This is a genomic window from Streptomyces canus 299MFChir4.1 (genome assembly GCF_000383615.1).
GTDB lineage: Bacteria > Actinomycetota > Actinomycetes > Streptomycetales > Streptomycetaceae > Streptomyces > Streptomyces canus_C.
Genome location: NZ_KB911599.1, coordinates 48,840 through 105,417 on the forward strand (window position 1 = coordinate 48,840; position 56,578 = coordinate 105,417).

50 protein-coding genes and 1 pseudogene (1 of these 51 running past the window's edge) are annotated in these 56,578 nt (G+C 71.6%); 23 read left to right on the forward strand and 28 right to left on the reverse strand.

All coding sequences use genetic code 11. The features are described from left to right. The coding region (locus tag H293_RS50285; protein ID WP_020121690.1) for a D-alanyl-D-alanine carboxypeptidase at positions 1–2,018 on the forward strand (2,018 nt) is incomplete at its 5' end. Between the two features lie 155 nt (positions 2,019–2,173). Beyond that, on the forward strand, positions 2,174–4,027 hold the full coding sequence (locus tag H293_RS0130895) for a hypothetical protein (RefSeq protein WP_028808345.1): 1,854 nt from the start codon (positions 2,174–2,176) through the stop codon (positions 4,025–4,027). An 84-nt stretch (positions 4,028–4,111) separates the two neighbouring features. Here the strand turns inward: H293_RS0130895 and H293_RS0130900 are convergent, their stop codons facing one another. Further along, the gene (locus tag H293_RS0130900) at positions 4,112–4,939 is read right to left on the reverse strand and encodes a hypothetical protein (protein ID WP_020121692.1); all 828 of its coding nucleotides are present in this window, start codon (positions 4,937–4,939) and stop codon (positions 4,112–4,114) included. A gap of 97 nt (positions 4,940–5,036) precedes the next feature. Here H293_RS0130900 and H293_RS0130905 point away from each other — a divergent pair, with 97 nt between their 5' ends. Together H293_RS0130905 and H293_RS0130910 are read left to right on the forward strand one after the other, a co-directional pair. Then, entirely contained in the window at positions 5,037–5,825 is a 789-nt protein-coding gene (locus H293_RS0130905) for an SDR family oxidoreductase (RefSeq protein ID WP_020121693.1), read from the forward strand. A 126-nt stretch (positions 5,826–5,951) separates the two neighbouring features. Beyond that, complete coding sequence (locus H293_RS0130910) at positions 5,952–7,532, forward strand: sodium:solute symporter family protein (protein ID WP_020121694.1); 1,581 nt, start codon at positions 5,952–5,954, stop codon at positions 7,530–7,532. 43 nt (positions 7,533–7,575) lie between these two features. Here H293_RS0130910 and H293_RS0130915 read toward each other — a convergent pair whose 3' ends face one another. Together H293_RS0130915 and H293_RS0130920 are read right to left on the reverse strand one after the other, a co-directional pair. Beyond that, positions 7,576–8,694, reverse strand: a complete 1,119-nt coding sequence (locus H293_RS0130915) for an ADP-ribosylglycohydrolase family protein (RefSeq protein ID WP_020121695.1) — start codon at positions 8,692–8,694, stop codon at positions 7,576–7,578. A gap of 140 nt (positions 8,695–8,834) precedes the next feature. After that, the gene (locus H293_RS0130920; protein ID WP_020121696.1) at positions 8,835–12,140 is read right to left on the reverse strand and encodes a tetratricopeptide repeat protein; all 3,306 of its coding nucleotides are present in this window, start codon (positions 12,138–12,140) and stop codon (positions 8,835–8,837) included. Between the two features lie 89 nt (positions 12,141–12,229). Here H293_RS0130920 and H293_RS0130925 point away from each other — a divergent pair, with 89 nt between their 5' ends. Next, positions 12,230–12,736 (forward strand): DUF2165 domain-containing protein, encoded by a 507-nt coding sequence (locus tag H293_RS0130925; protein WP_020121697.1) that lies wholly within the window; start codon positions 12,230–12,232, stop codon positions 12,734–12,736. Here the strand turns inward: H293_RS0130925 and H293_RS0130930 are convergent. The 3 genes from H293_RS0130930 to H293_RS0130940 form a co-directional block, all read right to left on the reverse strand. Next, complete coding sequence (locus tag H293_RS0130930) at positions 12,729–13,289, reverse strand: hypothetical protein (RefSeq protein ID WP_020121698.1); 561 nt, start codon at positions 13,287–13,289, stop codon at positions 12,729–12,731. The genes H293_RS0130925 and H293_RS0130930 overlap by 8 nt on opposite strands. Positions 13,290–13,391: 102 nt before the next feature. Further along, the gene (locus H293_RS0130935) at positions 13,392–16,004 is read right to left on the reverse strand and encodes a bifunctional FO biosynthesis protein CofGH (RefSeq protein ID WP_020121699.1); all 2,613 of its coding nucleotides are present in this window, start codon (positions 16,002–16,004) and stop codon (positions 13,392–13,394) included. Between the two features lie 58 nt (positions 16,005–16,062). Then, complete coding sequence (locus tag H293_RS0130940; protein WP_020121700.1) at positions 16,063–16,902, reverse strand: LLM class F420-dependent oxidoreductase; 840 nt, start codon at positions 16,900–16,902, stop codon at positions 16,063–16,065. A gap of 266 nt (positions 16,903–17,168) precedes the next feature. On the opposite strand from H293_RS0130940, the gene H293_RS0130945 reads away from it, so the two are divergent. Then, positions 17,169–18,305: an FAD-dependent oxidoreductase gene (locus tag H293_RS0130945; protein WP_020121701.1), complete on the forward strand. Its 1,137-nt coding sequence runs from the start codon at positions 17,169–17,171 to the stop codon at positions 18,303–18,305. A 128-nt stretch (positions 18,306–18,433) separates the two neighbouring features. On the opposite strand, the gene H293_RS0130950 is transcribed toward H293_RS0130945, so the two are convergent. Beyond that, a complete protein-coding gene (locus H293_RS0130950) occupies positions 18,434–19,204 on the reverse strand; it encodes a DUF2637 domain-containing protein (RefSeq protein ID WP_259294563.1) in 771 nt (256 codons plus the stop codon). Then, positions 19,194–19,421 (reverse strand): hypothetical protein, encoded by a 228-nt coding sequence (locus H293_RS58540; protein WP_158694454.1) that lies wholly within the window; start codon positions 19,419–19,421, stop codon positions 19,194–19,196. The genes H293_RS0130950 and H293_RS58540 overlap by 11 nt, the downstream gene beginning before the upstream one ends. 270 nt (positions 19,422–19,691) lie before the next feature. On the opposite strand from H293_RS58540, the gene H293_RS0130955 reads away from it, so the two are divergent. Both H293_RS0130955 and H293_RS50290 read left to right on the forward strand, forming a co-directional pair. Further along, positions 19,692–20,141 carry a DUF5753 domain-containing protein gene (locus H293_RS0130955; protein WP_020121703.1) on the forward strand — a complete coding sequence of 150 codons (450 nt, stop codon included), beginning with the start codon at positions 19,692–19,694 and terminating at the stop codon, positions 20,139–20,141. 10 nt (positions 20,142–20,151) lie between these two features. Further along, positions 20,152–20,322 carry a DUF397 domain-containing protein gene (locus tag H293_RS50290; protein ID WP_020121704.1) on the forward strand — a complete coding sequence of 57 codons (171 nt, stop codon included), beginning with the start codon at positions 20,152–20,154 and terminating at the stop codon, positions 20,320–20,322. On the opposite strand, the gene H293_RS0130965 is transcribed toward H293_RS50290, so the two are convergent. Further along, on the reverse strand, positions 20,314–21,132 hold the full coding sequence (locus H293_RS0130965) for an endonuclease/exonuclease/phosphatase family protein (RefSeq protein ID WP_199790215.1): 819 nt from the start codon (positions 21,130–21,132) through the stop codon (positions 20,314–20,316). The genes H293_RS50290 and H293_RS0130965 overlap by 9 nt on opposite strands. Positions 21,133–21,225: 93 nt before the next feature. Between H293_RS0130965 and H293_RS0130970 the strand changes: the two genes are divergently transcribed. After that, the gene (locus tag H293_RS0130970) at positions 21,226–21,618 is read left to right on the forward strand and encodes a nitroreductase/quinone reductase family protein (RefSeq protein ID WP_020121706.1); all 393 of its coding nucleotides are present in this window, start codon (positions 21,226–21,228) and stop codon (positions 21,616–21,618) included. 74 nt (positions 21,619–21,692) lie between these two features. On the opposite strand, the gene H293_RS0130975 is transcribed toward H293_RS0130970, so the two are convergent. The 7 genes from H293_RS0130975 to H293_RS0131005 all read right to left on the reverse strand — a co-directional run bounded on the left by H293_RS0130975 (position 21,693) and on the right by H293_RS0131005 (position 29,970). Continuing rightward, a complete protein-coding gene (locus H293_RS0130975) occupies positions 21,693–22,229 on the reverse strand; it encodes a DUF3455 domain-containing protein (protein ID WP_020121707.1) in 537 nt (178 codons plus the stop codon). A 134-nt stretch (positions 22,230–22,363) separates the two neighbouring features. After that, positions 22,364–23,809, reverse strand: a complete 1,446-nt coding sequence (locus H293_RS0130980; protein ID WP_020121708.1) for an aldehyde dehydrogenase family protein — start codon at positions 23,807–23,809, stop codon at positions 22,364–22,366. A gap of 239 nt (positions 23,810–24,048) precedes the next feature. Next, a complete protein-coding gene (locus H293_RS0130985; protein ID WP_020121709.1) occupies positions 24,049–25,791 on the reverse strand; it encodes an N-acyl-D-amino-acid deacylase family protein in 1,743 nt (580 codons plus the stop codon). Positions 25,792–25,805: 14 nt separating this feature from the next. Then, positions 25,806–26,924 (reverse strand): LLM class flavin-dependent oxidoreductase, encoded by a 1,119-nt coding sequence (locus tag H293_RS0130990; protein ID WP_078612701.1) that lies wholly within the window; start codon positions 26,922–26,924, stop codon positions 25,806–25,808. A gap of 117 nt (positions 26,925–27,041) precedes the next feature. Next, entirely contained in the window at positions 27,042–27,812 is a 771-nt protein-coding gene (locus H293_RS0130995) for an SDR family NAD(P)-dependent oxidoreductase (RefSeq protein WP_020121711.1), read from the reverse strand. An 11-nt stretch (positions 27,813–27,823) separates the two neighbouring features. After that, positions 27,824–28,738 (reverse strand): LLM class F420-dependent oxidoreductase, encoded by a 915-nt coding sequence (locus H293_RS0131000; RefSeq protein ID WP_020121712.1) that lies wholly within the window; start codon positions 28,736–28,738, stop codon positions 27,824–27,826. Next, the gene (locus H293_RS0131005) at positions 28,738–29,970 is read right to left on the reverse strand and encodes an amidohydrolase family protein (protein WP_259294564.1); all 1,233 of its coding nucleotides are present in this window, start codon (positions 29,968–29,970) and stop codon (positions 28,738–28,740) included. Before H293_RS0131005 ends, H293_RS0131000 begins: the two co-directional genes overlap by 1 nt. Positions 29,971–30,178: 208 nt before the next feature. On the opposite strand from H293_RS0131005, the gene afsR reads away from it, so the two are divergent. The 3 genes and pseudogenes from afsR to H293_RS61725 form a co-directional block, all read left to right on the forward strand. Continuing rightward, positions 30,179–33,685, forward strand: coding sequence for an SARP-family global regulator AfsR (gene afsR / locus H293_RS50295; RefSeq protein ID WP_259294565.1), 3,507 nt, complete (start codon positions 30,179–30,181; stop codon positions 33,683–33,685). A 199-nt stretch (positions 33,686–33,884) separates the two neighbouring features. Further along, positions 33,885–34,073, forward strand: a complete 189-nt coding sequence (locus H293_RS0131015) for a hypothetical protein (protein WP_007382754.1) — start codon at positions 33,885–33,887, stop codon at positions 34,071–34,073. A 262-nt stretch (positions 34,074–34,335) separates the two neighbouring features. After that, positions 34,336–34,497: pseudogene (locus tag H293_RS61725) on the forward strand (Uma2 family endonuclease); the annotation flags it as partial. A gap of 195 nt (positions 34,498–34,692) precedes the next feature. On the opposite strand, the gene H293_RS0131020 reads toward H293_RS61725, so the two are convergent. Then, positions 34,693–36,243 carry a FadD3 family acyl-CoA ligase gene (locus H293_RS0131020; protein WP_020121715.1) on the reverse strand — a complete coding sequence of 517 codons (1,551 nt, stop codon included), beginning with the start codon at positions 36,241–36,243 and terminating at the stop codon, positions 34,693–34,695. Between the two features lie 105 nt (positions 36,244–36,348). On the opposite strand from H293_RS0131020, the gene H293_RS0131025 reads away from it, so the two are divergent. From H293_RS0131025 to H293_RS0131040, 4 genes are read left to right on the forward strand one after another with little or no spacing between them, the layout of a single operon-like run. Then, on the forward strand, positions 36,349–37,500 hold the full coding sequence (locus H293_RS0131025) for a lipid-transfer protein (RefSeq protein WP_020121716.1): 1,152 nt from the start codon (positions 36,349–36,351) through the stop codon (positions 37,498–37,500). Position 37,501: 1 nt separating this feature from the next. Beyond that, positions 37,502–37,909, forward strand: coding sequence for a Zn-ribbon domain-containing OB-fold protein (locus H293_RS0131030; protein ID WP_020121717.1), 408 nt, complete (start codon positions 37,502–37,504; stop codon positions 37,907–37,909). Then, complete coding sequence (locus H293_RS0131035; RefSeq protein ID WP_020121718.1) at positions 37,894–38,679, forward strand: enoyl-CoA hydratase/isomerase family protein; 786 nt, start codon at positions 37,894–37,896, stop codon at positions 38,677–38,679. Before H293_RS0131030 ends, H293_RS0131035 begins: the two co-directional genes overlap by 16 nt. A gap of 36 nt (positions 38,680–38,715) precedes the next feature. Continuing rightward, positions 38,716–39,684, forward strand: a complete 969-nt coding sequence (locus H293_RS0131040) for an alpha/beta fold hydrolase (RefSeq protein WP_020121719.1) — start codon at positions 38,716–38,718, stop codon at positions 39,682–39,684. A 3-nt stretch (positions 39,685–39,687) separates the two neighbouring features. On the opposite strand, the gene H293_RS0131045 is transcribed toward H293_RS0131040, so the two are convergent. The 3 genes from H293_RS0131045 to kbpA form a co-directional block, all read right to left on the reverse strand. Next, a complete protein-coding gene (locus tag H293_RS0131045) occupies positions 39,688–40,182 on the reverse strand; it encodes a hypothetical protein (protein ID WP_028808347.1) in 495 nt (164 codons plus the stop codon). Positions 40,183–40,205: 23 nt separating this feature from the next. Then, a complete protein-coding gene (locus tag H293_RS0131050; RefSeq protein ID WP_020121721.1) occupies positions 40,206–42,545 on the reverse strand; it encodes a serine/threonine-protein kinase in 2,340 nt (779 codons plus the stop codon). A gap of 168 nt (positions 42,546–42,713) precedes the next feature. Next, complete coding sequence (gene kbpA / locus H293_RS0131055) at positions 42,714–43,466, reverse strand: AfsK-binding protein KbpA (protein ID WP_078612703.1); 753 nt, start codon at positions 43,464–43,466, stop codon at positions 42,714–42,716. Positions 43,467–43,601: 135 nt separating this feature from the next. On the opposite strand from kbpA, the gene H293_RS0131060 reads away from it, so the two are divergent. Further along, entirely contained in the window at positions 43,602–44,237 is a 636-nt protein-coding gene (locus tag H293_RS0131060) for a TetR family transcriptional regulator (RefSeq protein WP_020121723.1), read from the forward strand. Between the two features lie 73 nt (positions 44,238–44,310). Here H293_RS0131060 and H293_RS0131065 read toward each other — a convergent pair whose 3' ends face one another. Together H293_RS0131065 and H293_RS0131070 are read right to left on the reverse strand one after the other, a co-directional pair. Further along, the gene (locus tag H293_RS0131065) at positions 44,311–44,781 is read right to left on the reverse strand and encodes a nitroreductase/quinone reductase family protein (RefSeq protein WP_020121724.1); all 471 of its coding nucleotides are present in this window, start codon (positions 44,779–44,781) and stop codon (positions 44,311–44,313) included. Continuing rightward, entirely contained in the window at positions 44,778–46,346 is a 1,569-nt protein-coding gene (locus H293_RS0131070; protein WP_020121725.1) for an acyl-CoA dehydrogenase family protein, read from the reverse strand. The genes H293_RS0131065 and H293_RS0131070 overlap by 4 nt, the downstream gene beginning before the upstream one ends. 81 nt (positions 46,347–46,427) lie before the next feature. On the opposite strand from H293_RS0131070, the gene H293_RS0131075 reads away from it, so the two are divergent. Next, positions 46,428–47,597: a thiolase C-terminal domain-containing protein gene (locus H293_RS0131075; RefSeq protein ID WP_020121726.1), complete on the forward strand. Its 1,170-nt coding sequence runs from the start codon at positions 46,428–46,430 to the stop codon at positions 47,595–47,597. Between the two features lie 43 nt (positions 47,598–47,640). Next, on the forward strand, positions 47,641–48,066 hold the full coding sequence (locus H293_RS0131080; RefSeq protein ID WP_020121727.1) for a pyridoxamine 5'-phosphate oxidase family protein: 426 nt from the start codon (positions 47,641–47,643) through the stop codon (positions 48,064–48,066). Between the two features lie 153 nt (positions 48,067–48,219). On the opposite strand, the gene H293_RS0131085 is transcribed toward H293_RS0131080, so the two are convergent. Together H293_RS0131085 and H293_RS0131090 are read right to left on the reverse strand one after the other, a co-directional pair. Beyond that, positions 48,220–48,594, reverse strand: coding sequence for a type II toxin-antitoxin system VapC family toxin (locus tag H293_RS0131085; protein ID WP_020121728.1), 375 nt, complete (start codon positions 48,592–48,594; stop codon positions 48,220–48,222). Further along, the gene (locus H293_RS0131090) at positions 48,594–48,836 is read right to left on the reverse strand and encodes a type II toxin-antitoxin system Phd/YefM family antitoxin (protein ID WP_020121729.1); all 243 of its coding nucleotides are present in this window, start codon (positions 48,834–48,836) and stop codon (positions 48,594–48,596) included. The genes H293_RS0131085 and H293_RS0131090 overlap by 1 nt, the downstream gene beginning before the upstream one ends. Positions 48,837–48,970: 134 nt before the next feature. Between H293_RS0131090 and H293_RS0131095 the strand changes: the two genes are divergently transcribed. Beyond that, positions 48,971–49,636, forward strand: a complete 666-nt coding sequence (locus H293_RS0131095; RefSeq protein WP_020121730.1) for a pyridoxine/pyridoxamine 5'-phosphate oxidase — start codon at positions 48,971–48,973, stop codon at positions 49,634–49,636. Here the strand turns inward: H293_RS0131095 and H293_RS0131100 are convergent. From H293_RS0131100 to H293_RS0131115, 4 genes are all read right to left on the reverse strand, one after another. Continuing rightward, on the reverse strand, positions 49,588–50,511 hold the full coding sequence (locus H293_RS0131100) for a GNAT family N-acetyltransferase (RefSeq protein WP_020121731.1): 924 nt from the start codon (positions 50,509–50,511) through the stop codon (positions 49,588–49,590). The two genes, H293_RS0131095 and H293_RS0131100, sit on opposite strands and share 49 nt — an antisense overlap. A 39-nt stretch (positions 50,512–50,550) precedes the next feature. Beyond that, positions 50,551–51,141: a GNAT family N-acetyltransferase gene (locus H293_RS0131105; protein ID WP_020121732.1), complete on the reverse strand. Its 591-nt coding sequence runs from the start codon at positions 51,139–51,141 to the stop codon at positions 50,551–50,553. Between the two features lie 124 nt (positions 51,142–51,265). Then, positions 51,266–51,658, reverse strand: a complete 393-nt coding sequence (locus tag H293_RS0131110) for a Zn-ribbon domain-containing OB-fold protein (RefSeq protein WP_020121733.1) — start codon at positions 51,656–51,658, stop codon at positions 51,266–51,268. Continuing rightward, a complete protein-coding gene (locus H293_RS0131115; RefSeq protein WP_020121734.1) occupies positions 51,658–52,104 on the reverse strand; it encodes a DoxX family membrane protein in 447 nt (148 codons plus the stop codon). Before H293_RS0131115 ends, H293_RS0131110 begins: the two co-directional genes overlap by 1 nt. 192 nt (positions 52,105–52,296) lie before the next feature. On the opposite strand from H293_RS0131115, the gene H293_RS50300 reads away from it, so the two are divergent. The 3 genes from H293_RS50300 to H293_RS0131130 form a co-directional block, all read left to right on the forward strand. Then, positions 52,297–53,928 carry a subtype B tannase gene (locus H293_RS50300; RefSeq protein ID WP_020121735.1) on the forward strand — a complete coding sequence of 544 codons (1,632 nt, stop codon included), beginning with the start codon at positions 52,297–52,299 and terminating at the stop codon, positions 53,926–53,928. A gap of 67 nt (positions 53,929–53,995) precedes the next feature. After that, complete coding sequence (locus H293_RS0131125; RefSeq protein WP_020121736.1) at positions 53,996–55,201, forward strand: flavin-containing monooxygenase; 1,206 nt, start codon at positions 53,996–53,998, stop codon at positions 55,199–55,201. Between the two features lie 148 nt (positions 55,202–55,349). Beyond that, on the forward strand, positions 55,350–56,578 hold the 5' portion of the coding sequence (locus tag H293_RS0131130; protein ID WP_020121737.1) for a flavin monoamine oxidase family protein. Its footprint extends 286 nt past the window's final position; only the first 1,229 of its 1,515 coding nucleotides appear in the window; its start codon is at positions 55,350–55,352; its stop codon lies off the right edge, out of view.

Genomic DNA, 56,578 nt, shown 5'->3' on the forward strand with positions numbered 1-56,578 from the left:
ACACGGACCCGGCGAAGACCCCTGACGCCCCCAGTACGGCCGAGGACTCGCACGACACAGGCACGGCCGAGGGGTCCGAGGACTCCGGGGCGGCCAAGAGCCCGGACGGCCCCGACACGACCGACGGCCCTGACGACCCCGCCGACGGGTCGCCGGACGAGCCGGCCGGGGTCGGTGACGCGCGGCTGCGGGACGCGGTGGCGGCGTGGGTGGCCACGGCGGACGGGGACGGTTCCGGCAAGACCGGGGCCGCGGAGAAGCCCGAGGGCAAGGGCGCCGAGGACGCGTCCGCCACGGACACCGGGGCGGAGACGGCCGTAGCCGAGGAAACCCCTGCCGACGCCGACGAGCCGGCCCCCTCAGGGGCGCGGGGAACCGCGCGACCCGCCCCCACCGACCCGCGGACCGACGACGAGCCCGGCCGAGCCGCCGTGACCGACAAGGCGCCGACGGACGACGAGCCGGAAGACACGCCCCCCGTCGACCAGCCCACCGCCGTCTTCAAGGCTCCCCGGCCCGCCGTGGACCAGCCCACCACCATGCTGAAGCTCGGCAAGGCCCCCGAGGCCGAGCCGGAGCCCAAGCCGACGCCCAAGCCGACGCCCAAGCCGGAGGCCGACCCCGAGCGGACGAGCAGGTTCGTCGCACTGAAGGCTCTCGACGAGCCCCGGCCGAAGCCGGACGTGACCGCCGCCGTCCCCCAGGTCGGCCCGGAGCGCACCACGCAGCAGCCCCTGCCGCCGAAGCCGCCCCTCGACCTGCTCGCGGAGCTCACCAACACTCCGCCGCCCCCGCCCAGCCCTCTGCGCACCCTCGGCCGCCGGGTCAAGATCTGGACGCCGATCCTGATCCTGCTGGTCGTGGTGTTTGCGATCGTGCAGTCCGTACGCCCGCTGCCGAACCCCACGCTCAGCCTCACCGCCGAGGACTCCTACACCTTCGACGGCAGCAAGGCGACTCTCCCCTGGCCCACCCAGGGCCAGGGCTGGATGGACGTCAACGGCATCGGCACGATGGGCGACTTCGGCAAGCAGACGCCCGTCGCGATCGGCTCCGTGGCCAAGGCCATGACCGCCTACATCGTCCTCAAGGACCACCCCCTCAAGTCCGGCGAGGAGGGCGCGAAGATCACCGTCGACGCGCTCGCCGAGAAGGAGGGCGGCTACAACAAGGACGGCGAGTCCACCCTCAACACCGTCAAGAAGGACGACGTCCTCACCCAGCGGCAGGCGATCGCGGCGATCATGATCCCGTCCGCCAACAACATCGCCCGGCTGCTCGCCCGCTGGGACTCCGGTTCCGAGGCGGCGTTCATCAAGAAGATGAACGACACCGCCAAGGCACTCGGCATGAAGAGCACGACGTACACCGACGCCTCGGGCCTGAAGGAGTCCACCGTCTCCACCGCCGAGGACCAGGTGAAGCTCGGCAACGAGCTGGTGAAGATCCCGGCGCTGATGGAGATCACGTCCATGGGTCAGTGGATCGATCCGTCCGGACACAAGTGGTACAACTACAACTATCTGGTCCCTTACAACGGTGCCGTCGGCATCAAGACCGGCACCACCAGCGCCGCCGGCGGCAATCTCCTCTTCGCCGCCCGCAAGGAGGTCGGCGGGGAGACCGTCACCGTCGTCGGCGCGATCCTCGGCCAGCACAAGGCGCCGATCATCACGACCGTCAACGACGTCAGCAGGGTCGCGATGCTCGCCGCCCGGGACGAGCTGACCTCGGCGAAGATCCTCAAGAAGGGTGACGTCGTCGGCTATGTGGACGACGGTCTCGGCGGGCACACCCCCGTCGTGCTGACCAAGGACGTCACCGCCGTCGGCTGGGCCGGCTTCAAGGTGAAGCTGTCCTTCGCCGCCGACGACGTACCGCACACCGCGAAGGCCGGCACCAAGGTCGGCACCCTCACCGTCGGTGACGGCGAGGGCGGCGCGGTCAAGGTCCCCGTCACCCTCCAGAAGGACCTGACCGAACCGGGTCTGACCGACAAGCTGACCCGCGTCGGCTGATCTGCTGAACGGGACGGACGCAGCACGCGGCCCGCAGGCCGGACCCCGCCGGGGTTCCGGACGGCGGGCCGCGTGCTAGCGTCACGAACCGGGGCAGGTCGACGCTGGGGCGCGGCCGAGAAATGAAGACGGGACACCACGGGGAGTGCCTTCAGGTGGCCACTGCGGAGCCGACAAGCGCCGACGACACCGACCCGGGCCCGGGTACCGGCCCGCGAATACGCGTGCCCGCAGACCTTGAGACCGGGCCCGGCAGCTCCCCCGCGGGCATGAGGGGCAGGGCCCGGGGCGCTCTCCTCGCGCTGCGCGAGCGCCTGCTGCGCCACCCCGTCCTCTCCATGACCGCGCTCTCCGGCGTCCTCCACATCGTCTGGTTCTTCACGTTCGCGAACAGCGGCGGGGACCTCGCGGCGCAGGACGCGTGGGCCGAGTTCGTCGGCCGGCACCCGGACTCCGCGTACAACCTGGCCTGGTACGGCGGCATGCACCCGGTGTCGTACAGCATCGTCTCGCCGTACCTGATGTCGGTCCTCGGCGTCCGTACGACGATGATGCTGGCCGGGACCGTCTCGGCCGGTCTGCTGACGCTGGTGCTGATCCGCAGCCGGTCGGTGAAGAACCCGCTGTGGGCCTCGCTGGCGGGTGTGTACGCCTTCCTGTGCAACGCGGCCTCGGGCCGGGTGACCTTCGGGCTCGGCACGGTGTTCGCGCTCGGCGCGGTCGCCGTCGTCTTCTGCTGGCCGCACCGCTGGCGCTACAAACGCTGGGCCAAGGCCGCCTGCGCAGCCCCGCTCGCCGCGCTCGCGACCATGGCCTCACCCGTCGCCGGCCTGTTCGTGGGCCTGGTGGCGGTCGCCCTCTTCCTGCAGAAACGGCGTCCGGGCGCCTGGGCGCTGGGCCTCGCGCCCACGGCCGTCGTCGCGCTGTCCGCCTGGCTCTTCCCGTTCGCCGGCACCCAGCCGATGAAGATCGCCTCGGTGCTGCTGCCGCTGGCGTACGGCGTCCTGGTCTTCCTCCTGGTCCCGCGCGAGTGGACGACGGTCCGGATCACCGCCGGGGTGTACAGCCTCTCGGTCGTCCTGGTCTGGCTGGTGAGCTCCCAGATCGGCTCCAACATCTCGCGCCTGTCGATGCTGTTCGCGGGGGTGGCCCTGGCGGCCGCGCTGCCGTTCACGGTGCCGCGCTCCCGCAAGTGGTACGCCACCGTCATCGCCTTCGCCGGCTTCACCACCTGGATCGGCTTCAAGTCCGTCGACGACGTCGTCCACACCACCCCCACGGCGTCCTGGGCACGGGAGCTCGCCCCCCTCGTCAACGAGCTCCAGGAGGTCGGCGCCGAGAAGGGCCGCGTCGAGGTCGTACCGGCCGCCTCCCACCGCGAGGCGTCCGCGCTCGCGCCGTACGTCAACCTCGCCCGGGGCTGGAACCGGCAGGCCGACATGGAGCGCAACCCGCTCTTCTACGACGACACCCTGAACTCCGCGAACTACCACGAGTGGCTCCAGCGCTGGGCCGTGCACTTCGTGGTCGTGCCCAAGGACGAGCCCGACGGGGACGGGGGCGAGCGGGAGCGGGAGCTGGTCCAGCGCGGGATGCCGTATCTGAAGCAGATCTGGGGCGACGCGAACTGGCAGCTCTTCCGGGTGACCGACCCGGCACCGCTGGCCTCCCCGAACACGGTCGTCGACCGTGCCGCGCAGGGTGAGATGACCATGAGGGTGAAGAAGGCCGGGCGGATTCTGATCCGGATCCCGTACTCGCCGTGGCTGTCGATCGTCGACGCGGAGGGCAAGAAGCTGCAGGCTCCGCAGGAGACGGAGGCGTCGAAGAACCGGGAAGACGGGGAACCGAAGGTCTTCGACAACGTCAACGGGTGTCTGATGGAGACGCCGGAGGATGCGGACGGGGACAAGTGGACGATGCTGCTGGCGCCCAAGGCGGGGACGTATCGGTTGGCGGCGCCGTACACCGTGCCGCGCGGGACGCCTTGTCCGGATGAGTTGAAGTAGTTTCGCGGCTGCGGGCCGGTGGGGGCTTGTCGCGCCCACGCGGCGGAGCCGCATATCGGCACGGCCCCGCGCCCCTTAAGGGGCTTACCGCAGCCGGTCCACGTATGTGTCCGTGCCCGGGACTGTCGGGATGAAAGGCGCCAACAGCTCGCGGCGGCCCGTCACCGGCTCTTCCAGGTCCGTGAAATGCGGGTCCCAACACTCGCGCGGATCCCTCTCCAGGAACCACAGCAGCGTCACCCGGGTGTCCACCCCCTCCACCTGCTTCACGTACGTCATGCGGTCGCCCGGCAAGGGGGTCGGGCGGAACACGGTCACCATGGCCGCCGGGGAGCCCGCCACGCGCTTCGGGACGTGGCGGGAGAGCAGCCACTCCAGCAACTCCGCCCGCTGCTCCGGGGATTCCGCGTCGATGACCTCCAGCACCAGCCCGGCGTACGGGTGGTCCAGGGCGTGGAAGTCCCTCGGGCCCGCCGCTCCGTCGCGGTAGACCGTGGACTCGTGGTCCTGGAACGCCGTGAAGACGTGGGTGCGGTCGCGGTAGACGCGGGCGTCGCGGTTGAGGCGTTTGTTGATGGCCACCGTCCACTTCATGTGGTCGTCGTAGCGGCCGTCGGTGACCCAGTAGGTGGAGAGATAGCAGCCGGCCGTCACCGGCTGGGCCACCGCCGACTTCTCCGGGACGCGCAGGAGTTGCAGGTCCCGGGTGGCCACCCAGCGGCGGCCGGCGAACATCCAGGGCATGGCCATCGCGCCGGCGTAGTAGTGGTCGTCCTCGTACCAGCGGTTGTAGGCGTACTCGTGGCCGGGATGCGGTTCGACCATGGTGATCAGCGCGTGCCCGGGATGGACTCCGTAGGGCCCTGTGGCGGCCAGTTCGGCGTACGTCTCGCTGTGGGTCTCTTCTGACATCGGACCTTCCCTCCTCCAGCGCTCGCCCATACTCTGACGCTCCGTCAGATAATGCGCCAGAGCCAGGAACCAGGCAGGAATCAGGGAGGCCGCCGGTATGTCACTTCTCTCCGGGAAGACCGTCGTCGTGTCGGGAGTCGGTGCGGGGCTCGGGCACCAGGTGGCCGCGGCCGTCGTACGGGACGGCGGGAACGCCGTGCTGGGGGCGCGGACCGAGGCGAACCTCGCGAAGAGCGCCGCGGAGATCGATCCGGACGGGGCGCACACCGCGTACCGCTCGACGGACATCACCGACGAGCAACAGTGCGCCGCGCTCGCCGAGTTGGCGGTGGAGCGGTTCGGGCGGCTGGACGCGGTGGTGCAGGTGGCCGCGTGGGACAGCTACTTCGGCGGGCTGGAGGACGCGGACTTCGCGAGCTGGCAGTCGGTCATCGACGTGAACCTGCTGGGGTCGCTGCGGATGACCAGGGCATGCCTGGCAGGGCTGCGGGCGGCGGGCGGCGGGTCGGTGGTGTTCGTCGGGACGCAGTCGGCCGTGGCCGCCCCCTCGCAGGTGCGCCAGGCCGCGTACGCCGCCTCGAAGGGGGCGCTGACCAGCGCGATGTACTCGCTGGCGCGGGAGCTCGGGCCGGACCGGATCCGGGTCAACACCGTGCTGCCGGGCTGGATGTGGGGGCCGCCGGTGCAGGCGTACGTGCAGTTCACGGCTCATACGGAGAAGGTGCCGGAGGCGGACGTGCTCAAGCGGCTCACCGACCGGATGGCGCTGCCCGAGCTCGCGACCGACGGGGACGTGGCGGACGCGACGGTGTTCCTGGCCTCGGACCGGGCGCGGGCGATCACCGGGCAGTCGTTGCTGGTCAACGCCGGGGAGTTGATGCGGTGAGTTCATGTAGGTGAACGCAGGCCATCATCTCGAATACTTTTACCTCCCCTTGACCCTACACCAGCTTGTCGTGTCCACGCGGTGGCGCCCACGATGAGCGCCGGGCTGAACCCTGGGAGGGCGCATATGAACGGTCTCGACTGGGCCGTGCTCATCGGCTATTTCGGCGTGATGGTCGCGATCGGCGTCTGGTCGCACAAACGCGTGGACGACGTCAGTGACTTCTTCACCGCCGGCGGCAAGATGCCCTGGTGGCTGTCCGGCATCTCGCACCACATGTCGGGCTACAGCGCGGTGATGTTCACCGGGTACGCGGGCATCGCCTACACCTACGGCGTCACCTCCTTCGTCACCTGGTCCTTCCCCATCGCCCTCGGCATCGCGATCGGCTCGAAGCTGTTCGCGCCGCGCATCAACCGGCTGCGCTCACGACTCCATGTGGCGTCCCCGCTCGAATACCTCAAGAACCGCTACGACCTGAAGACCCAGCAGGCGCTGGCCTGGTCCGGCATGCTGCTGAAGATCGTGGACGTCGGCGCCAAGTGGGCCGCCATCGCGACCCTGTTGTCGGTCTTCACCGGGATCTCGCTCAACCAGGGCATCCTGATCACCGGCGCCATCACGGCCGTCTACTGCACGATCGGCGGCCTGTGGGCCGACGCGCTCACCGAGTTGGGCCAGTTCGTCATCCAACTCCTCGCCGGTGTCGCGATGTTCGTCGCCGTCGTCCTCAAACTCAACGACAAGGGCATCGGCTTCTTCGGCGCCTGGGACGAGCCGGAGCTCCAGGGTCACGGAGAGCCGCTGGTGGGGCCGTACGGAACGGTCTTCCTGCTCGCCTTCCTCTTCATCAAGCTCTTCGAGTACAACGGCGGCATGCTCAACCAGGCCCAGCGCTACATGGCCACGGCCAACGCGCACCAGGCCGAGCGCTCGGCCCGCCTGTCGGCGATCCTGTGGCTGGTGTGGCCGGTCGTCCTCTTCTTCCCCATGTGGATGTCGCCGCTGCTTGTCCACTCGCAGAAGCCCGACGGCTCGGACTCCTACGGCCTGATGACCGAACAGCTGCTGCCGCACGGCCTGTTGGGCCTGGTCATCGTCGGCTTCTTCTCGCACACCATGGCCATGTGCTCCTCCGACGCCAACGCGATCGCGGCCGTCTTCACCCGGGACTGCGCACCGGTGGTGTGGCGCAGGGCGCGCAGCTGGAACCAGGGGCAGGGTCTCAGGGTCGCCCGCATCACGACCGTCGTCTTCCTCGGCCTGTCGATGGCGGCGGCGACCCAGGTCAACTCCCCCGCGTTCAAGGACATCATCACCGTCGTGATCAAGTGGGTGGCCGGACTCATGGGCCCGATGGCCATCCCGATGATGCTCGGCCTGCTCCGCCCGTTCCGCCGCTCAGGACCGACCGCCGCGCTCACCAGCTGGTCGATGGGTCTGCTCGCCTTCTGGCTGGTCAACTACCCGATCAACTGGAACGTCGACGGCGGTGTCCCGCTCCAGTACCAGGTCTCGATCCCGCTGGCCGTCTCCCTGGTCCTCTACATCCTCATCGGCTTCATCAAGCCCGAGGACACCCCGGAGCGTCTCGCGATCATCGAGAAGATCAACACCGACGGGGACGGCGACGGGGCGGCCGCCGCGGCGATCCCCACTCCGGCGGGCGGTGTGCAGGACGTGATCGGTACGAAGGTGAAGGACTAACTCTCCCTATTGGACTGACTACTGGACTGACTCATGGACTGATCTACGCCCTCGGATAGCGGACCAGCCACCCCGGCGACGCACCCCCGGGCCCGTGCAGCGCGGGCCCCTGGGTCATCTCCATCGCGAAGTCGTCGGCGAGTTCCAGCAGTGTGGGACGGCCCTCCAGCTCGGCCAGCCAGGCCGGCGGGAGGGCCGTCTCGCCGTGCAGGGCGCCGAGCAGGCCGCCGGTGAGGGCGCCGGCCGCGGCGGAGGGGCCGTCGTGGTTCACGGCGAGGCACAGACCGTGCCGTACGTCCTCCCCGACCAGCGCGCAGTACACGGCGGCCGACAGCAGCCCGTCCGCCGAACCGTCGGCGGCGAGCTCCTCCACCCGCGCCGGCGTGGGCATCCCCTGCCGTACGGCACCCAGCGCGTGCTGGAGCGCGTCCGACACCGGCTCGTGCCCGGGCCGCGCCGCCAGCAGCGCGAGCGCCCGCTGCACGGCCCCGTCCAGGCTGTCGCCGAGGGCCAGCGCGTGCACGATCACGGCGTACGCGCCCGCCGACAGATAGGCGACGGGATGCCCGTGGGTCTGCGCGGCGCACTCCACGGCCAGCTGCACGACGAGCTGCGGCTCCCATCCGACGAGCAGCCCGAAGGGCGCGGAACGGGCGGTGGCCTCGGGCCCGAGCTCGTTCGGGTTCTTGGGCGACTCCAGCGTCCCCATGGTGTCGTCGCCGAACCCGATGAGCAGGGACCGGGTCGGGTCGCGGCGGGCGTACAGCCACTCCTCCCGGGCCAGCCAGCCGTCCTCCTTGCGCCGCTCGTCGGGACCCCAGTCGCGCTGGGTGGCCGCCCAGCGCAGATACGCCCGGTGCAGGTCGGTGGGCGGATGCCAGGCACCGGTGTCCCGGCGCACCTGGGCCCGGATGAGCCCGTCCACGGTGAACAGGCTGAGCTGGGTGAGATGAGTGACGGCGCCGCGCCGGCCGTACCCGAACGCGAGGTCCACGAGCCCCTCGGCGCCGTACGCCTCCCGGATCTCGTCCAGTCCGAGCCCGTCGACCGGCGCACCCAGCGCGTCCCCCACGGCCACCCCGAGGAGCGTCCCGCGCACCCGGCTCCGGAAGTCCTGCTGCTCGGCACGCCCCCAGACGACGGCCCCGGCTGTCGCACCCACCAAGACCTCCCGTGGCGACCGTCCGTATGTACGACGCTCAGCACTGTAATCGACGGGGAGTGCGGGGTTCAGGGGGCGTGTGGGTATGCGCCCCTATTACCGAAAGGCGGAAACGTTTCCGGCAGGCGTGACCCCCGTCCTCAGCTTCTCGCCGACCACCGGGCCCGGATCGCGTCCCTCGCCTCGCTCACCGTCGCGAGGCAGGTCGCCGTGTGGGAGGACCGGTCTGCCCCCGGGGCCGTGAGGAGCTCGGTGAGGATGTCGGCCAGGGTGGCCAGGTCGTCCCATTCCGGGGCGAGGGCGAGGAGTTCGGACAGGCCCCGGTCCGCCGCCGGGGCGTCGGCCAGTGCGCAGCCCAGGAAGCAGTGGGCCTGGGCTCGGGTCACGGGCTCGATGGCGGGGTCCTCGACCAGTCGGGCGAGGTCGCGCCAGAGGGGTTCGGCAGCCTCGGGGCCTTCGGAGCAGTGGACCGTCGTGGCCAGTTGGAAGGTGCCGGCGACCGGATCCCGCTCCCGCAGGCGCTCGGCGAGGGCGCGGGCCTGCGCCCACCGGCCGTGGTGCCGGTGGAGTTCGACGCGGGTGTCGTCCAGGTCTGCGAGGGGGGTCGCCGCCAGCCGCTGCTCCGCCTCCTCCCGGCGCCCGCTCGTCCACAGCAGTTCGATCGCCGCTCCCCGCTCCCACGTCATCCCGGGATCCAGTGCCACGCACTGCTCCAGGTCGGACAGGGCCTGCTCGGTGCGGCCGATCGCCAGACACACCCGGCCCCGGCGGCCGTAGGCCCAGGCGTACTCGGGGTCGGCGGCCACCGCACGGTCCAGGTGGTGCAGGGCCTCCTCGTAGGACTTGCGGTCGTGGTGGATCGCTCCCAGTCCGGCCAAGGCGGTCTCGTGGTCCGGGTCCCGCACCAGGAGGGCGCGCAGGACGGCCGTCGCCTCGTCGTGCCGGCCCGCCAGCCAGTAGGCCCAGCCCAGTTCGGACTGGATCCAGTGGGCGTCCGGCTCCGCCTCGACGGCCCGCCGCAGGTCCTCGAACATGCCTTCCTGGTCGTCGAGCCGGCCTCTGGTCCGGGATCTCATCACCAGGGCCCAGGCGTAGTCGGGGATCAGCAGGACGGCCCCGTCGAAGGCGGCCATCGCCTCCTCGTACCGGCCGAGTTCGTACAGCGCCTGGCCGCGGCTCGCCATTGCCGACGCGTAGCCAGGCTCCAGGGACACCGCGCGCCCCAGCTCCGTCACCGCGTCCTCGTACCGCCCCGCGATCCGGTACGCGTCCCCGCGTTCCGACGCGATCCAGGCCAGGTCGGGCGCCAGCTCGTACGCCCGGTCCAGGTCCGCGAACGCCTTGTCCACGTCTCCCCGCGTGCGGTGCAGCCGGGCCCTGCGCACCAGCGCCCACAGGTGCTCCGGATCGATGTTCAGCGCACGGTTGAAGTCGGCCAGCGACTCGTCGAGCATGCCCAGGCCGTGCCGGCACACCGCCCGCCCTGCCAGGGCGACGTCGTCGGTCGGGTCGAGGGCGACGGCACGGGTGTAGTCGACGACGGCTTGCTCCAGGTGGGACGCGAGGCGGTGGGTCTCGGCCCGCTCGGCGATGATCCACCCGTTGTCGGGGGCCAGTTCGACGGCACGGTCGAGGGCGGTCAGTGCCGCCGGGTAGTCCTCCAGGAGCTGGTGGGTGAGGCCCCGGCCGTAGTGGGCCAGCGGCTGCAGCGGGTCCAGTTCGACCGCGCGGTCGTACTCCTCCAGGGCCTGCGCGTACTCCTGGCGCCTGCGCAGTTCCCGGGCGCGCAGCACGTGCGCCTCCGCCCGGCCGGCCGGGTCGAGACCGGGGCGGGCCAGGAGCAGGTCCGCCGCTCCGGTCATCCCGCTCTCCTCGTCCGCGAGCGCCGCACCCAGCGACCGTCCCCACTCGCGCAGTACGGCGTGCTCCGCCGCGTCGCCCGCCTCCTCCAGCATCCGCGCCCAGCGGCGGGCGACGACCTCGTCCTGGCGGCAGGCCACGACGAAGCCGCGCAGGGCCTCGGCGAGCGCCGCGGGCGGGCGGGCACACAGCAGGTGGTAGACCTCCTCCAGGCGCAGTTCGCACCACTCCTCGTCGGACCACAGCTCCGCGTCGCGCCGGCCGCACTCGGCGTCCTCGCGCCACTCGGCGAACGCCTCCGCCAGCCGCCGGTGCCGGGTCGTCCACTCGGTGCGGGACCGGCGCCGCTCCATGCGGAGCATCTGGGCGCGCACGACGTCGTGGTACTGGAGCCGCTCGCCGCGCTGGGCGACGAACGGCAGCCCGGTCAACCACGCGTACTGGGAGTCCAGTTCGTCCTCCGTGGCGGCGACGAGCACCCGGAAGACGTCCGCGTCCAGCCGTCTGGGGAGCGCGCAGGCCCGGGCGACCTTCCGCAGGGGCTCCGGTTCCGGCCTCAGGAACCGTTGCACCGCGGTCGAACTCGGGTCGAGCACGTCGTCGGGGCCGTCGGGGCGTCTGGCCGCGAGGGTCGACACCAGGACCGGGAGGCCGCCCGTCAGGCGCAGCACCTCCTCGACGACCGGTTCGGCCACCACGCCCCGCACGGCGAGCAGGCGGCGCGCCTCGGCCTCGGTGAAGGGGGCGAGCGGCAGCTCCGCCACCGAGTCCAGTCCGCCCCAGCGGTCGGTGTCCAGGGGGCGCTGGCCCGCGGTGACCACCACGACGGCGGCGGGCAGCCGGCCGTGCTCACGCGGCTTGGTGAGGACGTCGTACAGCCACGGGTCGAGGAAGGGGCCGGTCCGCTCGTAGGTGTCGAAGACCAGGACGATCCACGGTACGGCGGAGGCGGCGGCCCTCAGTTCGGCGAGCAGGACCGGGGTGAGGACCCGCTCCGGGGTGAGCACCAGGTCGACGTCGTCGAGGTTGCGGAAGCGGGCGCCGAGGCCGGCCCGCAGCCGGTCGGCCCCCTGGGCGAGCCGGTCGGCGGGAAGGGCGCGGGTGACGAGTCCGGCGCCCGGCACGGCTGTTTCCAGGGCAGTCAGGCCGAGGTCCACGGCGATCCTGCTTCCGGCCGACGCCGTCTGGGGCGTGGACTCCGGCGCGAGGGCGGCGAGGGCGGCCTCCGCCTCGCGCCGCCGGTCCCGCCAGGTGGCGAGGCGCCGTTCCAGATCCTTCAACCTCCTTCCCTGGTCGACGAATTCATGGCACAGCGTCTCCATGGCCTCCGGGACGCTGCCGATGCCGTCGTCGACGTAGGCCGTGAGCGCCCCGCGTTCGCGGGCGAGCTGCGCCAACTCCTGGACCAGGGAGGTCTTTCCGATGCCCGCGCTGCCGTGGACGTGGAAGCGGAAGCGGTGCCGGGGGTCTCCGGGCGGGATGTCGAAGTTCTGGAGGAACGCGGTCCGTTCGGCCTCGCGGCCCACGAAACCGGCCCGGGTGCGACGCTGGATCAGCTCCTGCGCCGACGGCTGCGCCTGCGTCATCCGTTCGTCCCCTCGTCGCGGCCCGTCCGCCTCTCATTCTGGCGCAACCGATGTGGATCACGCCGTCCCGCACAGGGAAGATGGCCTCCATGGCATCGACACCCCCACGCACCACACGAAGCGCACTCCACCTCTCCGCCACTCTCCTCACCGCGAGCGTCGCGCTGTACATAGCGCTCGTCGCGTTCGGGAACATCACGGACTTCGGGACGAACCAGGCGTTCGTGCAGCACGTGCTCGCCATGGATACGACGTTCAAGGACGACGATCTGATGTGGAGAGCCATCACCAGCAAGGGACTTCAGAACACGGCGTATGTCGCGATCATCGTCTGGGAGACGCTCGCGGCGCTCGTGCTGATCTACGGCACGTATCTGTGGGTGCGCCGGGACGACCAGGCGGCCCGGCGGTTCTCCACCTACGGTCTGCTCATGCTCATGCTGCTGTTCGGCGCCGGGTTCATCGCGATCGGCGGGGAGTGGTTCTCCATGTGGCAGTCGGACACCTGGAACGGCCTGGACGCGGCGCTGCGGGTGTTCGTGCTGAGCGGAGTGGTGTTGCTGGTGGTCAACCTGCCCGACCGCAGCGCTAGTTGACGACGACGACCTTCGTGCCCGTCTCGCCGAACGTCCACAGGGCCGAGCCGTCCGCGGTCTTCATGCGGATGCCGCCGGTCCGGGTGCCGTTCGCGGGCGGGGGCGAGGAGCCGTCCACCGCGTTGGAGAAGGCGACGTTCACGCCGTCCACGGCGGTGAAGTACACGATGTGCTCGATCCGCACGCCGTCGGACCCGGTCGTCGGGTCTCCCCGGCGCAGCGAGACGGAGTAGGTGCCGGGGGCGGGGTGGACCGCCCCCGGCCAGACGGCGAAGGTCCGCCGGGCCGCCTCGCTCGCGTCGATGAGCCACACCCGCTTCTCGCCGAGCGAGTAGACGATCCGGCGGCCGGTGCCGGAGGCGTCCGGGACCGCGGTCGCGGACGGCTCGGGCCGCGCGGAGGCGCTCGGGGAGGCCGACACACTGGGCCTGGCGGTGGCGGCCGCGGTCGGCTTGGTTCCCTTGTCGGCCTGTACGGCCAGGGCGACGACGGCGGCGATCGCCCCCACGGTCAGACCCGTCACCCAGACCTTCGGGGCTGGCACGGCACGCATCTCCTCGGCTAAGGATCCCCGTCGAACGGGGGTCGGATCATCGTACCGGCCCCCGTCTCGACACCTGTCCCCCCAGCCGTTCCCCAGCTGTCGGCCGGGCTCTCAGTCCAGCACCGGCAGCAGCTCCGGCAGATGCCCGTCGGAGACCTGCGCCGCCTTCTGCCGCTCCCGCGGCACCTCTCCGTACAGCGTGGTGCGCGGGCGGGCGGGACGGCCCGCCGCCTCCGCGACCGCGATCAGGTCCTTCACCGACTTGTAGGAGCCGTACGACGACCCCGCCATCCGCGAGATCGTCTCCTCCATGAGGGTGCCGCCGAGGTCGTTCGCGCCGGAGCGGAGCATCTCGGCCGCGCCCTCGGTGCCGAGCTTCACCCAGCTGGTCTGGATGTTCGGTATCCAGGGGTGGAGGAGCAGCCTGGCCATCGCCGTGACCGCCCGGTTGTCCCGCATGGACGGGCCCGGGCGGGCGATGCCGGCCAGGTACACGGGGGCGTTGGTGTGGATGAAGGGGAGCGTCACGAACTCCGTGAAGCCGCCGGTGCGTTGCTGGATGCCCGCCAGGGTGCGCAGGTGGCCCAGCCAGTGGCGCGGCTGGTCGACATGGCCGTACATCATCGTCGAGGAGGACCGGAGGCCGACCTCGTGCGCCGTCTCGATCACCTCGATCCAGGTCGCCGTCGGCAGCTTGCCCTTGGTCAGCACCCAGCGGACCTCGTCGTCGAGGATCTCGGCGGCCGTGCCGGGTAGGGAGTCGAGGCCGGCCTCCTTGGCCGCGGTCAGCCACTCCCGGATCGACATGCCGGTGCGGGTCGCGCCGTTGACGACCTCCATCGGCGAGAAGGCGTGCACATGCATGCCGGGGACCCGCTCCTTCACCGCCTTCGCGATGTCGAAGTACGCCGTGCCGGGCAGGTCCGGGTGGATCCCGCCCTGCATGCAGACCTCCACCGCGCCGACCTCCCAGGCCTGTTGGGCGCGGTCGGCCACCTGGTCCAGGGAGAGCGTGTAGGCGTCGGCGTCGGTGCGCCGCTGGGCGAAGGCGCAGAAACGGCAGCCGGTGTAGCAGACGTTGGTGAAGTTGATGTTCCGGGTGACGATGTACGTCACGTCGTCACCGGCCACCGACCTGCGGACGTCGTCGGCGATCCGGGTGAGCGCGTCCAGGGCCGGCCCGTCGGCGTGCAGCAGCGCGAGGGCCTCGTCGTCGGTCAGCTTCGTGGGGTCGTCGGCGGCTGTGCGCAGCGCCTCGCGTACGTCCGTGTCGATGCGCTCGGGCACCATGCCGGGGGCGGCCGCCTCGCGCAGGGCGCCCCAGTCGCCGTAGACCTCGTCGAAGTCGTCGCGGCGGTCGGAGGTACGGCCCTCGGTGTCGATGGAGGCGTGCAGATCCGTACGCCCCGAGGCCACGAACACCTCCTCCGGCTCCTGCCAGGGCAGCCCCCGCGGGAGGGCGCCGGGGCGCGCGAGGCCCGTCTCCGGGTCGGCCAGCGCCGCCACGTGCGGGCGCAGCCTCGGGTCCAGCCAGGGCTCGCCGCGCTGCACGAACTCGGGGTACACGCACAGCCGTTCCCGCAGCTCGAAGCCGGCCGCGGCGGACCGCTCGGTGAGCTCCTCGATCTGGGGCCACGGGCGCTCGGGGTTGACGTGGTCGATGGTGAGCGGGCTGACCCCGCCCCAGTCGTCGATGCCCGCCCCGATCAGGCGCTCGTACTCGCTGTCGACGAGGTTCGGCGGGGCCTGGATGTTGGCGGCCGGGCCCATGATGAGCCGGGCGACGGCCACCGCGGCGACCAGTTCGTCGAGTTCCGCGTCCGGCATGCCGCGCATCGCGGTGTCCGGCTTGGCGCGGAAGTTCTGGATGATCAGTTCCTGGATGCTGTGGTACGACCGTGCCGTGCGCCGGAGCGCGAAGAGGGACTCGGCGCGCTCCTCGTAGGTCTCCCCGATCCCGATGAGGATGCCGGAGGTGAACGGGACGGAGGAACGGCCGGCGTCCTCCAGGACCCGCAGTCGTACGGCGGGCTCCTTGTCCGGGGAGCCGTGGTGCGGGCCGCCGGGCTCCGACCAGAGCCGGGTCGCGGTCGTCTCCAGCATCATGCCCATGCTCGGCGCGACCGGCTTCAGCCGCTGGAAGTCGGTCCAGGACAGCACGCCCGGGTTGAGGTGCGGGAGGAGTCCCGTCTCCTCCAGGATCCGGATGGAGATGGCCCGGACGTAGGCGATGGTGTCGTCGTAACCATGCGCGTCCAGCCACTCCCTGGCCTCCGGCCAGCGGTCCTCGGGCTTGTCGCCGAGGGTGATCAGGGCTTCCTTGCAGCCCAGCGCGGCACCCTTGCGGGCCACGTCCAGGACCTCGTCGGGGGACATGAACATGCCGTGCCCGGCGCGGCGGAGCTTGCCGGGGACGGTCACGAAGGTGCAGTAGTGGCACTTGTCCCGGCACAGCCGGGTCAGCGGGATGAAGACGCTCTTCGAGTACGTGATGACACCGGGGCGGCCCGCCTGTTCGAGTCCCGCGTCCCTGACCCGGGCGGCGGACGCGGTGAGGTCGTCCAGGGCCGGGCCGCGGGCCTGGAGCAGCACCGCGGCCTCGGAGACGTCGAGGGCGACGCCGTCCCGGGCACGTTTGAGAGCGCGACGCAGGGAGTTCTCGGTGGGGCCGGTACCGCCGGGGCGGTCGGTGGGGCCGGTTCCGGAGGTCGCGGAGGTCGTCATCCTTCGAGCATACGAGCGGTGTGATCAGGGCAGAGGGACTGCCTGGAGGTGGGTGACATCACACCTCACCGCCGCCCCCGACATAACGGGCATATTCGTCCAGCGCCTTCAGCACCTCACCATCTCCCGCCGGAGGCAGCTGCACCACGACCTCCTCGATGCCGAGGTCGGCGTAGTGCGCGAGTTTGCCGGGGCTGGGGAAGACGGCGTACGGCACCACCTGGAGCGCCGCCGGGTCGCGGCCCGCGTCGGCCCAGGCGCTGCGCAGCACGGGCAGGGACTCGGTCAGGCCGCGTCCACCGATGGGCAGCCAGCCGTCGGCGTACTCGCAGATGTGGGAGAACAGCTTGGGCCCGGCGGCGCCGCCCACCAGGGTCCGCTTCTGGACGGGCTTGGGGAAGGCGTAACTGGCCCTGACGCTCCCGAACTCTCCTTCATAGGCGGTCGGTTCGTCCGCCCAGAGGGCGTGCATGAGCGCCATCCGGTCCCGGACGAGCTCGCGCCGGGTGCGCCACTCGACGCCGTGGTCGGCGGCTTCCTCGACGTTCCAGCCGAAGCCGAGCCCGAGGGTGAAGCGGCCGCCGGAGAGGTGGTCGAGGGTGGCGATCTGCTTGGCCAGGTCGATCGGGTCGTGCTGGGCGACGAGCGTGATGCCGGTACCGAGACCGAGCCGCTCGGTGACGGCGGCGGCCTGGCCGAGCGCGACGAAGGGGTCGAGGGTACGGCCGTACTCACGCGGCAGGTCGCCGCCCGCGGGGTACGGAGTGACGCGCTCGACGGGGATGTGGGTGTGCTCGGGCAGATACAGCCCGGCGAAGCCCCGCGCCTCCAGCTCACGGGCGAGCCGGGTCGGGGTGATGGTCTCGTCGGTGAGGAAGATCGTCACGGAGATTCGCATGACTGCATCTGTACCGGGCGGGGGCGGGGATGTCCATACCGACTGGTCGGCATTGTTGGGGAGTGGGAGTGGGAGCGGGAGTGGCGAGTCCGATGCGCGGTGTCGGTCGTCTGTCGGGGCTGTCGATCGTCCGCTGAGGCTGTCGGTCGTCTGTCGGGGCTGTCGGTGCGATGTAGGCGGCTTGTCGGGCGTGACCCGGAGTCTTTCCTGAGACGCCACCGGGACCCACCCGGCGGCCCGCACCCCGCGCCCCTCAAGGAGCCACCATGACCACCACTCACGTCACGATCATCGGCGCCGGACTCGGCGGCCTCACGCTCGCCCGCGTCCTGCACGTCCACGGCATCCCTTCCACCGTCTACGAGGCGGAGTCCTCCCCGACGGCCCGTGCGCAGGGCGGGATGCTCGACATACACGACTACAACGGGCAGTTGGCCCTCCAGGCGGCCGGCCTGATGGAGGAGTTCCCCGGCCTGATCCTGGAGGGCCGCGAGGCGGCACGGCTGGTCGACCGGGCCGGGACCGTGCTGTTCGACCAGCCCGACGACGGCACCGGCGGCCGCCCCGAGGTACAGCGCGGCGAACTACGGCAGCTGCTGCTGGACTCGCTGCCGCCCGGCACGGTCCGCTGGGGCCACAAGGTCGGCGGTACGCGTGCGCTCGGCGGGGGCCGCCACGCGGTGACCTTCGCCGACGGCACCTCGGTCGTCACCGATCTGCTGGTCGGCGCCGACGGGGCGTGGTCCCGCGTCCGGCCGCTGCTCTCCGCCGCGACGCCCGAGTACACCGGCATGTCCTGCGTCGAGGTCTACCTGTACGACGCCGACACCCGCCACCCGGTCAGCGCGAAGGTGGTCGGAGGCGGGGCGCTGTACGTGCTCGCACCGGGCAAGGGTTTCGTGACGCACCGGGAGAAGGGCAGCAACCTGCACACCTACGTGATGCTCGCCCGGCCGCAGGAGTGGTTCACGGACATCGACTTCACCGACTCCGCGGCGGCCGTCGCACGGATCGCGAAGGAGTTCGACGGCTGGGCGCCGGAACTCACCGCGCTGATCACCGACGCCGACACCGCCCCGGTACTGCGTCCCCTCGCCGCCCTGCCCGCCGAGCACCGGTGGGAGCGGGTACCGGGAGTGACCCTGATCGGCGACGCCGCCCATGTCGCCGCCCCGAACGGCGAGGGCGCCAACCTCGCCATGCTCGACGGCGCGGAACTCGCACAGGCCCTCGCGGCCCACCCCGACGACATCGAGACCGCGCTCACCGAGTACGAGCGCGCCATGTTCCCCCGCAGCGCCGAAACCGCCACCGAGGGCACGGAGGTCTACGCCCTCATGTTCGGCGACGACACACCCCACGGGCTGATCAGCATGTTCACGGGGGAGGAGGGGACTGACTGAGCGTCTGCGGTGCAACCCCTCTCACTGTCGCCGTCAAGGCCCCGCGTATGGCTCGCAGGCCACGCCGTCACCCGTGCCTGTCGAGATGCGCCATATCCGGGGTCGTCGCGGGTGGGAGAACCCTGCTGCTATCGGCGGTGGCGCCGCGTGCCCTGTCGCGGTGGCAGAGTCAGCGTGATTTGCCGGACGAGTTGCTGGAAGCAGGCGAGGGAGGCGAGGGCCGGCAGGCATGCTCCGGCGACACCGGTGACGCTTCTGTCCGACTGAGCCACGCACAGCATTATCGCGACGGAGGAGAAGAGCAGAACGATGAACCACGAGTGCACGGCTCGGCGCTGGTGCAGGGCAGTCCGGAGGATGGAGAGAGAGGCCACCATCCAGGGGCCATACACGAGAAGAGGCCACGACGGGACCATGGCGCCTCCCGTCCCGGAGGTGATGTTCTGCAGAGGCCTATAAGCCACCATGCCGCCGAAGACGCTCACCATCGCCACGATGACGGCAACGAGCGCGACGATCAAGAAGCTGCCAGTCTGCAACCACTTGAGCCGGGCCCTGCGGACGTGGAGCTTCCGGTGCCGGGTGGAGGAGCGTCGGATGGGCGGCAGTTGAGCGGTGATCTGCGCCAGGTTCTCCATCGGGTCGGTGAAAACGTCGCCGGATGAGGGCTCGCTGCGAGGTTGCGGGATCCTGGCCGTCTGCTCCGCCGGAACAGACTCCTGCAGGAGATAGGCAAGTTCCTCGACCGGGTCCCAGCCTCCGTCAGGTGCGGTCAGGGGAACTCCTGAGCGGACGCTGTCGGCATGTCCGCCGTTCCAGCCGGTTCCCGGTCCGTACGAGGACGCGTCGTAGTAGTACTCACCCTGCGCAAGGGCAGGATCGGCATATTCATGATTCACGAAAATGCGACCCGTCGCGCTGCACGCGGCGGCCGGAGTTGTCCTGGCCGTTCCATCGTGAATTGAGTTCCTGTTGGATTCCCTCCAGCAGGACGAGGAACTCTCGAAGCAGTGGCTGGGTGACCTGACGTTCGGACTGCGCGTCACCCCTGGGCGCCGTGCCGGTTGCCGTCTGCGCCGTATGGTCCACACCCGGCTGGAAAGTGTACTTCCCCACTGTCAGATCGCGAACCGCAGAAATATTATCCGTCCTTGGGTTGCGTCGAGGCAGGTCGTGGGTCCTTGCTGTCGTCATGGCTTGATAACGCGAATACCTTCCTTCAGGGCGTGCGGCAAAAGAGTGAGCTCACGTAGGCAGAAAACCTGAGAGAAGAACTCTTAATCAATTACGCTACACATTTAACCCTGCGCCCTATTGGTCGATAAATTCTTCTTCTCGACTCCACTTTAAGAGCAAGTAGGATTCGCCGCCGGTGTTACTGGATGAATGATCGCGAAGCTGGTGCCGGCCGCCGAGGACACCGTCCGGGATGTGATCCACCGGTTCAAACGGCAGGGCCTCCTGCACGGCACTGAGCCGACGCCGTATCGCACGACCGTGCACGAGGCGGCCCTGCACATGCGGGTCGGCGGCCGGGACGTGGCCCGCGCCCGGTTGCGGCATCTGCTCGACATGAGCGAGCAGCAGCACATCACGATCCGTGTGCTGCCGTTCGACGTCGGCGCCTTCCCCGGCTCGGGGCAGTCCATCAACTACCTGTACGGGCCCGTACCTCAGCTCGACACAGCCCAGCTCGACCAGTTTCACGGGCCGGTCCTCCTGGACGCCGAGGCCCTTCTGACGAAGTACCGGAACCTGCTCGACATCGTGGAAGCCATCGCCCTCAGTCCCGCCAAGTCCCGGGATCTGATCCATTCCATCGCCCAGAACCTATGAGGGAGCCCACATGATCACGGACCGTTGGCAGAAGTCGTCCTACTGCCAGGAAGGCGACGCCTGCGTCCACATATCCACCGGCCCCGACGGAGTCCACCTCACCGACACCGACTCCGACGCCGCCCAGACCATCGTCACCGTCAGCCACGCCGCCTTCGCCGCCCTGCTGAAGTCACTCTGACCCATCCGCCAGGTCCGCCACCACGGCCAGGTGGTCCGAAGGCCACACCCCGTCCACCGGGCCGTCGCCCGCGCGGCGGACGTCCAGGACGTGGCCAAGGCCCGAAGCGCCCGGTGGGCCCACGTGGATGTAGTCGATGCGGGCCGGTGGGGACACGCGGACGTACGGGTTCGCCGGGTCCCAGGTCGCGGAGGGAGCCGTCGGGTCCGCGTACTCCCAGGCGTCCAGGAAGAGTTGGCCCGGGGCGGCCGGGGCCGTCTTGTAGCCGCCGAAGCGGCGGATCTCGTCGGAGTCGGGCCAGGCGTTGAAGTCGCCGGTGATCACCGGGGGGAAGTCGGTGCCGGAGCGGTGGGCGGCCACGAACTCCGCCAGTGCCGTGACCTGTTGGCCTCGGAGCGCCGAGGCGGTGGGGGCAGAGGTGAGGTGAGTCGTGAAGAAGGGGATCTCGTACGACGGTCCCGCCAGCCGGGTGTGGAAGGCGAGGCGGCCGTCGTCCAGGTCGTCCGGGGCGGGGAGCCGGAGGACCGCCCGGTCGACCACCGGCCAGCGGCTCAGTACCGCGTTGCCGACCTCCACCCCCGGGTCGCCGATCCGCCGCTGCCAACGGTCCGAGGCGGGTGAGGGGGCCCACGCCCAGTACAGGCCCAGTTCACCGGCCAGCCACTCCGCCAGGTTCTCGGAGCCCGCCGACCACACCTCCTGGAGGCCGACCACGTCCGGCCGCAGCTCCCGCAGCACCGCGAGGATCGCCTTCTGCCGTTGCTCCCACGGGCCGAAGCGCCACCACAGATTCCAGGTCACCACGCGCATCGCCGACACCCCTTCGTCCGTCCGGCCGCACCCTGAGATCATCGAGGCCGCCGATCAGGTTACGGAAGACAAGAGACAGGAGTCTCACCACCCATGTCCCGCGACGTCGAGCGCAAGTACCGTGCCGCCAGTGCCGTTCAGCGCCTCCTCAACCCGGTCATGCGGCGGCTGCCCCTCCAGACCGTCCTGGAGACCACCGGTCGCGTCTCCGGCCTGCCCCGCCCGACCCCGGTGGGCGGCAAGCGGGTCGGCGGCTCCTTCTGGCTGGTCTCGGAGTTCGGCGAACGGTCGCAGTACGTCCGCAACATCAAGGCCGACCCCCGGGTACGGGTGCGGATCCGGGGGCGGTGGCACACCGGGACCGCCCACCTGCTGCCGGACGACGACACCGCCGTACGGCTGCGCTCGCTGCCCGTGCTGAACAGCGTGTCCGTACGGGCCATCGGGGCCGGGCAGTTGACCGTGCGGGTGGATCTGGACCGCTGAGGGGCGGCGCGGCGGTGACCCCGGCCACCGGGCGGAACAGGGCCACCGCTGCGGCGCTCAGAGACGCGACCGCGTCACTTCGCGGGCTTGTAGAAGGCGTACGTCGCCGTGTAGGCCACGCTCACCTGGTCCGTGCCCGTGCAGGCGGTGGTGGGGGCCACCCCGCCGGTGGTGTTGAGGCGCTGTATGTAGGAGACGCCCCCGAAGACGCCCTCGCCCCGGGTCGCGGTGGCCTGGAGCAGGAGTTCGGGGATGGTGCCGGTCTTGGGGGAGTTGGCGATCGCCGTGGCGTTCACCGCGCTGCCGTCCACCGTGGAGACCCAGACGGGGCCACGGGAGTGCAGGGCGACGGTGCGGCCCCGCTTGTCGGAGAGGGTGGCGGCGGGCTCCAGGAGCTTCCAGGCTCCGTCGGTGCAGGTGTAGGTCTGCACGCCCCGGGCGGGATACACGCCGGTCAGCTTGTTGCCGTCGGGCACCTTGAGTGCGGCCGGGGCCTTCACGGGCCTCAGCGCGGCGTCCGCGGGGGCCGCGTTGCCGGTGGTCGTGCCCAGGAAGGCGGTCGCGGCGGCGAGGGCCGCGGTGGTCATGGCGAGTCGCTTGGTGAGCTTCAAGTCTGTTCTCCGGAAAGGAATTTGACTGTCGGTCAGGGCGGCGAAATCGATGTCGCCGCCCTCCGGTCCGGGACTCTACGGGCCCACCCGAGGGTTACCGGCCAGTTGGCCGAACCCGCGCTCCTGAAGCCGCCTCACCCCGGCCAGACGATCGACTGCACCTCGCTGTAGGCGTGCAGCGCGTACGACCCGCAGTCCCGGCCGACCCCGCTCCTGCGGAAGCCTCCGAACGGCGCCTCCATGTTGCGGCCGACCGTGTTGACCCCCACTCCCCCGGCCCGCAGCCGCCGTGCCACGCGGAAGGCGCGGGCGACGTCCGCCGACCAGACGTAGTCGATGAGGCCGTAGTCGCTGTCGTTGGCGAGAGCGATGCCCTCCTCCTCGTCGTCGAAGGGCGTCACGGTCACGACCGGGCCGAAGATCTCCTCCCGGGTCACCCGGAAATCGGGTCGGCAGTCCGCGAGGAGGGTGGGAGTGACGTAGAACCCCCTTTCCAGAGAGGGGCGTTCACCTCCCGCGGCCACGGACGCGCCTTCCTTGCGGCCGAGTTCGACGTACGACTCCACCCGCTCCCGGTGCGCGGCCGAGATCACCGGGCCGACGACCGTCCGGGACTCCCGCGGGTCGCCGACCCTCAACCGGGTCGCGTACGCCGCCAGTTGTTCGACGAGCCGGTCGTAGACCCCGCGCTGCGCCAGCACCCGTGTCGGCGCCGTACAGATCTGTCCGCTGTAGAAGGAGAAGGTGGTCCCGATGCCGGCCACGGCCGATCCGAGATCCGCGTCCTCGAAGACGACCGCCGCACCCTTTCCGCCGAGCTCCATCAACTGCCGTTTCATGGACCGCCCGCACACCTCGCCGATGCGCTGTCCGACCGCCGTGGAGCCGGTGAAGCTGACCATGTCGACGTCCGGCGAGTCCACAGCGGCCTCGCCGACCTCCACCGCGTGCCCGCTGACCACGTTCACGACCCCGCGCGGCACCCCTGCGGCCTCCAGCGCCTCCGCCATGCGGTACACGGAGAGGGGGTCCTGCGGGGCGGGCTTCACCACGACCGTGTTGCCCATGGCGAGCGCCGGGGCGATCTTCCCGGCGGGGTTGGCCCACGGGTTGTTGTACGAGGTGATGCAGGTGACGACCCCGACGGGCTGCCGGACGGCCAGCGCGCCCATCACCGCGGCCCTCCCCTCCCCCACTGCCTTAAGGGCGTGGGAGGTACCCCCATGCCCGGCCTCGTTGACCTGCGGCGGGATAGCCCACTCGGCGGGCTCGACCTGCGCGTACCGCCGGAAGCGGGCGGCGGCGACACCGACCTGCATCGCGCGGGCCGTGGCGGTGGTCGCCCCGGTCTCGGCCTGGGCGAGTTCGGCGTACGGCAGGAGGCGGGAGCGGATGAGGTCGCCGGCGCGGGCGAGGATCGCCGCCCGCTCCTCCGGCGGCGTACGCGACCACGACCCGAAGGCCTCGCGGGCCGCGGCGCAGGCCGCGTGCACCTGATCCCGCGAGGCCTCCGGAGCCCAGCCGACGATCTCCTCGGTGGCCGGATCGACCACCGCGTAGTGGCCGCCGCCGGGCGCCATCCACTCGCCACCGACGAACAGCCGCTGCGCCTCGGGGGAACCGGCTGAGGAGCTGGCGTAGGGGGCGGTCGAGCGCCCCGTCGAGGACCCGGCCCGCAGGCCATCCGGGGACCCGCCCGGGGACCCGGCCGGCGGACCACCCGTCGACCCGCCCGAGGCATCGCCCGTGGACCCGACCCGCGCCCCGCCCGACGCTCCCTCCCCGGAGCCCACCGCGCCCTTCTCCCCACCCGCCCCGCTCACCTCGTGCTCACCGTCCGTGTGTCCCGCCCCGACCGCAGCACCCGGCCCGGCACCGCTCCGCTCACCGTGTCGTCCCGGATCGCCTCGACCCCGTTGACCCACACGGCCCGTATCCCGATGGCCTTGGAGTCCAGCCGTGGGCTGTCGCCCGGCAGGTCGTGCACCAGGGTGGCCGTGCCCGCGGCGATCCGCTCCGGGTCGAAGAGCACGAGGTCCGCATGGAAGCCCTCCTCGATGCGCCCGCGCTCCCGCAGCCCGAACAGCTGGGCCGGGTCGTCGGTGAGCATCTTCACGGCCTGTTCCAGCGACGTGAGCTTGCGCCCGCGCAGACAGTCCCCGAGGAAGCGGGTCGTGTACGGCGCCCCGCACATCCGGTCCAGGTGCGCGCCCGCGTCGGACCCGCCGAGCAGCACGTCCTCGTGCTGCCAGGCCTCGGCGCGCATCGCCCAGGACGCCGGGTCGTTGTCGGTGGGCATGGGCCACAGGACCGTACGCAAGGAGTCGGCCGCGCAGATCTCCACCAGCGCGGCGAACGGCTCCTGCCCGCGCTCGGCCGCGATGTCCTCCACGACCCGCCCGCTGAGCCCGCGGTTGGCGTCGCTGTAGGTGTCCCCGATGACGTACCGCGCGAAATTGGTCAGCCGCCGGAAGACCCCGGCCTCCTTGGCCTGGGACTGCCGCAGCAGTTCCTTCTGTACGTCCGGGTCGCGCAGTTTCTCGATCCGCTCGGGGACGGGGAGCGCGAGCACCGGCCCCCAGCCGGGGATCAGGTTCAGCGCGCAGAAGGTGCCGAGGGACATGTTCATCGGGGTGAGGATCGGCATGGTCAGGGCGACGACCCGGCCGCCCGCCTTCCTCGCCTGCTCACTCGCGAACAGCTGCCTCGGCACCCGCTCCGGCACGGCCGAGTCGATGGTCAGCACGTTCCAGTTCAGTGGCCGCCCGGCCGCCGCGCTCATCTCCGCGAGCAGATCGATCTCGGCGTCGCTGAACTGGTCGAGGCACCCGGCGACGATCGCCTCGATCTGCGTTCCCTCGTGTTCCCCCACGGCCCGTGAGAGCGCGAGGAGTTCGGCGGGCAGCGCGTGCCGGGACGCCACGGGTTTGCCGTCCCCGTCGGAGTGCGTGGACGACTGGGTGGTGGAGAACCCCCAGGCGCCGACGTCCATGGCCTCGTGGAACAGCCCCAGCATCGCGGCGAGTTGGTCCTCGGTGGGCTGTCCCCCGACTGCGTCCGGCCCCATCACGTACCGTCGCAACGCGCAATGCCCCACCATGAAACCGGCGTTGACCGCGATACGGCCTTCGAGTGCGTCCAGGTACTCCCCGAAGGAACTCCAGCTCCAGGGCGCCCCCTCCTCCAGGGCGACCAGGGACATCCCCTCGACCTTGGACATCATGCGTCGGGTGTAGTCGGCGTCGTCCGGGCGGGCCGGGTTCAGGGGCGCCAGCGTGAAGCCGCAGTTGCCGGCGGCGACCGTGGTGACCCCGTGGTTGAGGGAGGGGGTCGCGTAGGGGTCCCAGAACAGCTGGGCGTCGTAGTGGGTGTGGGGGTCGACGAACCCGGGGGCGAGGACAAGGCCGGTGGCGTCCTCGCTGGTCCGGGCCTCCTCGGCGACACCGCGGACCCCGCGGCCGATCACGGCGATACGGCCGTCCCGGATGCCGACGTCGGCGGTGAAGGCGGGCGCACCGGTCCCGTCGACGACGGTCGCGCCTTTGATGACGTGGTCGAGCATGGCACCGAACCCCCTCAAACGGATTCGCGGAACCGGGTCGTCCGATGCACCGGATCCGTGTCGATCTTCGGAATCACGTGCTCTCCGATGAGCCGGATCGTCTGGAGGGTCTCCTCCTTCGGCACCCCCACCGGCAGCCCGAAGCTCAGCTGGTCCGCCCCGGCCTGCTCCCAGCGCTTGCACTGCCGGGCCACCTCGTCGGGGTCGCCGCAGATCAGCAGCTCCTCCTCGATGAGGAGTTCGACGAACTCGGCGGTGTACTCGGGCAGCGTCTCCGGCCACACGGGGAATCCCTCGGGCCGCGGGAAGGTGTCGTGGTAGCGGAAGACCAGGGACGGCAGATAGTGCAGTTCCCCGCGCACGGCGATCTCGATCGCCTCGGCGTGCGTCGGCGCGCAGATCGCCGTGGTCGTCACCATCACGTTGTCGTTGACGAAGTCCCCGATCGGCTCGGCGTTCACGACGGCCGTCTTGTACTGCTCCAGCACCCACTCCATGTCGGAGACCTTCTGCACGCTGAAGCCGAGCACCCCGAGCCCCTTCTTCGCCGCCATGGCGTACGACGGCGGCGACCCGGCGGCGTACCACATCGCGGGGTGCGACTTCCCGTACGGCTTCGGCAGGATCTTCCGGGGCGGCAGCCGCCAGTGCTTGCCCTGGAAGCCCGCGTACTCGTCCTGGAGCCACATCTTCGGGAACTCCGCGATGGTCTCTTCCCAGATCTCCTTGGTGTAGTTCATGTCGGTCACCCCGGGTATGAACCCGAGGATCTCGTGCGATCCGGCCCCGCGCCCGCTGCCGAACTCGAAGCGGTTCTCGGTGAGATGGTCGAGCATGGCGACCTTCTCGGCGACCTTCACGGGGTGGTTGACCTGGGCGAGCGGGTTGAAGATCCCGGAGCCGAGGTGGATGCGGTCGGTGGCGTGCGCGAGGTAGCCGAGGAAGACGTCGTTGGCGGAGAGGTGCGAGTACTCCTCCAGGAAGTGGTGCTCGGACGCCCAGGCGTACTTGAAGCCGGACCGGTCCGCCTGGATGACGTACTCGGTCTCCTCCATCAGCGCCTTGTGCTCGGCCAGCGGGTCGGTCTCGGCGCGCTTGCCCACGTATCCCTGTACAAAGAGCCCGAATTCCAAGGAGGTTCACCGTCCCCAGTCTGTCTCTGACACTCCTGTTTCTGACACTCCGTCAGATTGCTGATCTGCCGCCGACTGTGGCACCGGGCGCACACAGGGTCAATACCTGATGGCCGGTCAGATGACGGAGACCCCGGCGAGCCAGCCGCCGTCGATCACGAACGGCTGGCCGGTGATGTACGAGGAGTCGGCGGAGGACAGGAACAGCGCGAGCGCCGCCACCTCCTGAGGCCGCCCGATCCGGCCGAGCGGTACGAGCTTGCGGTAGAACCGGTCGAGCCCCCGGGAGGCCTCCGACGCGTCCGCCGAGGGGTCCAGGACCGCCGGGTTGGACATCGCGGTGTCGACGGCCCCGGGACACATGGCGTTGACCCGGATCCCGCGCGGCGCGAGCTCCAGTGCGGCGACCCGGGTGAGCCCGAGGATCGCGTGCTTGGAGGCCGCGTAGGCGCCCACGCCCGCCATCCCGGTCACCCCGGTGTAGGAGGCGGTGTTCACGATCGTGCCCCCGTCGGTCATCACCGGCCCGACGGCCTTGATGCCGAGGAAGCAGCCGACCTGGTTGACCTGCAACACCTGCATGAACTCCGCGAGAGGCGTGTCCAGGAGGTTGTTGAAGCGCAGGATGCCCGCGTTGTTGACGAGCCCGTCGACCCGCCCGTACTCCTCGACGACGGACTCCACCGCCCGCTGCCAGTCCGCCTCCTGGCTCACCTCCAGGTGCACGTACAGCGCCCCGATCTCCTCGGCGAGCGCCTTGCCCTGCTCGTCGAGCACATCCCCTACGACGACCTCGGCGCCCTCCGCCCGGAACAGCCGGGCCTCCTGCTCCCCCTGCCCGCGCGCCGCGCCGGTGACGAGCACGACACGTCCGTCCAGCTTTCCCATGCGGTGACTCCTCAGAGGTGGGGGGCGATGTCGGCGCCGAACGCCGAGATCTGGTCGACGAGTTCGGCACGGTCGCGGCTGCGGAACCGCACCTGGATCTGGTCCACGCCCATCGCGCGGTAGGCGCGCAGGGACTCGGCGAGTTCGTCGGGCGTGCCGCTCAGCGTCCGGCGACCGACATCCCACGCGGGCGTGCCGAGGTGCAGCGGCTCGGCGATGGCCCCGACGGTGAACGGCCCTTCGAGACCCGCCTGTGCCCGCAGCCGCCGTATCCGCTCGATCTGTGCGGGCAGCCGGTCCCGGGGATCGCCCTGCGGCAGCCAGCCGTCGCCCTTGAGGGCGGCCCGGCGAACGGCGGCCGGGGAGGAACCCCCGACCCACACCGGGACGTGCGCCTGTGCGGGCCGTGGGCGCTGGCCGAGGTCCGCGAAGTCGTAGAGCTTGCCGTGGTGTTCGGGGAACTCCTCGGGGCCGAGGGCCTTGCGCAGGGCGTCGATCGACTCGTCGAGGACGGCCCCGCGTCCGGCGAAGTCGACCCCGAGCGCCTCGAACTCCTCCTGGACGTGCCCCGCGCCGACCCCGAGGATCAGCCGCCCGCCGCCGAGATGGTCGAGGGTGGCGTACTGCTTGGCGGTGAGCAGGGGGTGCCGCAGCCCGACCACCGCCACGTGGCTGAGCAGCCGCACCCGTTCGGTCACGGCCGCCAGATGGGCGAGGGTGGCGACCGGGTCGTACCAGACCGTGCTCATCGCGGGGGCGAGGCGGCGCGGGATCGCCACGTGGTCGCAGGCGGCGATGTACGCGAACCCGGCGCGGTCGGCGGCCCGGGCCACCTCGACGAGGTCCTGGGGACCGGCGCCGGCCTCCCAGGGCTCGGCGTAGATCGTGCTCTGGGACTGGACGGGGAGCTGGATGCCGTACTCCATCACCGCGGTCCGCCCCAGAGTCCGTCCGGGGTGAGGCCGAGCAGGTCGATGGCGTTGCCGCGGACGATCCGCTCCACGACGTCGGCGTCCAGGTGTCCCATCTGGGCCTCGCCGACCTCGCGGGACTTGGGCCAGGTGGAGTCGGAGTGCGGGTAGTCGGTCTCGTAGAGGACGTTGCCGACGCCGATGGAGTCAAGGTTCTTCAGGCCGAAGGCGTCGTCGAAGAAGCAGCCGTAGACGTGCTCGGTGAAGAGTTCTGACGGCGGGCGGTGGACCTTGTCGGCGACGCCGCCCCAGCCGCGGTTCTCCTCCCAGACGACGTCGGCGCGTTCGAGGATGTACGGGATCCAGCCGATCTGCCCTTCCGCGTACATCACCTTGAGGTTCGGGAAGCGCTCGAACTTGCCGCTCATCAGCCAGTCGACCATCGAGAAGCAGCAGTTGGCGAAGGTGATGGTGGAACCGACGGCGGGCGGGGCGTCGGCGGAGGTGGAGGGCATCCGGCTGCTGGAGCCGATGTGCATCGCGATCACCGTGCCCGTCTCGGCGCAGGCGGCGAGGAAGGGGTCCCAGTCGTCGGAGTGGACGGAGGGCAGGCCCAGGTGCGGGGGTATCTCGGAGAAGGCGACGGCCCGCACCCCGCGGGCGGCGTTGCGCCGGACCTCGGCGGCCGCCAACTCGGCGTCCCAGAGCGGGATCAGGGTGAGCGGTATGAGGCGGCCCTGCGCGTCGGGCCCGCACCACTCCTCCACCATCCAGTCGTTGTAGGCCTGGACGCACAGCAGGCCCAGTTCGTGGTCCTTGGCCTCGGTGAAGGTCTGGCCGCAGAAACGCGGGAAGGTCGGGAAGCAGACGGCCGACTGGACGTGGTTGACGTCCATGTCGGCGAGGCGCTGCGGGACGTCGTAGGAGCCGGGGCGCATCTGTTCGTAGGTGATGATCTCCAGCTTGATCTCGTCCCTGCTGTAGCCGACCGCGGTGTCGAGGCGGGTGAGGGGGCGCTGGAGTCCCTCGTAGAGCCACCAGTCGCCGAGGGGCCCGTCGTCGCCCGGGGCGCCCATTTCGGGCTTGAAGCGGCCGCCGAGGAAGCTGATCTCCTTGAGCGGGGCGCGGACCGTGCGGGGGCCGGTGTCGAGGTACTTCTTCGGGAGCCGGTTCTGCCAGACGTCGGGAGGCTCCACCGTGTGGTCGTCGACGGAGATGATCTTCGGAAGTGCCGTCGTGGTCTCCATGGCGCTCACGGTAGCGCCGATCTGACGACCCGTCAGCTCCGTGGACGAGGGCCGATGGCGACGGTTCGTGTGCGGACGTGTGCGAAGAGGGAGTGAGGGCCTTGTGATATCCCGCGCGTCCATCTGTGATCAGGCTCTCCACAGCTGACGCATCCGCCATGGACAAGGCAAACTGACGGGGTTGCAGACAGGCCCTAGGGGGACGGCGATGGACGGTGCACCGCGGGTGCCGGAGCAGAGGCGTCCCGGCTCCTCGGCGGGGGCCGGGCAGGACGTGGGCTCCGCGACGGGAGCGGGGGCGGGACAGGACGTCGGCGCTGAGACGGGAGCGGGCGCGGGACAGGACGTCGGCGCTGAGACGGGAGCGGGCGCGGGACAGGACGTCGGCGCTGAGACGGGAGCGGGCGCGGGACAGGACGTCGGCGCTGCGACGGGAGCGGGGCAGCACGCGAGCCCTGCGGGGGGAGTTGGGCAGCACGCGAGCCTCGCGGCCGGAGCAGGGCAGCACCCGAACTCCACGGCCGGATCCGAGCAGCACGCGAGCTCCGCCACCGGGGCCGAGCAGGGCAACGGTTCTACGGCGGGAGCCGGGCAGGACACAGGCTCCACGGCCGGATCCGAGCAACACACGAGCCCCGCCACCGGAGCCGCGCAGGGCAACGGTCCTACGGCCGGAGCCGGGCAGGACACGAGCCCAGCGGCGGGAGTTGGGCAGCGCCCGAGCCCCGTGACCGGAGCCCGGCAAGACACAAGCCCCAGAACGGGAGCCGGGCAACACGCGAACCCCACGACCGGGGCCGAGCAGCACACCAACCCCCCACCCCTGCGCTTCTCTGTGCTCGGGCCAGTGCGTGCCTGGCGGGGTGAGGAGTTGCTGAACACCGGGTCGCCCCAGCAACGCGCCCTGCTCGCCGCCCTGTTGCTGCGTGAGGGCCGTACCGCGACCGCCGCCGAGCTGATCTCCGCCCTGTGGGGCGAGGAGCCCCCGGAGCAGGCCCTGGCCGCGGTGCGCACGTACGCCTCCCGGCTCCGCAAGATCCTCGACCCGGGCATCCTGGTCAGCGAGTCCGGCGGCTACGCGATCCGCGGGCTCGGCGAGGACGCGCTGGACCTCGCCGCCGCGCAGGAACTCGCCACCGGGGCGGAGAAGGCCAGGAGCGCCGGGGACCTGTGCCACGCGCGGGACGCCCTGACCCGGGCGCTGGGCCTGTGGGACGGCGAGGTGCTCGCGGGCGTGCCGGGGCCGTACGCCGAGGCACAGCGCGTGCGGCTGGAGGAGTGGCGGCTGCAACTCCTCGAATCCCGCCTCGACATGGACCTGGAGCAGGGCTGCCACGCGGAGGCGGTCTCCGAGCTCACCGCCCTCACCGCCGAGCACCCGCTGCGCGAGCGGCTCAGGGAACTCCTCATGCTCGCCCTCTACCGCAGCGGCCGGCAGGCGGAGGCCCTCGCGGTCTACACCGACACCCGCCGCCTGCTCGCCGACGAACTCGGTGTCGACCCCCGCCCCGGTCTGCGCGAGCTCCAGCAGCGCATCCTCCGGGCCGACCCCGGCCTCGCGGAACCCTCCTCCCCGCAGCCCGAACCGGTCGCCGCCCCCGTCCGTCCCGCCCAGCTCCCGGCCACGGTCCCGGACTTCACCGGCCGCGCCGCCTTCGTCACCGAACTGAGCGAGGTGCTCGCCTCCGGCTCCGAGGGCCGGGTGATGGCGGTCTCCGCACTCGCCGGCATCGGCGGCGTCGGCAAGACCACGCTGGCCGTGCACGTGGCCCACCAGACCCGCCCCGCCTTCCCCGACGGGCAGCTCTACGTCGACCTCCAGGGCGCCGGCGCCCGGGCCGCCGACCCGGAGACGGTCCTCGGCGCCTTCCTCAGAGCCCTCGGCACCGCCGACTCCGCGATCCCCGACTCCCTGGAGGAACGGGCCGCCCTGTACCGCTCGGTCCTGGACGGCCGCCGGGTCCTGGTCCTGCTCGACAACGCGCGCGACGCGGCCCAGATACGGCCCCTGCTGCCGGGCACGGAGGGCTGCGCGGCCCTCGTGACCTCCCGGGTCCGGATGGTCGACCTCGCCGGCGCCCACCTGGTCGACCTGGACGTCATGTCCCCCGACGAGGCACTCCAGCTGTTCACCCGGATCGTCGGCGAGGAGCGGGTCGCCGCCGAGCGCAAGGCCGCCCTCGACGTGGTCGCCGCCTGCGGCTTCCTCCCGCTCGCCATCCGTATCGCCGCCTCCCGCCTGGCGGCCCGCCGCACCTGGACGGTGTCCGTCCTCGCGGCGAAGCTCGCCGACGAACGCCGTCGCCTCGACGAACTCCAGGCCGGCGACCTCGCCGTGAAGGCCACCTTCGAACTCGGCTACGGCCAGCTGGAGCCCGCCCAGGCCCGCGCCTTCCGGCTGCTGGGCCTCGCCGACGGCCCGGACATCTCGCTGGCCGCCGCCGCGGCCGTACTCGATCTGCCCGTCGAGGACACCGAGGACCTCCTGGAGGCCCTGGTCGACACCTCGCTGCTGGAGTCGGCGGCGCCCGGCCGCTACCGGTTCCACGATCTCGTACGGCTCTACGCGCGTGCGTGCGCCGAACGCGACGAGTGGCCGCCGAGCGAGCGGGAGGCCGCGCTGTCGCGGCTGCTGGACTTCTATCTCGCGACCGCGGCGGCCGTGTACGCCATCGAGCGGCCCGGCGACCGGCTGGTGGAGCACCTGGAGGAGATCCGCTACCCCGGGCTGGCCTTCCAGGACCGCCACACCGCCCAGGACTGGCTGTACGCGGAGGCCAACGCGCTGCTCGCCTTCGTCCAGCAGTGCGCCAAGGGGACCCTCCTGCGGCGCGCGGTGGACCTGCTGTGGGTGGCGAAGGACCTGGCCGAGTCGGGGGCCAACGCGAAGCAGTACGAGGTCGCCGCCGTCGCGCTGCGGGACGCGGCCGACGCGGCGGACGACCCGCGCAGCCGCGCGCGTGCGCTCACCACCCTGACCAACGTCCATCTCGTCGCCGGCCGCTTCGAGCAGGCGGACGCGGAGGCCCGGCTTGCCATGGAGCTCGCCCGCGCGGCGGACGACCTGGCGCCCAGCTGCTGGGCCGCCAACGACCGGGGCATCATCGCGCTCTACCAGGGGCGCCACCCGGAGGGCGAGGCGTACCTGAAGGAGGCCATCGAGAGCTTCCGGCGCGACCGGAACCTCGCGGGCGAGGCCAGCGCGCTGTGCAACCTCTCCCGGATACACCTGGCCATGGGGCGGAGCACCAGCGCGGTGGAGCTCGCCCATCAGGGAATCGTCATCTACGACCGGCTGGGGCACACGCTGCGCGGCGCGAACGGCCGCTACGCGCTGGGTCTGGCGCTCACCGGGCAGGGAAGGCTGGACGCCGCCGTGGACCGGCTGACGGAGGCACTGGAGGTCTTCCGGGACAGCCGGCAGCGGCTGTGGGAGGGCATGACGCTCTTCCGGCTCGCCGAGGCACACCTCGCCGGCCACCGGCCCGCGCAGACCGCCGCCCTCACCGAGCAGGCCCTCGCCGTGCTGCGGGGCATCGGCGGCGAGTGGCGGCGCGGCAACGTCCTGACGGTCCTCGGCCGCGCCCTCAGCGGGCTCGGGCAGCCCGGCCGGGCTCAGGCGTGCTGGCAGGAGGCGCTCGGCATCTTCGAGCAGCTGGACTCGCCGGAGGCCGCCGACGTTCGGCTCCTGCTCGCGCCGTCGGCCACCGTGTAGGACGTAGGGCGGAGCGACGTTCATCGTTCGTTTATCGCCGCCCGGCAGACTCGTCCCTGTCGATCCGTCGCGTCGGGGGGCAGACGGGTCAGCGGTGGTCTCCATCGCTAGGGTTACCGACCCTGACACGCCCGCCCGGCGGCCCTCGGGGGAGTCGCCGGGCGGCCTGGCCCATCATCGAACGGGAGAGTCACCACCCATGAGTGAAACCGAGAAGCAGGACGGCACCGTCAAGCCGCTCGACAACCACGCCACGGGGACCGAGGACACGGTCAAGCCGCTCGACAACCACGCCACGGGCGCCGAGAAGGTCGTCACCCTGGCCGCCGGCACGACGGACGGCACGGTCAAGCCGCTCGACAACCACGCCACGGACGAGAAGGCCTGACCCAGGACTTCTCCTCGCACGGGGATCGGCCGCGGCGGCGCGGAGGGGGAGCCGTCGCGGCCGAGGCGTGTCCGGGGCCGCGCGCCTCGATCGGCGCACCTCGCACCAGACCGTCTTGGTCTCCGCCCGCTGCTCGGCACCCACCCCAGCGCCACCGCGTCCACCGCGTCCACATTGGCGCAGCTCGCCCCGCATCGGCTCGCCGATATGGAGCAGCAGCACGTGGGCCCCTCTTTACGGTCACAATCGCTAGGGTTGGCTCATGACCGCACTACCCGACTGGATGCGCCCGCCACGCGCGGAAGGCTGGTTCGCGGAGGACCTGGACCGCCTCCCCGAGGCACCCCGTCACACCGAGCTCATCGACGGAGCCCTCGTCTTCATGGTGTCGCCCCAGAGTTGGTGGCACGGCCACCTCGTCACGCGGGTACATACGCGCCGGCCGGAATTTTCCGGGGCACTCTCCAGCGCCCGGTGCCTTTCGGGATCAACCTGGACCTCGACAAGCTCACACCGCCCCGCAGCAGCTGAAAGCCGGCACCAGCTACCAGCGGTGGGGCGGGGCCTGCGGGGTCGGGCTGGAGCGGTCGTAGTGGTCGATCGACAGTGACAATCGAGCTCAGGACCGGCGCAGCTCTCCCTTGACCACCTTCCCGCTCGCGTTCCGCGGCAGCCGCGTCACGAACTCCACCGTCCTCGGCACCTTGTAGTTCGCCATCTCCCGGCGGGCCCAGGCGATCAGGTCGTCGGCGGTCAGGGTCGAGGCCGGGCGGCGGACCACGTACGCCTTGCCCACCTCGCCGAGCCGTGCGTCGGGCACGCCGACGACCGCCACGTCGGCCACCGCCGGGTGCAGGCCGATCAGTTGCTCGATCTCCGCCGGGTACGCGTTGAAGCCGCCGACGATGAACATGTCCTTCAGCCGGTCGGTGATCCGCAGGTTGCCCGCCGCGTCCAGGACGCCGATGTCGCCCGTGCGCAGCCAGCCGTCCTCGGTCACCGCCTCCTCGGTGGCCGCCGCGTCCTCGTAGTAGCCGCGCATCACGTTGAAGCCGCGGACCAGGACCTCGCCGGGCTCCCCGGGCGGCGCCTCCACCCGCACCTCCGTCCCGGGGATGGCCCGTCCTGACGTCGACGCGATCACCGGCAGCGGGTCGCCCCGCCTGCACATCGTCACGATGCCGCTCGCCTCCGAGAGGCCGTACGCGGTCAGGACCGTCTCCACGCCCAGCTCGCCGTGCAGTTGCTCGACCAGTCGCAGGGGCACCACCGCCGCTCCGGTCACCACCAGGCGCAGGGCGGACAGGTCGTGGGCGTCCCGTGCCGGATGGTCGAGGAGCGACTGGTGGAGGGTCGGCGGGCCGGGCAGCACCGAGACCCGTTCCGCCGCGATGTTCGCCAGCACGGTGTCCACGTCGAACACCGGCTGCGGGATCATCGTCGCGCCCCGCATCAGACAGGCGATCACCCCGGCCTTGTAACCGAAGGTGTGGAAGAAGGGGTTGACGATCAGATAGCGGTCGCCGTGCCGCAACCCGGCCAGTTCGCACCAGACTTCGTACGCTCGCAGCGTCTGCTCGTGGGTGATCACCGCGCCTTTGGGGCGGCCCGTGGTCCCGGAGGTGAACACGATGTCCGAGGGCCGGTCCGGGGTCACGGAGTCCGCGCGGGCCCGCACCTCCGCCGCCCCCACCCCGTCCCCGCTCGCCAGGAAGTCCTTCCAGGTGCGGTAGTCGGCGGGGGCGTCGTCCGACAGCACCACCACCTGCTCCAGGTCCGGCAGCCCTGGGCCCTCCGCGACCGCCCTGCGCAGGGACGCCACGTACGAGGTGCCGAGGAAGGTCCCGGTGACGAACAGCAGCCGGGTCCCGCTCCTGCGCAGCACGTCGGCGGCCTCGGTGCCCTTGAAGCGGGTGTTGAGGGGCACCAGGACCGCGCCCACGGACACCGCGCCCAGCGCCGAGACCATCCAGTCCAGGGTGTTGGGGGCCCAGACGGCCACCCGGTCGCCCGGCCGCACGTCGTTCGCGAGGCACGCCGCCGCCGCCCGCTCCACGCGGGCGCCCAACTCGGCGTACGTGACCCGGTTGCGGCCCTCCACGACCGCCTCCGTGGCGGCGTACCGCTCCGCCGCCCAGCCGACCAGCTCCGGGATGCTGCGCCACTCCACATCGGCCTCCCCGAAAGCGGAAACACGTTAGCTGACTACCCGTCAGATTAGCTGTAGCCTGACGGGCTGTCAGCAGGCCTCACAGCGTGCGGAGGTGCGTGCAGCGTGACCCTCAAGGACGCCACGGCGATCGTGGGTATCGGACGGACCCCCTTCGCCAAGAACCTCGCCGAGGACGAGAGAACCCTGGCCTGCCGGGCCGTGCTCGCCGCCCTCGACGACGCCGGCATCGCCCCGGGCGAGGTCGACGCCCTGGCCTCGTACACCATGGAGGAGACGGACGAGGTCGAGCTGGCGAAGGCCGTCGGCCTCGGCGACCTCACCTTCTTCAGCAAGGTCGGTTACGGCGGCGGCGGTTCGTGCGCGACGGTCGCCCATCTCGCGGCGGCCATCGCGAGCGGCCAGGCCACGGTCGGGGTCGCCTGGCGGTCACGGAAGCGCGGGTCCGGGCCCCGCCCCTGGACCAACACGACCGTCCAGCTCCCCACTCCCGCCCAGTGGACGAGACCCTTCGGCCTGCTCCGTCCCGCGGACGAGATCGCCATGCTCACCCGCCGCTACATGCACGAGTACGGCGCCACCCGCGACCACCTCTTCAACGTCGCCCTCGCCTGCCGCAACCGCGCCAATCAGAACCCAGCCGCGATCATGTACGACCGCCCCCTGACCCGCGAGATGTACATGACCTCCCGCTGGATCAGCGAGCCCCTGTGCCTCTTCGACAACTGCCTGGAGACCGACGGGGCGTTGGCCTGCGTGCTGGTCAGCCGGGAGCGCGCGCGGGACTGCCCGACCACCCCCGTCTACGTCCACTCCGCCGCCCAGGGCCTGCCCGCCCAGCACCACGGCATGGTCAACTACTGGAACGACGACCCGCTCACCGGCCCCGCCTGGACCGCCGCCCGGCACCTGTGGAAACACGCCGACTTCACCCCGCAGGACGTCGACGTGGCCCAGATCTACGACGCGTTCACCTCCCTCGTCCCGCTCTCCCTGGAGGGCTACGGCTTCTGCGGCCGCGGAGAGGGCGGCGCCTTCACGGAGGGCGGCGCCCTGGAGATCGGCGGACGGCTGCCGGTCAACACCAGCGGCGGGGGGCTGTCCGAGGCCTACGTGCACGGCTTCAACCTCATCGACGAGGGCGTACGGCAACTGCGCGGGACCAGCACCGCCCAGGTGCCGGACGCCGCGACCTGCCTCGTCACCGCCGGCGAGGGCGTTCCCACCTCCGCCCTGCTGCTGACCAACAGGAGCTGACATGCTCGAACCGGTGAAAGACGCCACGGGCGCCCCTTTCTGGCAGTACGCCGCCCGGGGCGAACTGCGCGTCCAGGCCTGCGCCGACTGCGGCGAACTCCGCTTCCCGCCCCGCCCCTGCTGCCCGCACTGCCAGTCCTTCGCGGACGAGTGGCGTCCGGTCTCCGGGCGCGGCCGCATCTGGTCCTACGTCGTCCCCCACCCGCCCCTCCTGCCCGACTACGCGGCGCAGGCGCCGTACAACGTGATCGTGGTCGAGCTGGAGGAGGCTCCCCGGATACGTCTGGTGGGCAATCTGGTCGCCACGGCCGGGGCGGCCCTCAACTCCCTTGATCCGGGCCGGATCCGCATCGGCGCCCGGGTCCACGTGGTGTTCTCCGACGGGCTTCCGCAGTGGGTGCCGGCGTGAGCGGCCTGCGGGTCGCCACCGACAAGGACACCGGTGTCGCCGTCGTCACCCTCGACCGCCCGCACCGGCTGAACGCCGTCGATCTGGAGATGCGGGACGAACTCGTCGCAGCCTGGCGGCAGTTGCGCTTCGACGACTCCGTCCGGGCCGTGGTCCTGACCGGTGCGGGAGAACGGGCCTTCTGCACCGGCCTCGACCGGGACGCCGAGGTTCCGCAGCCCGGCTCCCCCTACATGGCGGACGACCCGCTGCTCCAGGTCGGACCCAAGTCCAACGACCTCTGGAAGCCGGTCCTCGCGGCGGTGAACGGGATGGCCTGCGGGGGCGCCTTCTACCTCCTCGGCGAGTGCGACTTCCTCGTCGCCGACCCCTCCGCCACCTTCTTCGACCCGCACACCACCTACGGCATGGTCAGCGCCTACGAGGCGGTACTCATGGCGCAACTCATGCCGCACGGGGAGGCCGCGCGCACGGCACTGATGGGGACGGCGGAACGGCTCTCCGCCGAGCGCGCCCACGCCATCGGGCTCGTCACCGAACTCACCGGCCCTGGCAGGGCGTTGGCGGCCGCGACCGCCGCCGCCGGGATCATCGCCGGGTATCCGACAGAAGGGGTGCAGGGCACGGTCCGCGCGCTCTGGGCCGCCAAGGAGGCCGCCGTGCAGCGGGGGTTCGCGCAGGCGCCGCACCTCATCGCGCTCGGGAACCTGCGGCCGGACCGGCAGGCCGAACTGTTCCGTTCCCGGCAGCCCGGATTCAGATTGCGTTAGCAATGTAGTTTCCCTGTGCAGACGTAGGCTCACCCCATGGTGGAACATCGCACGGTCGACGTGAACGGGATACGACTGCACATCGCGGAGGAGGGCGAGGGGCCGCTCGTCGTGCTGCTGCACGGCTTTCCGGAGTCCTGGCACTCCTGGCGCCACCAGTTCGGCCCGCTGGCCGCCGCGGGCTTTCGGGTGGTCGCGCCCGACCAGCGCGGATACGGCGCCAGCGACCATCCCGAGGACGTGTCGGCGTACAGCATCCTCCACCTGGTCGGCGATGTCGTCGGGCTCGTCCACGCGCTGGGCGAGGAGCGGGCGTTCGTCGTCGGGCACGACTGGGGAGCGCCGGTCGCGTGGCACACCGCGCTGCTGCGGCCCGACGTGGTGCGCGGGGTGGCCGGGCTGAGCGTCCCGCCGCCGTTCCGGGGTGAACGGCCGCCGCTCCAGGTCATGCGGGAGCGGTTCGGCGGCCACTTCTACTGGAACTACTTCAACCTGCCCGGGGTCGCCGACGCCGAGTTCGGCGCGGACCCCCGTTCCGCGCTGCGCAGGCTGCTGGTCGGCGCGTCCGGCGACGGCGAGGGCGCCGGACGCTACGAGCAGGCGCTGGTGACCGACCTGGAGCGCGGCTGGCTCGCGGACATGCCCGAGCCGGAGGTGCTGCCCGGCTGGCTCACCGAGCAGGACCTCGACGAACTCACCGAGAGCTACGCCAAGGGCTTCACCGGCGCCCTCAACTGGTACCGCAACCTGGACCGCAACTGGGAGCTGACCGCGCCCTGGCACGGCGCGAGGCTCACCCCGCCCGCGCTCTACCTGTACGGCGACCGGGACCTGGTCCCCGCGTTCCCGGGCACCCCGGAACTGATCGAGCGCCTGCCGGAGTTGATGCCGAACCTGGTGCGCGACCCGGTCCTGCTGCCGGGCTGCGGCCACTGGACCCAGCAGGAGCGGCCCGACGAGGTGAACGCGGCCCTCGTCGACTTCCTGACCGGGCTGCGGGACTGACGGTCAGCGCACCAGGTCGGCTTCCGGCTCGACCCGGCAGTGGTCGAGCTTCGCGATGACGGCCCGACCCGCCTTCACCTGGACGTTCGAGCTGCCCCTCGCGGGCACCGAGACCTGCTTGACCGCGGAGTCCAGCGCCCGGCCGGTCGCGTCCTGGAAAGCGAACTCGACCTCGAAGGTGGCCCGGCGGCTGTTCGGGTTGGTGACCTCGACCGTCGCGTAAGGGGTCGCCTCGGTCGCGCAGCTCACCACCAGCGCGGTGCCGTCCTGGAGCGCGGAGCTGCGGGTGGAGCTGCCGCGATCGCTGGTGGTGCGGGGCGTGTAGCTGTCGTGGTTCTGGCGGGAGCTGCTGCACCCGCCGCCACTGTCGCTGCTGCTCCTGCCCTTGCTCTTGTGCCGACCGCTGCTGTGACCGTGGCCGGTGGAGAATCCCGTCAGCGACAGGACCACCAGCACCGACACAGCCGTGAACTTGAGAACGCGCCCCCGTGTATGCATGTGATCACTCTAACGGCGGAACGCTAGGTGGTCCGGGCCGTCCCCGTCCCCTTCTCCGCGTCCAGCGCGTACACGCACCGGTCCTTGCTGCACGCGTACACGACCCCGTCCTTGACCACCGGCGAGCCGGTGATCTCGCCGCCGGTCGCGAGCTTCCAGCGCAGACGGCCGTCGTCGGCCTTCAGGGTGTAGAGCAGATGGTCCGTGGACCCGAAGTGGATACGGCCCTCGGCGACCGCGGGCGCTCCCACGATGTCCCCGCCGGCCTGGAACCGCCACTTCGGCGTGCCCGTGACGGCGTCCAGCGTGTACAGGCCCTTGCCGCTGCCCACATGGACATGGCCGCCGGCCACCAGCACCGGCTCGACCGATGCCCGGGCCTCGGTGGCGATGCGCCAGCGGTCGCGGCCGTCGGCCGCGTCGAGGGCGTACACCGTGCCGAGGTAGTCGGCGAGGTACACCCCGCCGCCCGTCACCGCGGGGCCCGGCACGAAGGTCGGCGGGCACAGGAAGACCGCCGGGGCCTCGAAGTGCCAGCGCACCCGCCCGCTCGCCACGTCCAGGGCCATGACCCGCGTCCCCGCCGAGATGTACACGAACCCGTCGTGGGCCTGGGTCACCCGGACCGGCACCCCGCCGCAGGAGGCCGCGTCGCCGATGGGGAACGCCCAGCGCTCCTTGCCGGTGCGGGCGTCCAGGGCCCGCAGCCGGCCCTCCTGCCAGACGTAGACCGTGCCCTCGTGGAGCGCGGGTCCGGCCTCGGGGGACTCGAAGTCGGTCTGGCAGCCGGCCACCTCCCACAGCTTCTGCCCGCCCGAGGCGTCCCACGCCTGGACGCCACCGCCGCGCGTGCCGGTGATGACCGTGCCGCGCTCGGCCTTGAGGGAGTACACCCAGGCGTCCGTGCTGATCCGCCACTGGTCGGCGCCCTCGCGGGCGTCGAGGGCGAAGAGCGTGGGACCGTCGGAGGCGTGGATACGGCCGTCCGCGACCGCCATCGACCAGGCCACGTCCCGCGTCTTGAAGCGGCGGCGGCCGGTGCCGACGTCCAGGGCGTGCACCTCGAAGGAGGTGACGTAGACGAGGTCCCCGGCGACGGCCGGGGTGCCCCACACGTCGTTGGACATGCGGAACCGCCAGGGCCGCCAGCCGCCCGCGTTCTCCGGCGGCGCGGGCGGGGGTGCCGGTACGGCCGGGCCCACGGCGGCGTCGGTGCCGTTGACGCCGGGGCGCGGCCGGGACCAGGAGGCGACCAGGCCGGCCTCCGGCGGGGGCGCCTTCACGGCGGCGGCCCGGGCGTCGGCGACACGCGGTCCGGGCCCGATGGGCACCTGGGCGCCGGCGAGGCGGACGGGGCCGGTGTCGGGGGCGCCCACCGGCACGGGGGCGGGCGGCGCCGGGTCGTAGGAGGGCGGCGGCGGTACGGCGGCGGGGCGGCCACCGGCGCCGGGCTGCGTGGGCGCCGGGCGTCCGCCGCGGCGCGACTCGATCAGCGCGACGGCCTTCTCGGGCAGCCACGCCGACGCCGTACCGCTGTCGTCGGAGCCGGAGCCGAAGAGGTGGGGCGCCAGCTGGGCCTGGAGGTCGGCCGGGTTGGGACGCCCGGTGGCCTCCATCTGCATACAGGACTCGATGAGCGGACGCAGCTCGTCCGGGAGGCCTTCGAGGTCGGGGCCCTCGCGCAGCAGCATGAAGACCGTCTCGACCGGGTTGGCGCCGTGGAAGGGCGGGTGGCCGGTGGCGGCGAAGACCAGCATGGAGCCGAGCGAGAAGACGTCGCTGGCGCCGGTGACGCTACGGGAGTCCTTGGCCTGCTCGGGCGACATGTAGGCGGGGGTGCCGACGGCCACGTTCGTCATCGTCAAACGGGTGTTCGAGACGCCGGACGCGATACCGAAGTCGATCACCCGGGGACCGTCCTCGACCACCAGGACGTTGGAGGGCTTGAGGTCACGGTGGACAAGGCCGGCGCCGTGGATGGACTGGAGGGCCTCGGCGACGCCCGCCGCGAGCCAGCGCACCGCCTGGGCCGGGAGCGGCCCGCACTCGTTCACTATCTCCTCGAGGGAGGGCGCGGGGACGTACGCGGTGGCCAGCCACGGCACGGCGGCGCGCGGGTCGGCGTCGACCACGGCCGCCGTGTAGAACCCGGAGACCGCCCGGGCCGCCTCCACCTCGCGGGTGAAGCGCACGCGGAAGAGCTGGTCCTCGGCGAGCTCCGTCCGGACCGTCTTGATCGCCACGCGCCGGCCCGACGCCGAACGCGCGAGATAGACCAGCCCCATGCCGCCGGCCCCGAGCCGTCCCAGCACCTCGAACGGCCCGATCCTGCGCGGATCGTGCTGCGTCAGCTGATCCACCACTCTGCCTGCCACCTCCCCGTACAAGCCGCGCCACCACATATGTACGCGACCCCGTGCAGCGTCTCACCACCGCACCGCCATGGCGGCACGCGACCCTGATTCTTCCTGGCCGGAGGCCTGGTGGCGAACCCAGGGTCAAATGGGATGTCTCACATCAAAGCGGAACTTCTACCGCTCCGATGGTTCCAGGATGGCGAACGACGCCCCCTGATTGTCGGTGACGACGGCCACTTTTCCGTACGACGTCTCGAATGGCGGCGCCTGGACCCGTCCGCCGAGCCGGGCGACCGTCCCGAGCACGCTCTCGCAGTCCTCGACAGCGAAGTGCACGAGGAAGTGGGGCGGCATCTCCGCGGGGAAGACGTCGAAGACGGCGGCGCGGCCGAAGTCGGGGTGGGCCCCGGCGCCGAAGAGGGCGTCGTGGAAGAGCCCGCCGTAGAAGGTGTTGGCGGCCTCGGTGTCGCGCGCGTACAGCTCGGCCCAGGCGAAGGTGCCGGGCTCGTGCCGGGCGCCGAAGCCGGGGTGGCTGCCCGGCTCCCAGAGGCCGAAGACGGCCCCCTCCGGGTCGGTGACCAGGGCGGACGTGCCCAGCTCTCCCACCGGCACGGGCGCGGTGACGACCTGTCCGCCGGCCGCCCAGATCCGGTCGGCGAGGCCCTCGATGTCCGGGGTGGCGAAATAGACCGTCCACACGGTGGGCATGCGGCCGTCCGCCTTGCGGGCAAGGGAGGCGACGGCGCGGCCCTTGTGGTGGGCCCACACCGAACCGTCCCGGGCGTCCGGCCGGTCCTCGAAGGTCCACCCGAAGAGCTCACCGTAGAACCGCTTCCCGGCGGCCACGTCGGGCAGCTGCGCGTCCACCCAGCAGGGGACGCCCTCGCCGTAACCCGTTCCGTCTGCGGATGCCCTGTTTTCGGCCATACCGTCAAAGTAACGGCGACGCACGCACCCCGCAGGACCAGGCACACCCGTCTCCCGCACCTCGTGCACCCCATTTGCAGTCGGCCGAATCGCGCTCCGATCACCCCTCGGTAAGCTGACGGCATGACAGGACAAGTGCGTACCGTCGACGGCCGCGTGGCCGGCCGGCGTGGGCAGGCGACCCGGCAGAAGCTGCTCGACTGCCTCAGCGAGATGCTCAGCTCCTCCCCTTACCGGGACGTCAAAGTCATCGATGTCGCCCGGAAGGCGGGCACTTCACCCGCGACCTTCTACCAGTACTTCCCGGACGTCGAAGGCGCCGTCCTGGAGGTCGCCGAGCAAATGGCCACCGAAGGCGGCCAGTTGACACAGTTGCTCGACGGCCGGTCGTGGGTCGGCAAGGCGGGCTGGCAGACCGCGCAGGAACTCGTGGAGGGTTTCCTGGAGTTCTGGCGCAAGAACGACGCGATCCTGCGCGTGGTCGACCTCGGGGCCGCCGAGGGCGACAAGCGCTTCTACAAGATCCGTATGAAGATCCTCAACTCGGTGAACAACTCCCTCGCGGACGCGGTCGCCGAGCTCCAGTCCAAGGGCAGGGTCGACAAGGACGTCAACCCCGCGGCGATCGCCGGCTCGCTCGTCGCGATGCTCGCGGCGGTGGCCTCGCACCAGAAGGGCTTTCAGAGCTGGGGCGTCAAGCAGGCCGAACTCAAGCCGAATCTGGCGCTGTTGGTGCACCTGGGCGTGACGGGCAAGAAGCCGACGAAGTAGCGTCCCCGTTTCGAGTCCTGTCTGGCGGGCGGCTGTTCACACGGGTGGACGGCCGCCCGTCGTGCGTCCGCGATCAGCTGCGGACGATCCTGAAGAGCCGTATCTCCCGCTCGATCCGCGCCTGGTAGGTGGCGTACGGCGGCCAGAAGGCCAGCGCGGTCTTCCATACGGCCGCCCGCTCCCGCCCCGTCAGCAAGGTCGCCGTGACCGGGATGTCCGCGCCCTTCCAGCTGACCTCGGCGTCGGGGTGGGCCAGGAGGTTGGCGGTCCAGGCGGGGTGGCCCTCGCGGCCGAAGTTGGAGCCGATGAGGATCCAGGTACGGCCGGGCTCCTCGGGCATGCAGGCGAGCGGGGTCCGCCGGGGCAGCCCGCTCCGCGCCCCCGTCGAGGTGAGGACGACCCCGGGCAGCATCTGCGCGCTGAGCAGGACCCGCCCCCGGGTGATCCGGTGCACGGCCCGGTCCAGGGCCGGGATCACATGCGGCGCGACCTTGGCGAAGCCGCGCGTGGACGACACCTTCTGCACCACCCTCGCCCCGATCACACCGACACCTCCGCCCGGTCGAAGAGCCGTGCCGCGTCGGCGGCGTGCGCCCGCAGCCGGTGCGCCGGCCCGAAGAGCAGCTCGTCGGCGGCGGCCCGCTTGAAGTACCGCTGCGGCTCGTGCTCCCAGGTGAACCCGATGCCCCCGTGCAGCTGGATCCCCTCGGCGGCGGCGGTCCGCAGGGCTTCGAGAGCCTGGGCGAGGGCCAGCCCTCCGACCCGCTGCTCGTCGTGCACGGCGGCCCAGGCGGCGAAGTAGGCCGCGGAACGGGCCGCCTGGAGCTGGACGTACACATCGGCGAGCCGGTGCTTGACCGCCTGGAACGACCCGATCGCCCGCCCGAACTGCTCGCGCTGCTTGACGTACTCGACGGTCGTCTCCAGCACCCGGTCGGCGGCCCCGACGGCCTCGCAGGCGAGGACGGCGGCGGCGGTGTCCCCCGTGCGGGCGAGGGCCCCGAGGACGTCGGCCCCGTCCTCGCCGAGCAGTTCGGCCTCCACGTCCCGGAGTTGGACACGGGCCTGGGGGCGGGTGGCGTCGAGGGCGGTCTGCCGGGTGCGGACGAGTCCCGGGGTGTCACCGGGGACGAGGAAGAGCAGGGTGCGGGAGCGGGCGAACCCTCCGGCATGGGCCGCCACCAGGAGCAGGTCGGCACTGTGCCCGTCGAGAACCTGATCGACCTGCCCGAAGAGCCGCCAGCGGCCCGGACGCGGGGCTGCCCCGGCGGCAGGCCGCTCCGGCGCGGTCGCCGGTGGCTCCGGCGCGGCCTTCGGCTGCCGCGTCACGACTGCGGTCGGCCGTTCCGCAGGGGCGACTCCCGGGACGCCGGGGGCGGCGCCCGCCGGGGACGCGGACGGCCGTCCAGCCGGGGTGGCACCCGCCAGGGGCGCGCCCGGCCGTCGCTCCGCCGCCACGGCAGCCGACCGTCCAGCCGAAGCCGCGCCCGACCCTCCACGCGCGGCGCCCGCCGGGGACGCGGACGACCGTCCAGCCGAGGTGGCACCCGCCAGGGGCGCGGTCGTCGGCCGCTCCCCCGCGGTCGCCGTCGAGCGTCCCGTCGGGCGCGGTCCGGGGGCGGTGCTGCCGTCAGCGCTGCGCAGAGGGCGGGCCTGGACCCCGCCCGCTCGTCCACCGCCGGCCCAGTCGCCCTGGTTGTCGTCGGTCAGGGCGAGTGCCGCCCCCGGTGGCACGGCCAAGGTCGCGGTCAAGGCGCCCGCGGCGATCCGTGGCAGCAGGTCCGCGCGTTGGGCGTCCGTGCCCAGGGCCAGTACCAGGGGGGCCACGAGGACCGACGTGCCCAACAGGGGGGTGGCCGCCAGCACCCGGCCCGTCTCCTCGCAGGCCAGCGCCAGTTCGGTGGCCGAGCACCCCACCCCGCCGTACCGCTCGGGAAGCGCCAGCCCGGGCAGTCCCAGCCGCTGCGCGAGGGCCGTCCACAGCTCGGGGTCGTAGCCGGCCGGCGTGTCGGCCGCGCTCCTCGACTCCCCGGGCCCGCACCGCTTCCGCAGCAGTTCCCGCAACGCGAGCCGGATCCCGTCCTGTTCGGCGGTGAAGCGAGCGTCCATGGCTCTTCCTCTTCCCTCCCGATCTGACGGTCCGTCATATTAGGAGCGCCCGCACCAGATGCCCAGAGGCAGGAGGCCCTCATGCCCCCCGGGAGCCGGAAAGTCGCGATCACCGGCGTGGCCCTGGCCGACTGCGGCCGCGTGGACGGCACCACCCCCTACGCCCTGCACGCCCAGGCGGCCCGCCGAGCCCTCGCCGACGCGGGCCTGGACCGCGCACTGGTCGACGGCCTGGCCTCGGCCGGCACCGGCACCCTCGCGCCCGCCGAGATCGCCGAGTACCTGGGCCTGCGCCCCACCTGGGTCGACTCGACCTCGGTCGGCGGCTCCACCTGGGAGGTCATGGCGGCGCACGCGGCCGACGCGATCGCCGCAGGACACGCGAACGCCGTCCTGCTCGTCTACGGCTCCACGGCCCGCGCCGACATCAAGGAGGGCCGCCGCACCGGCACCCTCTCCTTCGGCGCCCGCGGCCCGCTCCAGTTCGAGGTGCCGTACGGGCACACCCTGATCGCCAAGTACGCGATGGCGGCCCGCCGCCACATGATCGAACACGGCACGACCATCGAGCAGTTGGCGCAGGTCGCGGTCCAGGCCCGGGCGAACGCCGCCCTCAACCCGGAGGCGATGTTCCGCGACCCGATCACCGTCGACGACGTCCTGTCGGGACCGATGATCGCGGACCCCTTCACCAAGCTGCACTGCTGCATCCGCTCCGACGGCGGCGCGGCGGTACTGCTCGTGGCCGAGGAGTACGTACGCGACTGCCGTACCGCGCCCGTCTGGGTGCTCGGCACCGGGGAGTTCGTCTCGCACGTCAGCATGTCCGAGTGGCCCGACTTCACGGTGTCCCCGGCCGCGGTGAGCGGGCGGCTGGCCTTCGAGCGGGCGGGCGTACGACCCGAGGAGATCGAACTCGCCGAGATCTACGACGCGTTCACCTACATGACGCTGGTGACGCTGGAGGACCTCGGGTTCTGCGGGAAGGGCGAGGGAGGCTCCTTCGTGGAGAAGGGACGGCTGACGGTCGAGGGCGGCGACCTGCCGGTGAACACGGACGGCGGCGGTCTGTCCGCCCAACACCCTGGCATGCGGGGACTGTTCCTGCTGGTGGAGGCCGTACGGCAGCTGCGCGGGGAGGCCGGCGCACGGCAGGTCCTGCGCCGGGACGGTTCGGCGCCGGGGCTGGCGGTGGCGTCCGGGACGGGGGGCTGGTTCTGCTCGTCGGGGACGGTGGTGCTGGGTCGCTAGGACTACCGCCCCTCCCTCATGACTGCGACGTACCCTGCACCGTATGGCCCTGACTCGTGAGCAACGTGAACAGTTCCTGGCCGAGCCCCATGTCGCCGCGCTGGCGGTCGCTGCCGGAGAGGGGCGCGCGCCGCTCGTCCTGCCGATCTGGTACCAGTACACGCCCGGGGGTGACCTCTGGATCATGACCGGGCGCGACTCCCGCAAGCACGAGCTGATCCGGAAGGCCGGCCGCTTCTCCCTGCTGGTCGAGCGCGTCGAGCCCACCATCCGGTACGTGTCCGTGGAGGGGCCGGTCGTCGACACCCGGCCGGGCACGGTCGAAGACCTCCGGGAGATCTCCGCCCGCTACCTGCCGGCCGAGAAGGTGGACGGGTACGTGGAGTTCGCCTCGAAGAACCACGGCGAGCAGGTGATCCTGCGGATGCGGCCCGAACGGTGGGTGACGTCCGACCTCGGTACCGTCTGAGGCAGTCGGCTCTCGCCCGCTCTCGGCGACACCGGCCCATCTCGCCCCGGAACAGGGCGACTTCGGCTCGCCGGGGAGATCGCGTTCGAGGGCGCGGATCGGCTCGACGAGGCAGCCCGACCCCTTCCTCGCCGTGCGGAGGCGGGTTGCCCCTCACACGGGCATGACCCGCACGTCATACTGCGGGATCCACTTGTCCCGCGTCACCAGGGTCATCCCTTCGATCTGCGCCTGGGCGACCAGTATCCGGTCGAACGGGTCGCGGTGATGCGCCGGAAGCCGACCTGCCCGCACCCCGTGCCCGGCCGTGATGGGCAGGCCGGTGAACTGGCTGTCGCGCACCCGCTCAGCCAGGTCCTCCGGGCCTGCCAGCTTCCCGAGGGACTGTTTGGTGGCGATCTCCCACGGCGATACGGCACTGACGTACACCGCGGGTTCCGTGTCGAGCAGATCCTTGATCTCACCGGACAGCTCTGTGGAGTCGTCCAGCCACCACAGAACGACATGGGTGTCGAGCAGCAGTCGCATCAGCGCAACCCGAAAGCGTCGGCGATGTCGTCGGGCAATTCATCGAAGTCGTCCGGGATGTGGATCTGCCCCCGGAGTGAGCCCCGGCCGGTCCGCTTCACCTTGGGGCGCAGCGGCACCACCTTGGCCACCGGCTCTCCCGCCTTGCTGATCACGATTTCCTCACCGGTCGCGACCTGCTCCAGGATGCGCGAAAAGTGTGTCTTGGCTTCATGGACGTTGTACTGACGGGCTGCTTCCATGACTGCCTCACGGTAAGTCAACGAGTGGACTAAGCAATGGACTAAGTGTAGCTCTCCCAGAGGTGCGGCGCACCCTCCGTGGCCGCGTTCGGGTTCGCCGGTGGGTGACGTCCGACCTCGGTACCGTCTGAGGCATGGCAACGGATCTTCACAAGCTGCTCAGATCGCTGCGGGTGTGGGACCCGGAGGTCACCTCGCTGCCCTCCTTCGACCCCTCCGCCGCGCCCTCGACCCCGCTGGAGCTGTTCACCGCCTGGTTCGCCCAGGCGGTGGCCGCCGGGCAGACCGAGCCGCACACCATGTCCCTCGCGACGGCGGACGCGGAGGGCCGGCCGGACGTACGTACCGTGATGCTGCACGGCGCGGACGAGGACGGCTGGGCCTTCGCGAGCCACGCCCACAGCCGCAAGGGCGCACACCTGGCGCGACGGCCGTACGCCGCCCTCGGCTTCTACTGGCCGGTCCTCGGCCGGCAGGTGCGGGTGAGGGGGCCGGTGAGCGCGGCGCCCTCCGAGGAGGCGGCGGCGGATCTGCATGCCCACTCCACCGGCGCGCTGGCCGCCGCGCTCACCGGCCGGCAGAGCGAAGTCCTGGGCTCGCTCGACGAGTTGGCGCGGGCGTCCGAGGAGGCGTGGGAGCGGGCGCAGCGGGAGCCCGCGGCGCCCGTCCCGTCCTGGACGCTGTACCGGCTCGCACCCGAGGAGGTGGAGTTCTTCCAGGGCGACGAGCGCAGACGCCACGTGCGCCTCACCTACCGTCGCGCGGACGGTGGCTGGGCCCGGGAACTGCTCTGGCCCTGAAAGTCGTACACCGCGAAGTCCGCCACCGGCCGGTAACCGATGCGCTGGTAGAGGCCGTTGCTGGTCGGGTTGGCCAGGTCGGTGAAGAGCAGCACCTCGTCGGCGCCCCGCTCCCGGGCGAGCCTGCTCACCTCGACCGTGGCGGCACCGGCGTAACCGCGGCCGCGCAGGGGGGCCGGCGTGTAGACGGGCGCCACCCGGATCTGGCCTGCGACCTGCGGGGTGAGGCCGGCCAGGGAGACCGGTGTGCCGTCGGGGCTCTCCCAGAGGACGGCCCCGCCGTGGGCGAGGCGGGCGTCGGCCCAGGACTCGGCGCGCATGCCCTCGCTCTCACCGACGTCCCTGCTGAACTCGGCGAACCAGCGTGCCAGCAGCTCCCGGTCGCCCTCCTGGGCGATCCTCGCCCGCCCCTCGGGCACGGGCCGCGGGACGGTGAGCGTGCCGAGCCGGTACAGCCGCTGCCGCCGGTGCGGCACGGGCGTGGTCCCGGTGCGCCGCCGCCAGGCCTCGGCGAAGGCGGCGGCGGTCCCGGCCTCGGCGCCGACCCCGGGGACGGCCCGGCCCACGGCCTCCAGGTGGGCGGCGAGGGAGTCCGTCCGGGTCACGGTCAGCGGTGTGACATACAGCCGGTGCGGCGGAGTCCGGAAGTAGGCTCCCCGGATGCTCCCGCGCTCCTCCAGCAGCCCGAAGACGGGCGCCTCCTCGCCGTAGGCGTCGAGTCCACGGGTGCGCAGGCTCTCGGTCACGGTGAGCAGGACGGTGTGCAGGTCCGGCCGCGAGCGCAGGAAGTCCCCGGCGCGTAAGAGGAACGCGTCGAGGTCGTCGGTGGTGTGCCAGCCGTGGGTGTCGGCCGGGGGCGGGGTGTCAGGACGCATGCTCGATGATCCTGCGCGGGCCCGGCCGACGCACCCGAATTACTCCGGATCCCTCGCCAGCCGCGCGTGCAGGTGCATGTCCCGGAACACGTCGTGCCGGCCCGCCTCGAACATCGCGCCCCGCAGCGTCCCCTCGTAGCGGAAGCCGCACCGCTCGGCCACCCGGCAGGAGGCCTCGTGGCCAAGGGCGTGACCGAGTTCCAGGCGGTGCAGGCCGAGGTCGGTGAGGGCCCAGCGGGCGCCGAGGCGAAGGGCCCGGCCGGCGACGCCGTGGCCGCGGGCCTCGGGGAGCACCCAGTAGCCGACGCGGGCGGTGCGGAAGACGTGGTCGATCATGTTGATGCCGAGGTGCCCGAGGGTCGTACCGCTCGACTCGTCCGTGATCCGGTACGACACGCTCGTGCCCTGCGCCGCCTGTTCGACCCTGCGTCGGATGGCGGCACGGGCGCCGTCGAGGTCGTGGACCGGGGTGAGCGGGGTGTTCCAGCGCCCGAACTCGGGGTCCAGCGTGGCGCGCAGCCAGTCCTCGACCTGGGCGTCGGAGTCCGCGTCCCAGGCACACAGGCGCAGACCGTGGCCGTGCAGCGGGGCGAAGGGGAGTATGAGGTGCTGATCGTCGACGTCGGTCATGCCGCCATTCAAACGGCCGCGGCCGTAGCGTGCGGCCTGAATTCCGGTACGCCGCCGGGGAGGACGGCCTACGGGCCGAGTCCGGGGCACAGGGCCTCGTGCACGCAGTCGACGATCTCGGTGATCACCCCACAGGCCTGAACTTCGGCACCCCGTCCGGAAACACCGCCTCCAGGCCCATCCCGGCCCGCAGCTCCCCGTGCCCGCAGTCGACGATCTCCGTCATCATCCGGGGTCCCTCGGCGAGGTCCACGACGGCGGCGACGTACGGGGTGCGGTCCTTGAAGGGCGGCAGGTCGTTGCGGTGGACCACGGACCAGGTGTACAGCGTGGCGCGGCCGCTCGCGGGCTCCCAGGTGACCTCCTCGCTCCAGCAGTGCGGGCAGAACTCGCGCGGGTAGTGGTGGATCCGGGCGCAGGACGCGCAGCGCCTCAGCAGGAGGCGGCCGGCGGCTGCCGCGTCCCAGTAGGTGCGGGTGAAGGCGTCCGTCTCGGGCCGGTCGTACCCCGCGCCCATCAGAACCAGCCCAGCGCGGCGTCCAGCGACCACGTCTGCCAGGACATCGCGAACAGGGCCACGACGGAGATGAGGGCCATCATCGAGTTCTGCCCCTGCTCGGCCCAGTCGTGGATCATCAGGGTGAAGTAGAGGACGTTCAGGAGCAGGCCCCCGACGAGCGCGACGGGGGTCAGAAACCCGAGGATCAGGCCCGCGCCGAGGGCGAGTTCGGCGTACGCGACGACGTACGCCATGGTCTTGGGGCGGGGCGCGACCATCACGTCGAAACCGCTGCGGACCGGGGTCCAGCGGTGCTTGGCGGCGATGTCCGCGGCCCAGGTGATGCCGCCGCCCTCGAACCAGGTCTTCTTGTCCTTGTGCCGCCAGCTCTCCAGCCACCACAACCCGAGGCCTATGCGCAGGACGGCCAGCCATTGCGCGCCGGTCAGCCAGATCGTGTCCATGAAATCTGACGGTACGTCAGATCACTGGTTCCGGGAAGCCTGTGCGTCAGCCGTGAAACTGTGCATCCCCGATGAATGACCCCCGATTGTTGGCAATTTTGTCCGCACTCTGGCTAGGTTCGCAGACGTCAGCAGAAACCGCCGAGGGAGCGAACCGTAAAGCACAGGGCAGTCAAGCGCAGGCGTGTCGTCATGGGAATCGGCGCGACGGCGGGTGCCGCGGCGGTCGGAGGCATCGCCCTCACCGCCAACGCGTCCACCGGCAGCACCTCGGCGTCCGCGGACGACGGCCTCGTCTTCGACCCCGACGACTGCACGAAGCTCACGGCCACCGTCACCGACACCGAGGGCACCGAGCACGCGGTCAGCTACCACTTCTGGAAGGCGATCACCTACGTCTCCAAGCCGGTCGACGCCACCTACCAGTCGCTGATCGTCAGCGCTCCCGTCGAGATCGACGGCACCGCGGTCGACGCGAGCAACGCCCCGATCCTGCTCGCCAACTCCGTCGGCGGCTACATGCCCTCCTCCGTGGCGGACGCCACCGGCGTCGGTGCCGGGGGCATGGGCGGGAGCGGCGGCGCCCCCGGCGGTGCCCCCACCGGCAGTGTCGCGCCGAGCGCCTCGGCCGCCTCCAACGCCAACGCCAACGCCAACGAGAACACCAACGCGACCGGTGGCGCGACCTCCAGCAACCAGCTCCTCGCGCTGGCCGCCGGGTACGTCGTGATCGAGCCCGGCGCCCGTGGCCGTACGCTCAAGAACTCCTCGGGCGAGTACTACGGCACCGCGCCCGCCGCGATCGTCGACCTCAAGGCGGCCGTGCGGTACATCAAGTCCAACAAGGGCCGCATCCCCGGCAACGTCGAGCGGATCGTCTCCGCCGGCACCAGCGCGGGCGGCGCCCTGTCCTCGCTGCTCGGAGCCTCCGGCGACAGCCCGATCTACGACAAGCTCCTCAAGGAGATCGGCGCCTCCGACGCCTCCGACGCGGTCTTCGCGGTCGGCGCCTGGTGCCCGATCATCGACCTGGAGCACGCCGACGGCGCCTACGAGTGGAACTGGGGAACCAACGCCCTCGGCACCGGCAAGCAGGTCGCCCAGGCCGTGTCCAAGGAACTTCGGTCGCAGTTCGCCGAGTACCAGGCGTCCCTGAAGCTGCGCGGCCTGAACGGCTTCGGCGCCCTGACCGCCCGCAACTACGACGCGTACCTGGTCAAGCAGTACCTGGAGCCCTCGGCGACCGCCTGCCTGGCCGCCCTGCCGGACTCCGACCGGGAGACCTACCTCGCCGAGAACACCTTCATCACCTGGAGGAACGGCAAGGCCGCCTTCACCTGGGACGGCTTCCTCACCCACGTCGGCGCCCGCAAGAAGACCGCCCCGGCCTTCGACGCCTTCGACCTCTCCGCCGGCGAGAACAACCTGTTCGGCGCGGGCACCACCGAGACCCGTCACTTCACGGCGTACAGCGCGAAGAACGACAGCACCGGCCTGTCCACCCAGCGCGTGGCGAGCGACGTCCCCGCCGGGCTCGACCGGATGAACCCCATGTACCACCTGGTGGAGAAGGTCAACGGGAAGCGCTCCAAGCACTGGTGGATCCGTCTCGGCACCAACGACACCGACACCTCGCACGTCATCTCCGCGAACCTCGCCGCCGCCGCGGCGAACCTCGGCGACGACGTCAACCACCTCTACTACTGGGACCAGGGCCACGGCGCCGAGCTCCGCAGCAGCGGATCCGGCGCCGTGGCCTTTTCCGTACCCGCACAACCAGGTGACCTACGCCACAGACCCCACCCACGCCTCCTACAGGCGTGATCGATCCGCAACCAATTCCCCTCTTGACCGAGACCCATCAACGCGCTGTCTGATTACGCTCGCGCTCATGGCCGACTCCGCACCCGATCCCACCCCCGCAGACCGCCCCGACCAGCCCGATCGCCCCGTGTACGTCATCGGCGGCGGTCCGGCGGGGCTCTCCGTCGCGTACGCGCTTCGGGCCCGGGGCGTCCGGGCGGTCGTCCTGGAGAAGTCCGAGCAGGTCGGCGCGTCCTGGCGGCGCCACTACGACCGGCTGCACCTGCACACCACCCGCCGCCTGTCGGCCCTGCCCGGCCTGCCGATGCCCCGCCGCTTCGGCCGCTGGGCCTCCCGCGACGACGTGGTGCGCTATCTGGAGAAGTACGCCGAGTTCCACGAGCTGGAGACCGTCACCGGCGTCGAGGTCTCGCGCGTCGAGCGCACCGGCGACGGCACCGGCTGGCTGCTGCACGCCACCGGCGGCCGCGAGCTGACCGGCGCCGCGGTGGTCGTGGCCACCGGCTACAACCACACCCCGCTGCTGCCCGACTGGCCGGGCCGCGAGGAGTACAAGGGCGAGCTCCTGCACGCCGGCGAGTACCGCAACCCGGCGCCCTACGCCGGCCGTGACGTCCTCGTCGTCGGCGCCGGCAACACCGGCGCCGAGATCGCCGTGGACCTGGTCGAGGGCGGCGCCTCACGGGTACGCCTGTCCGTGCGCACCGCCCCGCACATCGTCCGCCGCTCCACGGCCGGCTGGGCCGCCCAGTACACGGGCGTTCTCGTACGACGTCTCCCGGTCGGCCTCGTGGACCGGCTGGCCCGGCCCATGGCCAAGCTCAGCATCCCCGACCTGTCCGCGCACGGCCTGCCCCGCCCCGACACCGGCCTCTACAGCCGGGTCAAGGAAGGCGCCATCCCGGTCCAGGACGTCGGCCTCATCGACGCGATCCGCACGGGCAAGGTCGAGGTCGTGGCCGCCGTCGAGGGCTTCGAGGACGGCGAGGTCCTGCTCGCCGACGGCACCCGCATCGCCCCGGACGCGGTGATCGCGGCCACGGGGTACACCCGCGCCCTCGACACCCTGGTCGGCCACCTCGACGTCCTCGACGGACGCGGGGGTCCGCTCGTCAACGGCGCCCGGGCCCCGCAGAACGCCCCAGGCCTCTATTTCACGGGCTACGTCACTCCCATCAGCGGCACCTTCCGCGAGGTCGCGATCGACGCGGCGAAGATCGCGAAGGCCGTGATGAAGGACGGTGCGGGCAGGCTCTCCCGGCTTCCCGTCTGACGCGGAACGCCCCAACTCGCTTCACCAGCGCTCCTGTTACATCTGCGAGAGATGTGACGGGAGCGTTGTCGTGTGCCGTCGCACGGGGCCAGAATGTGAACAACTCTCATGTTCTAGCTCCACACTCTCTCCACTACGGAGGACGCACGTGGCACGCGAAAGACAGCTCTCCCCGCTCTCCCCGCTCCCCCGGCTCTCCCGGCGCTCCCTGATCGGCGGTGCCGCCGCCGCGGCCGGGGCCGTCACCCTCACCGGCACCGCCGCCTCGCCCGCCTCCGCCGCCACCCGTGACGTGGACGTCGCGATCGTCGGCGGCGGTCTCGCCGGGCTCACCGCGGCCCGCGACCTGGTCGCGGGCGGGAAGACGGTCGCCGTCCTGGAGGCCCGCGACCGTGTCGGCGGCCGGGTCCTCAACCTGAAGCTGGCGAACGGCGGGGTCACCGAGGGCGGCGGCGAGTTCATCGGCCCCACCCAGGACCGCATCAAGGCCCTCGCGGACTCGCTCGGGGTGCAGACCTTCGCCACCTACAACACCGGCAGCAACCTGCTCTACAAGGACGGCAAGAAGACCGCCTACGCCACCGACGGCATCCTCGGTTCGGTCCCGCCGATCGACGCGGCCGGCCTCGCGAACGCGGCGATCGTCCAGGCCTCCCTCGACGACATGGCCAAGACGATCCCGCTCGACGCGCCCTGGACCGCCGCCAAGGCCGAGGAGTGGGACCGGCAGACCTTCGAGACCTGGCTGCGCGCCAACGCCGTGATCCCGTCGGCCAAGTTCCTCCTGGACGTGGCCTGCACGTCGATCTTCTCGGCCGAACCCCGCGAACTGTCCCTGCTGTTCGTCCTCTTCTACATCGCCGCCGCCGGCAACGAGTCCACCCCCGGCACCCTGGAACGCCTCACCGAGACCGCGGGCGGCGCTCAGGAACTGCGCTTCGTCGGCGGCTCCCAGCTGGTGCCGGTCAAGCTCGCCGCCACGCTGGGCGACCGGGTGGTCCTGAACGCCCCGGTGCGCACGATCGCGAAGTCCGGTTCGAAGTACGTCGTCACGGCCGACGGTGTCACCGTCACCGCCAAGCGGGTCGTGGTCGCCGTACCCCCGCCGCTCGCGGCCCGTATCACCTACGACCCGCTGCTGCCCGCCGCCCGCGACCAGCTCACCCAGCGCCTGCCGATGGCCTCGGTCGGCAAGGCGATCGCGATCTACGACACGCCCTTCTGGCGGGCCGACGGCCTCAACGGCCAGGTCGTCAGCGACACCGGCGTGATCAGCTCGACCTTCGACAACTCCCCGCCGGACGCCTCCTACGGCGCCCTGATGGGCTTCATCGAGGCCGACGAGGCCCGCAAGTTCGACGCGGCGAGCGAGGCGGA

Excerpts from the sequence above, each read along its gene's own strand:
- H293_RS0130900 (WP_020121692.1), bottom strand. The coding sequence starts at position 4,939 with ATGTCAGAAGAGACCCACAGCGAGACGTACGCCGAACTGGCCGCCACA.
- H293_RS0130905 (WP_020121693.1), top strand. The coding sequence starts at position 5,037 with ATGTCACTTCTCTCCGGGAAGACCGTCGTCGTGTCGGGAGTCGGTGCG.
- H293_RS0130910 (WP_020121694.1), top strand. The coding sequence starts at position 5,952 with ATGAACGGTCTCGACTGGGCCGTGCTCATCGGCTATTTCGGCGTGATG.
- H293_RS0130920 (WP_020121696.1), bottom strand. The coding sequence starts at position 12,140 with ATGACGCAGGCGCAGCCGTCGGCGCAGGAGCTGATCCAGCGTCGCACC.
- H293_RS0130925 (WP_020121697.1), top strand. The coding sequence starts at position 12,230 with ATGGCATCGACACCCCCACGCACCACACGAAGCGCACTCCACCTCTCC.
- H293_RS0130930 (WP_020121698.1), bottom strand. The coding sequence starts at position 13,289 with ATGCGTGCCGTGCCAGCCCCGAAGGTCTGGGTGACGGGTCTGACCGTG.
- H293_RS0130935 (WP_020121699.1), bottom strand. The coding sequence starts at position 16,004 with ATGACGACCTCCGCGACCTCCGGAACCGGCCCCACCGACCGCCCCGGC.
- H293_RS0130940 (WP_020121700.1), bottom strand. The coding sequence starts at position 16,902 with ATGCGAATCTCCGTGACGATCTTCCTCACCGACGAGACCATCACCCCG.
- H293_RS0130945 (WP_020121701.1), top strand. The coding sequence starts at position 17,169 with ATGACCACCACTCACGTCACGATCATCGGCGCCGGACTCGGCGGCCTC.
- H293_RS0130955 (WP_020121703.1), top strand. The coding sequence starts at position 19,692 with ATGATCGCGAAGCTGGTGCCGGCCGCCGAGGACACCGTCCGGGATGTG.
- H293_RS50290 (WP_020121704.1), top strand. The coding sequence starts at position 20,152 with ATGATCACGGACCGTTGGCAGAAGTCGTCCTACTGCCAGGAAGGCGAC.
- H293_RS0130965 (WP_199790215.1), bottom strand. The coding sequence starts at position 21,132 with ATGCGCGTGGTGACCTGGAATCTGTGGTGGCGCTTCGGCCCGTGGGAG.
- H293_RS0130970 (WP_020121706.1), top strand. The coding sequence starts at position 21,226 with ATGTCCCGCGACGTCGAGCGCAAGTACCGTGCCGCCAGTGCCGTTCAG.
- H293_RS0130980 (WP_020121708.1), bottom strand. The coding sequence starts at position 23,809 with ATGGCGCCCGGCGGCGGCCACTACGCGGTGGTCGATCCGGCCACCGAG.
- H293_RS0130985 (WP_020121709.1), bottom strand. The coding sequence starts at position 25,791 with ATGCTCGACCACGTCATCAAAGGCGCGACCGTCGTCGACGGGACCGGT.
- H293_RS0130995 (WP_020121711.1), bottom strand. The coding sequence starts at position 27,812 with ATGGGAAAGCTGGACGGACGTGTCGTGCTCGTCACCGGCGCGGCGCGC.
- H293_RS0131000 (WP_020121712.1), bottom strand. The coding sequence starts at position 28,738 with ATGGAGTACGGCATCCAGCTCCCCGTCCAGTCCCAGAGCACGATCTAC.
- H293_RS0131005 (WP_259294564.1), bottom strand. The coding sequence starts at position 29,970 with ATGGAGACCACGACGGCACTTCCGAAGATCATCTCCGTCGACGACCAC.
- afsR (WP_259294565.1), top strand. The coding sequence starts at position 30,179 with ATGGACGGTGCACCGCGGGTGCCGGAGCAGAGGCGTCCCGGCTCCTCG.
- H293_RS0131015 (WP_007382754.1), top strand. The coding sequence starts at position 33,885 with ATGAGTGAAACCGAGAAGCAGGACGGCACCGTCAAGCCGCTCGACAAC.
- H293_RS0131030 (WP_020121717.1), top strand. The coding sequence starts at position 37,502 with ATGCTCGAACCGGTGAAAGACGCCACGGGCGCCCCTTTCTGGCAGTAC.
- H293_RS0131040 (WP_020121719.1), top strand. The coding sequence starts at position 38,716 with ATGGTGGAACATCGCACGGTCGACGTGAACGGGATACGACTGCACATC.
- H293_RS0131045 (WP_028808347.1), bottom strand. The coding sequence starts at position 40,182 with ATGCATACACGGGGGCGCGTTCTCAAGTTCACGGCTGTGTCGGTGCTG.
- kbpA (WP_078612703.1), bottom strand. The coding sequence starts at position 43,466 with ATGGCCGAAAACAGGGCATCCGCAGACGGAACGGGTTACGGCGAGGGC.
- H293_RS0131070 (WP_020121725.1), bottom strand. The coding sequence starts at position 46,346 with ATGGACGCTCGCTTCACCGCCGAACAGGACGGGATCCGGCTCGCGTTG.
- H293_RS0131075 (WP_020121726.1), top strand. The coding sequence starts at position 46,428 with ATGCCCCCCGGGAGCCGGAAAGTCGCGATCACCGGCGTGGCCCTGGCC.
- H293_RS0131080 (WP_020121727.1), top strand. The coding sequence starts at position 47,641 with ATGGCCCTGACTCGTGAGCAACGTGAACAGTTCCTGGCCGAGCCCCAT.
- H293_RS0131085 (WP_020121728.1), bottom strand. The coding sequence starts at position 48,594 with ATGCGACTGCTGCTCGACACCCATGTCGTTCTGTGGTGGCTGGACGAC.
- H293_RS0131090 (WP_020121729.1), bottom strand. The coding sequence starts at position 48,836 with ATGGAAGCAGCCCGTCAGTACAACGTCCATGAAGCCAAGACACACTTT.
- H293_RS0131095 (WP_020121730.1), top strand. The coding sequence starts at position 48,971 with ATGGCAACGGATCTTCACAAGCTGCTCAGATCGCTGCGGGTGTGGGAC.
- H293_RS0131100 (WP_020121731.1), bottom strand. The coding sequence starts at position 50,511 with ATGCGTCCTGACACCCCGCCCCCGGCCGACACCCACGGCTGGCACACC.
- H293_RS0131105 (WP_020121732.1), bottom strand. The coding sequence starts at position 51,141 with ATGACCGACGTCGACGATCAGCACCTCATACTCCCCTTCGCCCCGCTG.
- H293_RS0131110 (WP_020121733.1), bottom strand. The coding sequence starts at position 51,658 with ATGGGCGCGGGGTACGACCGGCCCGAGACGGACGCCTTCACCCGCACC.
- H293_RS0131115 (WP_020121734.1), bottom strand. The coding sequence starts at position 52,104 with ATGGACACGATCTGGCTGACCGGCGCGCAATGGCTGGCCGTCCTGCGC.
- H293_RS50300 (WP_020121735.1), top strand. The coding sequence starts at position 52,297 with ATGGGAATCGGCGCGACGGCGGGTGCCGCGGCGGTCGGAGGCATCGCC.
- H293_RS0131125 (WP_020121736.1), top strand. The coding sequence starts at position 53,996 with ATGGCCGACTCCGCACCCGATCCCACCCCCGCAGACCGCCCCGACCAG.